Source organism: Streptomyces sp. NPDC033177 (assembly GCF_055577715.1).
This window is the reverse complement of sequence record NZ_JBVIPS010000007.1, coordinates 112,062-169,732: the sequence shown is the minus strand read 5'-3', so window position 1 is coordinate 169,732 and position 57,671 is coordinate 112,062. Positions and strand designations below refer to the sequence as shown.

51 protein-coding genes (2 of these 51 cut by a window edge) are annotated in these 57,671 nt (G+C 70.2%); 44 read left to right on the top strand and 7 right to left on the bottom strand.

The window, feature by feature from the left end:
* The 3 genes from yajC to secF form a co-directional block, all read left to right on the top strand.
* Positions 1-438: the 3' portion of a preprotein translocase subunit YajC gene (gene yajC / locus ACZ5U5_RS24490; RefSeq protein ID WP_469025344.1), read on the top strand. The gene continues 30 nt to the left of window position 1, outside the view; only the last 438 of its 468 coding nucleotides appear in the window; its start codon lies off the left edge, out of view; its stop codon occupies positions 436-438.
* A gap of 142 nt (positions 439-580) precedes the next feature.
* A complete protein-coding gene (gene secD / locus ACZ5U5_RS24485) occupies positions 581-2,356 on the top strand; it encodes a protein translocase subunit SecD (protein WP_469025341.1) in 1,776 nt (591 codons plus the stop codon).
* A gap of 1 nt (position 2,357) precedes the next feature.
* Positions 2,358-3,491: a protein translocase subunit SecF gene (gene secF, locus ACZ5U5_RS24480; protein WP_469025339.1), complete on the top strand. Its 1,134-nt coding sequence runs from the start codon at positions 2,358-2,360 to the stop codon at positions 3,489-3,491.
* A 111-nt stretch (positions 3,492-3,602) separates the two neighbouring features.
* Here secF and ACZ5U5_RS24475 read toward each other — a convergent pair whose 3' ends face one another.
* The gene (locus ACZ5U5_RS24475) at positions 3,603-3,764 is read right to left on the bottom strand and encodes a hypothetical protein (protein WP_469025337.1); all 162 of its coding nucleotides are present in this window, start codon (positions 3,762-3,764) and stop codon (positions 3,603-3,605) included.
* 179 nt (positions 3,765-3,943) lie between these two features.
* On the opposite strand from ACZ5U5_RS24475, the gene ACZ5U5_RS24470 reads away from it, so the two are divergent.
* The 5 genes from ACZ5U5_RS24470 (at position 3,944) to ACZ5U5_RS24450 (ending at position 10,101) form a co-directional block, all read left to right on the top strand.
* Positions 3,944-4,483 carry an adenine phosphoribosyltransferase gene (locus tag ACZ5U5_RS24470; protein ID WP_469025335.1) on the top strand — a complete coding sequence of 180 codons (540 nt, stop codon included), beginning with the start codon at positions 3,944-3,946 and terminating at the stop codon, positions 4,481-4,483.
* 182 nt (positions 4,484-4,665) lie between these two features.
* A complete protein-coding gene (locus ACZ5U5_RS24465) occupies positions 4,666-7,251 on the top strand; it encodes a RelA/SpoT family protein (RefSeq protein ID WP_469025332.1) in 2,586 nt (861 codons plus the stop codon).
* A gap of 33 nt (positions 7,252-7,284) precedes the next feature.
* Entirely contained in the window at positions 7,285-8,592 is a 1,308-nt protein-coding gene (locus ACZ5U5_RS24460) for a serine/threonine-protein kinase (RefSeq protein ID WP_469025329.1), read from the top strand.
* Positions 8,589-8,975 (top strand): effector-associated constant component EACC1, encoded by a 387-nt coding sequence (locus tag ACZ5U5_RS24455; protein ID WP_469025327.1) that lies wholly within the window; start codon positions 8,589-8,591, stop codon positions 8,973-8,975. The genes ACZ5U5_RS24460 and ACZ5U5_RS24455 overlap by 4 nt, the downstream gene beginning before the upstream one ends.
* A complete protein-coding gene (locus ACZ5U5_RS24450) occupies positions 8,959-10,101 on the top strand; it encodes a caspase family protein (RefSeq protein WP_469025325.1) in 1,143 nt (380 codons plus the stop codon). The genes ACZ5U5_RS24455 and ACZ5U5_RS24450 overlap by 17 nt, the downstream gene beginning before the upstream one ends.
* Positions 10,102-10,178: 77 nt before the next feature.
* On the opposite strand, the gene ACZ5U5_RS24445 is transcribed toward ACZ5U5_RS24450, so the two are convergent.
* Positions 10,179-11,411 (bottom strand): DUF349 domain-containing protein, encoded by a 1,233-nt coding sequence (locus ACZ5U5_RS24445; protein WP_469025322.1) that lies wholly within the window; start codon positions 11,409-11,411, stop codon positions 10,179-10,181.
* A gap of 134 nt (positions 11,412-11,545) precedes the next feature.
* The gene (locus tag ACZ5U5_RS24440) at positions 11,546-12,367 is read right to left on the bottom strand and encodes a peptidylprolyl isomerase (RefSeq protein WP_469025320.1); all 822 of its coding nucleotides are present in this window, start codon (positions 12,365-12,367) and stop codon (positions 11,546-11,548) included.
* 146 nt (positions 12,368-12,513) lie between these two features.
* On the opposite strand from ACZ5U5_RS24440, the gene ACZ5U5_RS24435 reads away from it, so the two are divergent.
* The 5 genes from ACZ5U5_RS24435 to rpsD all read left to right on the top strand — a co-directional run bounded on the left by ACZ5U5_RS24435 (position 12,514) and on the right by rpsD (position 17,734).
* Positions 12,514-13,218 (top strand): MBL fold metallo-hydrolase, encoded by a 705-nt coding sequence (locus tag ACZ5U5_RS24435; protein WP_469025317.1) that lies wholly within the window; start codon positions 12,514-12,516, stop codon positions 13,216-13,218.
* 13 nt (positions 13,219-13,231) lie between these two features.
* Positions 13,232-14,494, top strand: coding sequence for a histidine--tRNA ligase (hisS, locus tag ACZ5U5_RS24430; protein WP_469025315.1), 1,263 nt, complete (start codon positions 13,232-13,234; stop codon positions 14,492-14,494).
* 195 nt (positions 14,495-14,689) lie between these two features.
* Entirely contained in the window at positions 14,690-15,349 is a 660-nt protein-coding gene (locus ACZ5U5_RS24425) for a vitamin K epoxide reductase family protein (RefSeq protein ID WP_469025313.1), read from the top strand.
* A gap of 62 nt (positions 15,350-15,411) precedes the next feature.
* A complete protein-coding gene (locus ACZ5U5_RS24420; protein ID WP_363211006.1) occupies positions 15,412-16,761 on the top strand; it encodes a replication-associated recombination protein A in 1,350 nt (449 codons plus the stop codon).
* Positions 16,762-17,119: 358 nt separating this feature from the next.
* Complete coding sequence (gene rpsD, locus ACZ5U5_RS24415; RefSeq protein WP_160503779.1) at positions 17,120-17,734, top strand: 30S ribosomal protein S4; 615 nt, start codon at positions 17,120-17,122, stop codon at positions 17,732-17,734.
* Here the strand turns inward: rpsD and ACZ5U5_RS24410 are convergent.
* Entirely contained in the window at positions 17,722-19,902 is a 2,181-nt protein-coding gene (locus tag ACZ5U5_RS24410) for an ATP-binding protein (protein WP_469025309.1), read from the bottom strand. The genes rpsD and ACZ5U5_RS24410 overlap by 13 nt on opposite strands.
* A gap of 160 nt (positions 19,903-20,062) precedes the next feature.
* Between ACZ5U5_RS24410 and ACZ5U5_RS24405 the strand changes: the two genes are divergently transcribed.
* From ACZ5U5_RS24405 to nusB, 13 genes are all read left to right on the top strand, one after another.
* Positions 20,063-20,512: a DUF948 domain-containing protein gene (locus ACZ5U5_RS24405; protein ID WP_469025307.1), complete on the top strand. Its 450-nt coding sequence runs from the start codon at positions 20,063-20,065 to the stop codon at positions 20,510-20,512.
* Positions 20,513-20,519: 7 nt separating this feature from the next.
* Positions 20,520-20,885: a DUF6167 family protein gene (locus ACZ5U5_RS24400; protein ID WP_365821022.1), complete on the top strand. Its 366-nt coding sequence runs from the start codon at positions 20,520-20,522 to the stop codon at positions 20,883-20,885.
* Positions 20,885-23,554: an alanine--tRNA ligase gene (gene alaS / locus ACZ5U5_RS24395; RefSeq protein WP_469025304.1), complete on the top strand. Its 2,670-nt coding sequence runs from the start codon at positions 20,885-20,887 to the stop codon at positions 23,552-23,554. The genes ACZ5U5_RS24400 and alaS overlap by 1 nt, the downstream gene beginning before the upstream one ends.
* On the top strand, positions 23,554-24,045 hold the full coding sequence (gene ruvX, locus ACZ5U5_RS24390; protein ID WP_469025302.1) for a Holliday junction resolvase RuvX: 492 nt from the start codon (positions 23,554-23,556) through the stop codon (positions 24,043-24,045). The genes alaS and ruvX overlap by 1 nt, the downstream gene beginning before the upstream one ends.
* Positions 24,046-24,169: 124 nt before the next feature.
* Positions 24,170-25,873: an endolytic transglycosylase MltG gene (gene mltG / locus ACZ5U5_RS24385; protein WP_469025300.1), complete on the top strand. Its 1,704-nt coding sequence runs from the start codon at positions 24,170-24,172 to the stop codon at positions 25,871-25,873.
* A complete protein-coding gene (locus ACZ5U5_RS24380; protein WP_469025297.1) occupies positions 25,873-26,700 on the top strand; it encodes a shikimate dehydrogenase in 828 nt (275 codons plus the stop codon). Before mltG ends, ACZ5U5_RS24380 begins: the two co-directional genes overlap by 1 nt.
* A 141-nt stretch (positions 26,701-26,841) precedes the next feature.
* Positions 26,842-28,026, top strand: a complete 1,185-nt coding sequence (gene aroC, locus ACZ5U5_RS24375) for a chorismate synthase (protein ID WP_469025294.1) — start codon at positions 26,842-26,844, stop codon at positions 28,024-28,026.
* Complete coding sequence (locus ACZ5U5_RS24370; RefSeq protein ID WP_469025292.1) at positions 28,023-28,538, top strand: shikimate kinase; 516 nt, start codon at positions 28,023-28,025, stop codon at positions 28,536-28,538. The genes aroC and ACZ5U5_RS24370 overlap by 4 nt, the downstream gene beginning before the upstream one ends.
* The gene (gene aroB, locus ACZ5U5_RS24365; RefSeq protein WP_469025290.1) at positions 28,535-29,647 is read left to right on the top strand and encodes a 3-dehydroquinate synthase; all 1,113 of its coding nucleotides are present in this window, start codon (positions 28,535-28,537) and stop codon (positions 29,645-29,647) included. The genes ACZ5U5_RS24370 and aroB overlap by 4 nt, the downstream gene beginning before the upstream one ends.
* 161 nt (positions 29,648-29,808) lie before the next feature.
* Entirely contained in the window at positions 29,809-30,741 is a 933-nt protein-coding gene (locus ACZ5U5_RS24360; protein WP_469025287.1) for a Pro-rich N-terminal domain-containing protein, read from the top strand.
* Positions 30,742-30,799: 58 nt separating this feature from the next.
* Complete coding sequence (locus ACZ5U5_RS24355; RefSeq protein ID WP_469025285.1) at positions 30,800-31,906, top strand: M24 family metallopeptidase; 1,107 nt, start codon at positions 30,800-30,802, stop codon at positions 31,904-31,906.
* 61 nt (positions 31,907-31,967) lie between these two features.
* A complete protein-coding gene (gene efp / locus ACZ5U5_RS24350; protein WP_344521662.1) occupies positions 31,968-32,534 on the top strand; it encodes an elongation factor P in 567 nt (188 codons plus the stop codon).
* A gap of 2 nt (positions 32,535-32,536) precedes the next feature.
* Positions 32,537-32,971 (top strand): transcription antitermination factor NusB, encoded by a 435-nt coding sequence (gene nusB / locus ACZ5U5_RS24345; protein ID WP_469025281.1) that lies wholly within the window; start codon positions 32,537-32,539, stop codon positions 32,969-32,971.
* A gap of 199 nt (positions 32,972-33,170) precedes the next feature.
* On the opposite strand, the gene bldD is transcribed toward nusB, so the two are convergent.
* Positions 33,171-33,671, bottom strand: coding sequence for a transcriptional regulator BldD (bldD, locus tag ACZ5U5_RS24340; RefSeq protein ID WP_249591133.1), 501 nt, complete (start codon positions 33,669-33,671; stop codon positions 33,171-33,173).
* A 198-nt stretch (positions 33,672-33,869) separates the two neighbouring features.
* On the opposite strand from bldD, the gene pyrR reads away from it, so the two are divergent.
* The 14 genes from pyrR to ACZ5U5_RS24270 all read left to right on the top strand — a co-directional run bounded on the left by pyrR (position 33,870) and on the right by ACZ5U5_RS24270 (position 50,597).
* Entirely contained in the window at positions 33,870-34,442 is a 573-nt protein-coding gene (pyrR, locus tag ACZ5U5_RS24335; RefSeq protein ID WP_363211019.1) for a bifunctional pyr operon transcriptional regulator/uracil phosphoribosyltransferase PyrR, read from the top strand.
* 81 nt (positions 34,443-34,523) lie between these two features.
* The gene (locus tag ACZ5U5_RS24330) at positions 34,524-35,510 is read left to right on the top strand and encodes an aspartate carbamoyltransferase catalytic subunit (RefSeq protein WP_469025279.1); all 987 of its coding nucleotides are present in this window, start codon (positions 34,524-34,526) and stop codon (positions 35,508-35,510) included.
* 3 nt (positions 35,511-35,513) lie between these two features.
* The gene (locus tag ACZ5U5_RS24325) at positions 35,514-36,800 is read left to right on the top strand and encodes a dihydroorotase (RefSeq protein WP_469025276.1); all 1,287 of its coding nucleotides are present in this window, start codon (positions 35,514-35,516) and stop codon (positions 36,798-36,800) included.
* Positions 36,797-37,369, top strand: a complete 573-nt coding sequence (locus tag ACZ5U5_RS24320; protein ID WP_469025274.1) for a PH-like domain-containing protein — start codon at positions 36,797-36,799, stop codon at positions 37,367-37,369. The genes ACZ5U5_RS24325 and ACZ5U5_RS24320 overlap by 4 nt, the downstream gene beginning before the upstream one ends.
* A complete protein-coding gene (gene carA, locus ACZ5U5_RS24315; protein WP_469025272.1) occupies positions 37,366-38,523 on the top strand; it encodes a glutamine-hydrolyzing carbamoyl-phosphate synthase small subunit in 1,158 nt (385 codons plus the stop codon). The genes ACZ5U5_RS24320 and carA overlap by 4 nt, the downstream gene beginning before the upstream one ends.
* Entirely contained in the window at positions 38,516-41,824 is a 3,309-nt protein-coding gene (carB, locus tag ACZ5U5_RS24310) for a carbamoyl-phosphate synthase large subunit (RefSeq protein ID WP_469025271.1), read from the top strand. The genes carA and carB overlap by 8 nt, the downstream gene beginning before the upstream one ends.
* A 74-nt stretch (positions 41,825-41,898) precedes the next feature.
* Positions 41,899-43,005 carry a quinone-dependent dihydroorotate dehydrogenase gene (locus tag ACZ5U5_RS24305; RefSeq protein WP_469025269.1) on the top strand — a complete coding sequence of 369 codons (1,107 nt, stop codon included), beginning with the start codon at positions 41,899-41,901 and terminating at the stop codon, positions 43,003-43,005.
* The gene (gene pyrF / locus ACZ5U5_RS24300) at positions 43,002-43,847 is read left to right on the top strand and encodes an orotidine-5'-phosphate decarboxylase (protein WP_469025267.1); all 846 of its coding nucleotides are present in this window, start codon (positions 43,002-43,004) and stop codon (positions 43,845-43,847) included. The genes ACZ5U5_RS24305 and pyrF overlap by 4 nt, the downstream gene beginning before the upstream one ends.
* Before the next feature lie 306 nt (positions 43,848-44,153).
* Positions 44,154-44,477 carry an integration host factor gene (locus tag ACZ5U5_RS24295; RefSeq protein ID WP_005319887.1) on the top strand — a complete coding sequence of 108 codons (324 nt, stop codon included), beginning with the start codon at positions 44,154-44,156 and terminating at the stop codon, positions 44,475-44,477.
* Between the two features lie 38 nt (positions 44,478-44,515).
* On the top strand, positions 44,516-45,109 hold the full coding sequence (gene gmk, locus ACZ5U5_RS24290) for a guanylate kinase (RefSeq protein WP_469025265.1): 594 nt from the start codon (positions 44,516-44,518) through the stop codon (positions 45,107-45,109).
* 74 nt (positions 45,110-45,183) lie between these two features.
* The gene (rpoZ, locus tag ACZ5U5_RS24285) at positions 45,184-45,456 is read left to right on the top strand and encodes a DNA-directed RNA polymerase subunit omega (RefSeq protein WP_005319902.1); all 273 of its coding nucleotides are present in this window, start codon (positions 45,184-45,186) and stop codon (positions 45,454-45,456) included.
* A gap of 124 nt (positions 45,457-45,580) precedes the next feature.
* Positions 45,581-46,795 (top strand): bifunctional phosphopantothenoylcysteine decarboxylase/phosphopantothenate--cysteine ligase CoaBC, encoded by a 1,215-nt coding sequence (gene coaBC, locus ACZ5U5_RS24280; protein ID WP_469025262.1) that lies wholly within the window; start codon positions 45,581-45,583, stop codon positions 46,793-46,795.
* A 317-nt stretch (positions 46,796-47,112) separates the two neighbouring features.
* Positions 47,113-48,321, top strand: coding sequence for a methionine adenosyltransferase (gene metK / locus ACZ5U5_RS24275; protein WP_469025260.1), 1,209 nt, complete (start codon positions 47,113-47,115; stop codon positions 48,319-48,321).
* A 122-nt stretch (positions 48,322-48,443) separates the two neighbouring features.
* Positions 48,444-50,597 carry a primosomal protein N' gene (locus ACZ5U5_RS24270; RefSeq protein WP_469025257.1) on the top strand — a complete coding sequence of 718 codons (2,154 nt, stop codon included), beginning with the start codon at positions 48,444-48,446 and terminating at the stop codon, positions 50,595-50,597.
* 326 nt (positions 50,598-50,923) lie between these two features.
* Here the strand turns inward: ACZ5U5_RS24270 and ACZ5U5_RS24265 are convergent, their stop codons facing one another.
* Positions 50,924-51,472, bottom strand: coding sequence for a hypothetical protein (locus ACZ5U5_RS24265; RefSeq protein WP_469025254.1), 549 nt, complete (start codon positions 51,470-51,472; stop codon positions 50,924-50,926).
* 359 nt (positions 51,473-51,831) lie between these two features.
* Here ACZ5U5_RS24265 and fmt point away from each other — a divergent pair, with 359 nt between their 5' ends.
* A complete protein-coding gene (fmt, locus tag ACZ5U5_RS24260; RefSeq protein ID WP_469025251.1) occupies positions 51,832-52,776 on the top strand; it encodes a methionyl-tRNA formyltransferase in 945 nt (314 codons plus the stop codon).
* A 34-nt stretch (positions 52,777-52,810) separates the two neighbouring features.
* A complete protein-coding gene (locus ACZ5U5_RS24255) occupies positions 52,811-54,259 on the top strand; it encodes an RsmB/NOP family class I SAM-dependent RNA methyltransferase (RefSeq protein ID WP_451214381.1) in 1,449 nt (482 codons plus the stop codon).
* Here ACZ5U5_RS24255 and ACZ5U5_RS24250 read toward each other — a convergent pair.
* Positions 54,233-56,428, bottom strand: a complete 2,196-nt coding sequence (locus ACZ5U5_RS24250; protein ID WP_469025247.1) for an MMPL family transporter — start codon at positions 56,426-56,428, stop codon at positions 54,233-54,235. The genes ACZ5U5_RS24255 and ACZ5U5_RS24250 overlap by 27 nt on opposite strands.
* Positions 56,429-56,560: 132 nt before the next feature.
* On the opposite strand from ACZ5U5_RS24250, the gene rpe reads away from it, so the two are divergent.
* Together rpe and ACZ5U5_RS24240 are read left to right on the top strand one after the other, a co-directional pair.
* A complete protein-coding gene (rpe, locus tag ACZ5U5_RS24245) occupies positions 56,561-57,247 on the top strand; it encodes a ribulose-phosphate 3-epimerase (RefSeq protein WP_469025244.1) in 687 nt (228 codons plus the stop codon).
* Positions 57,248-57,484: 237 nt separating this feature from the next.
* Positions 57,485-57,671 carry the start of a sugar-binding transcriptional regulator gene (locus ACZ5U5_RS24240; RefSeq protein WP_469026100.1) on the top strand. Its footprint extends 812 nt past the window's final position, so 187 of the gene's 999 nt are visible here — the first part of the coding sequence; the start codon lies at positions 57,485-57,487; the stop codon falls past the right edge of the window.

Here is a 57,671-nt window from a genome sequence, read left to right as displayed (position 1 = left end):
GTGCTCATCGGGGCCATGTTCCTGATGACGCGCTCCGCCAAGAAGAAGCAGCAGGCGGCGGCGCAGATGCGCAATGAGATGCAGCCCGGCACCGGCATCCGCACGATCGGGGGCATGTACGCCACCGTCAAGGAGGTTCACGACGACGCCGTCCTCCTTGAGGTGGCTCCTGGTGTGCACGCGTTCTACGCGAAGAACTCCGTGGGCGCCGTCCTCGAGGACGACGAGTACAACCGCATCGTGCACGGCACGAGTGCCGTGAAGTCGGACGACCCCGTCGTCCCGGACGACGCCTCCTCCCTCACCGAGACCGACGAGCCCGCCGCCGGCGCTTCCGACGACTCGCCCATCGACCTCGGCAAGAAGGACGCGGACAGCGCCCCCAAGGCCGACGACGCCGAGCCGAAGAAGACCGACGGCGAGTCCGACACGAAGTAACCACGACCGGGGTGCGTGGCGCGCCGACCGCGCTGCCACGGCCTCCGCGGTGCGTGGGTCTCGTGACGGGTCTCGACACCACTTCATGGCCGCCCACGGCACGTAATGGGTTCCGGGCGGTTGGACAGGGAGAAACGAGAAGGTGGCAGCACCGAAGAAGGGCCGGAGGCAGAGCGGCCAGGGGAGGCCGGGCCGTTCCCTGGCCCTCATCCTGATCGCCATGGTGGCGCTCACCGGGGGGATGTTCCTCTCCGGTCACACCACCCCGCGCCTGGGCATCGACCTCGCAGGCGGAACGAGCATCACGCTCGGTGCCAAGAGTGAGCCCGGCAAGCCCAACGCGGTCAACAAGACCAACATGGACACGGCCGTGGGCATCATCGAGCGCCGTGTCAACGGTCTCGGTGTCTCCGAGGCCGAGGTCCAGACCCAGGGCGACCGCAACATCATCGTCAACATCCCCAAGGGGACGAACCAGAAGCAGGCGCGCGAGCAGGTCGGCACGACCGCGCAGCTCTACTTCCGTCCCGTGATGACGATGGCGGCCGGAGCGCCGACCCCCGATCCCTCCGCAAGCCCGTCCGGTTCGCCGAAGGCGACCGACAAGGGTGACAAGGACGGCAAGGAGAGCGCGGACAGCGCGGACGGCAAGGACAAGGACGCGGCGTCCTCGCCCAGCGCGACCGAGAGCCCCAAGGGCCGTGCCGTCACCGACGCCCTGAAGGCCGACCCCACTCCTTCGCCCAAGGCCTCGGACAAGCCCGCGGGCAGCGACGCCCCGTCGCCGACCCCGTCGGCGGACGCGGCCACGAAGGAGCTGCAGGAGAAGTTCACCGCGCTCGACTGCACCAAGCAGAGCAGCCGGGTCAAGGCCACCGAAGGCGTCAAGCCGAGCGACCCGATGGCGGCCTGTGGCAAGAACAGTGCCGGCCAGTGGGAGAAGTACGTCCTGGGCCCGGCCGAGGTCGAGGGCAAGGACGTCAAGGACGCCAAGGCCGTGCTCGACCCCGAGCGTGGCATCTGGATCGTCACGATGGACTTCACCAAGGACGGCTCCAAGAAGTTCGCCGCGACCACCGGCAAGCTGATGAAGCAGACCGAGCCGCAGAACCAGTTCGCGATCGTTCTGGACGGGGACGTCGTCTCGGCCCCGCGCGTCAGCTCGCAGCTGAGCTCGAACGCCGAGATCAGCGGCAGCTTCACCCAGGAGTCGGCCAAGGACCTGGCGAACATGCTGTCCTACGGCGCCCTGCCGCTCACCTTCCACGAGGACAGCGTCACCACCGTGACCGCCGCGCTCGGCGGTGAGCAGCTGCACGCCGGTCTGATCGCCGGTGCCATCGGTCTGGCGCTAGTCGTCATCTACCTGGTGGCCTACTACCGGGGCCTGGCCTTCATCGCACTGCTGAGCCTCGTCGCCTCCGGCATCCTCACGTACACGATCATGACCTTGCTCGGTCCGGCCATCGGCTTCGCACTCAACCTGCCCGCGGTGTGTGGTGCGATCGTTGCGATCGGTATCACCGCGGACTCGTTCATCGTGTACTTCGAACGCATCCGGGACGAGATCCGCGAGGGCCGCACCCTGCGCCCCGCCGTCGAGCGGGCCTGGCCGCGCGCCCGGCGCACCATCCTGGTCTCGGACTTCGTGTCCTTCCTCGCCGCCGCGGTGCTCTACATCGTCACCGTCGGCAAGGTGCAGGGCTTCGCCTTCACGCTCGGTCTGACCACGCTGCTCGACGTCGTGGTGGTCTTCCTCTTCACCAAGCCGCTGATGACGATCATGGCCCGCAAGAAGTTCTTCGCGAGCGGCCACAAGTGGTCCGGGATCGACCCGACGCGGCTGGGTGCCAAGCCCCCGCTGCGCCGCACCCGCCGTACCCCTGGTTCCGCTGGCTCCGACCCGAAGGAGGCGTGAGATGTCGAAGCTCGGCAACCTCGGCGCCCGGCTCTTCCACGGCGAAGTCGGCTATGACTTCATCGGCAAGCGGAAGATCTGGTACGGCGTCTCTGTCCTGATCACCATCACGGCGATCGTCGCCCTGGCCGTCCAGGGCCTCAACATGGGCATCGAGTTCAAGGGCGGCGCGGTCTTCACCACGCCGAAGACCTCCGCCTCGGTCGAACAGGCCCAGGAGTCGGCGGAGAAGGCCTCGGGGCACCAGGCCATCGTCCAGAAGCTCGGCAACGACACGATGCGCGTCCAGATCTCGGGTGTGGACACGAACAAGTCCGACCAGATCAAGGAAAAGCTCGCCAAGGACCTCGGCGTCCCGGCGAAGGACGTCAACGCGGATCTTGTCGGCCCCAGTTGGGGTGAACAGATCGCCAACAAGGCGTGGACCGGCCTCGCTGTCTTCCTCGTCCTGTGCGTGATCTATCTGGCGATCGCCTTCGAGTGGCGGATGGCCGCCGCCGCGCTGGTCGCCCTGATCCACGACATCACCATCACGGTCGGTATCTACTCCCTGGTCGGCTTCGAGGTCACACCGGGCACCGTGATCGGTCTGCTGACCATTCTCGGTTACTCGCTCTACGACACGGTGGTCGTCTTCGACTCGCTCAAGGAGCAGGGCAAGGACGCGGCCAAGCAGACGAGGTTCACCTACAGCGAGATCGCCAACCGGTCGATCAACAGCACCCTGGTGCGTTCCATCAACACCACGGTGGTCGCGCTCCTTCCGGTGGCGGGCCTCCTGTTCATCGGTGGCGGTGCGCTCGGCGCGGGCATGCTGAACGACATCTCGCTGTCGCTCTTCGTGGGTCTCGCGGCCGGAGCGTACTCCTCGATCTTCATCGCCACTCCGCTCGTCGCCGACCTCAAGGAGCGCGAGCCGGCGATGAAGGCCCTGAAGAAGCGGGTGCTCGCCAAGCGCGCGGCCGCCGCTGCCAAGGGAGAGTCGCTGGACACCGAGGAGCCGCCGCGTGACGGCGACGAGCCGGAGGACGACGACGACGTCCCGGCGGCCGCCGGTGTGGTCGGCAGCCAGCGCCGTACGCAGGCGCAGCCTCGCGGCCGCGGCCGTGGCCGTCCCTCGGGGAAGCGCCGCTGACCGAGGCCGGGCCACCGGCTTCGGCAGAAGCACAGAAGACAGAAGAACGGGCTTCGCTCCTCGTACGAGGAGCGAAGCCCGTTCTTGATTCAGCTCAGGATCCGGCGAGGCCTACTGCCACTTGAGCAGCGAGAACCCCTTGATCTTGATCTCGGGGTGCGCCGCGACGTTCCCCCACGGCACATTCTTGATGAACCCGCTCTTGCCGCAGCCCGCGTAGTACCACTTGGCCACATACTTCTTCGTCTGGCCTTGGTCGTGACCGGTGGGCAATCTTGCGAGAGATATGCACTGTTCCTCCGTTTTAGCCCCGAGAAGGGCGGTCGCGGATGATCTTGCCATGCGGCCGGCCGGGCGGGTTGGCGCGGGCGGGGTGTGGTCATCGGGTCTTGCTAAAGTGACTCGCCGCGTCGAACGAGGCGTTCGGATCAACAACAACGAGGTGCGGGCGGATGACCCAGGTACAGGAACTTCTGCTCAGCCGCATCCGGGACGTTGCCGATTACCCCGAGCCCGGGGTGATGTTCAAGGACATCACGCCGCTCCTCGCGGACCCGGAGGCCTTCGCCGCACTCACCGAGGCCCTCGCGGACCTCGCCGTGCGGTACGGCGCCACGAAGATCGTCGGCCTGGAGGCCCGCGGCTTCATCCTGGGCGCCCCGGTCGCGCTGCGCGCCGGGCTCGGCTTCATCCCCGTACGCAAGGCGGGCAAGCTCCCCGGAGCGACGCTCAGCCAGTCGTACGACCTGGAGTACGGCAGCGCCGAGATCGAGGTGCACGCCGAGGACCTCGCCGCCGACGACCGCGTCCTGGTCATCGACGACGTCCTGGCGACCGGCGGCACCGCCGAGGCGTCCCTGCGGCTCATCCGCCGTGCGGGCGCACAGGTCGCCGGTGTGGCGGTGCTGATGGAACTCGGCTTCCTCGGGGTCCGCGCCAAGCTGGAGACGGCCCTGGAGGGCGCCCCGCTGGAGGCCCTCCTCACCGTCTGAGGCGTCTGAGCAGCCACCACGCACACCCTGAGGCGGGCCCGGCGGAATCCGGCGCCCGCCTCAGGTGTTTCTCCTGTAGTGAGCCGTCTCACGGGCTGAAGGCGAGCCGAAGGTCCAGGATCGATACCATGGGTTCTTCGGGGCCTGACCGGGGGACCCGGATCGCGCACAGGGAGCGCCTCTTGCCAGACGAGTCCAAGGCACTCACCGCCGCCAAGGCCGCAGAGCAGGCCAAGAGCGCGGCGGCGCCCGCTGCCGCGCCCGCGAAGAGCACGCCGCCCGCCACGGGCGCGACGCCGGCGAAGCGGGAGAGTACGCCCCCCAGCACCACGTCCGCACCGAGCACGCCGGGCGACAGCGGCCCCCGCGACAGGCCGGCCGCCGATGCCTCGCGCCCCAAGCCCCCCACCGAGGCCCGCGCGGGCAGTACGACGCCCACGCCCCGCCCCACCGCGGCCAAGAACGAGCGCTCCGGCTCCTCCAACCGTGTGCGCGCCCGCCTTGCTCGCCTCGGCGTCCAGCGTTCGAACCCGTACAACCCGGTCCTCGAGCCCCTGCTGCGGATAGTGCGCAGCAACGACCCCAAGATCGAGACGGCGACGCTGCGCCAGATCGAGCGCGCCTACCAGGTCGCCGAGCGCTGGCACCGCGGCCAGAAGCGCAAGAGCGGCGACCCCTACATCACGCACCCCCTCGCCGTGACGACGATCCTCGCCGAGCTGGGCATGGACCCCGCCACCCTGATGGCCGGGCTCCTGCACGACACCGTCGAGGACACCGAGTACGGCCTCGACACCCTCAAGCGCGACTTCGGCGACCAGGTCGCCCTGCTCGTCGACGGCGTCACCAAGCTGGACAAGGTCAAGTTCGGCGAGGCCGCGCAGGCCGAGACCGTGCGCAAGATGGTCGTCGCCATGGCCAAGGACCCCCGCGTCCTGGTCATCAAGCTCGCCGACCGCCTGCACAACATGCGCACGATGCGCTATCTCAAGCGCGAGAAGCAGGAGAAGAAGGCCCGCGAGACGCTCGAGATCTACGCGCCCCTGGCTCACCGCCTGGGCATGAACACCATCAAGTGGGAGCTGGAGGACCTCGCCTTCGCGATCCTCTACCCCAAGATGTACGACGAGATCGTGCGCCTGGTCGCCGAGCGCGCCCCCAAGCGCGACGAGTACCTCGCCATAGTGACCGACGAGGTCCAGGCCGACCTGCGCGCCGCCCGCATCAAGGCCACCGTCACCGGCCGCCCGAAGCACTACTACAGCGTCTACCAGAAGATGATCGTCCGCGGCCGCGACTTCGCGGAGATCTACGACCTGGTGGGTATTCGGGTACTTGTCGACACCGTGCGCGACTGTTACGCCGCGCTCGGCACCGTCCACGCGCGATGGAACCCGGTCCCGGGCCGGTTCAAGGACTACATCGCGATGCCGAAGTTCAACATGTACCAGTCGCTGCACACGACGGTCATCGGCCCCAACGGCAAGCCCGTCGAGCTCCAGATCCGTACGTTCGACATGCACCGCCGCGCCGAGTACGGCATCGCCGCGCACTGGAAGTACAAGCAGGAGGCCGTCGCCGGAGCCTCGAAGGTGCGCACCGACGTGCCGCGGAAGGCCGGCGGCAAGGACGACCACCTGAACGACATGGCGTGGCTGCGCCAGCTCCTGGACTGGCAGAAGGAGACCGAGGACCCCAGCGAGTTCCTGGAGTCCCTGCGCTTCGACCTCTCCCGCAACGAGGTCTTCGTGTTCACGCCGAAGGGCGACGTCATAGCGCTCCCGGCGGGCGCGACGCCGGTCGACTTCTCGTACGCGGTCCACACCGAGGTCGGCCACCGCACCATAGGGGCCCGGGTCAACGGCCGGCTCGTGCCGCTCGAATCGACCCTGGACAACGGCGATTTGGTGGAGGTCTTCACCTCCAAGGCGGCCGGCGCGGGCCCGTCCCGCGACTGGCTCGGCTTCGTCAAGTCACCGCGGGCGCGCAACAAGATCCGTGCGTGGTTCTCCAAGGAGCGCCGCGACGAGGCCATCGAGCAGGGCAAGGACGCCATCGCGCGCGCCATGCGCAAGCAGAACCTGCCGATCCAGCGGATCCTCACGGGCGACTCCCTGGTCACCCTCGCGCACGAGATGCGCTACCCCGACATCTCGTCCCTCTACGCGGCGATCGGCGAAGGCCACGTCACCGCGCAGTCCGTCGTGCAGAAGCTCGTCCAGGCGCTCGGCGGCGAGGAAGCCGCCAACGAGGACATCGCCGAGAGCACACCGCCCTCGCGCAGCCGCAGCAAGCGCCGCGCCAACGCCGACCCCGGTGTCGTCGTCAAGGGCGTCGAGGATGTGTGGGTCAAGCTCGCCCGCTGCTGCACGCCGGTGCCGGGGGACCCGATCATCGGCTTCGTCACGCGCGGCAGCGGCGTATCGGTTCACCGCAGCGACTGCGTGAACGTCGACTCGCTCTCCCGCGAGCCCGAGCGCATCCTCGAGGTCGAGTGGGCGCCCACCCAGTCCTCGGTCTTCCTGGTCGCCATCCAGGTCGAGGCCCTTGACCGCTCGCGCCTGCTCTCGGACGTCACGCGCATCCTCTCGGACCAGCACGTGAACATCCTGTCCGCGGCCGTCCAGACCTCCCGCGACCGCGTCGCCACCTCGCGCTTCACCTTCGAGATGGGCGACCCCAAGCACCTGGGCCATGTGCTCAAGGCGGTCAGGGGAGTCGAGGGCGTGTATGACGTGTACAGGGTGACGTCGGCGCGGCGGCCCTGAGCGGGGCACGCGGTGTCCGAGGGGGAGAGTGCGATGGACGGCAGCGCGGGGGCGGCGGGATTACTCGTGGCCGGGCGGTACCGCCTGCTCCGCACGCTGGGGCGCGGCGGCATGGGCGTGGTCCACGAGGCCGAGGACACGCGGCTCGGCCGGCGTGTGGCCGTGAAGATGCTGACCGCGGTGGCAGGCCTCGCCGAGGATGACGAGGCCAGAGACCGGTTCCTGCGCGAGGCGCAGGCCCTGGCGCGGATCCACCACCCCGGCGTGGTCACGCTGCTCGACGTAGGGGTGGCCGACGGGACGCCGTACCTCGTGATGCAGGTGCTCGACGGCCTGAGCCTGGCCGAGCTCGTGTCTTGGACCGGGCCGATGCCCACGGCTGTCGTCGCGCGGGTGGCCCTGGACGTGGTCCGTGGGCTCATCGCGGCCCACGACGCCGGAGTGCTGCACCGTGACGTCAAGCCGTCGAACATCGGGATCAGTCGCGACGGGCGCTGCGTACTGCACGACTTCGGTCTGGCCCGCCTCGTCGGGGAACGGGCGATCACCAGGACCGGGGAGCTCGTCGGCACCCCGCAGTTCATGGCCCCCGAGACCATCCGCGGCGCGGCACCGGGGCCGTCCGCCGACCTGTACGGGCTCGGCGCCTGCATGTACCTGATGCTCACCGGCGAGCTGCCGTTCGGCACGCGGACGGTGGACTTCGGGGCCATCGTGGAGAGCGCGCTCGGCGACGGCATCCCTCGCCTGCGCGGCCGCGGTCTGGCCCATCCCGACGCGCTGCTCGACCTGGTCGACCGGCTGTGCGCCCAGGACCCCGCCGACCGCCCCCAGCATGCGGACTCCGCGGAGGCGCTCCTCGCGCAGGGCGCCGAGGGGGGCAGGGAGGCTCTGGCCGCGCTCGTGGCGCACCAGTTGAGGGACGACGCGGTGCGTGGCCTGGACACCCCGGCGCAGGACGCCGAGGAACTTCCCGAGTACGACTGGGACGAAGCCGTCCCGCAGCCCAGGGCGGAGCGCGCCGACCCGTTGCGGCCACCGACGCTCAGCGACGTCAGCCGCCGCATCGTGCTCAGCAGCATGACCCCGCAGACCGCCCTGTCCCGTCAGCGCGAGGCGGTCAACCTGGTGCTGCGCGGTGAACTACAGGAGGCCGCACAGCTGTTGTCGGCGGTGGTGCCGGTATGCCTCTCGTCGCTCGGCCCGGCCCATCCGACCACGCTCGCCAGTCAGTATTGGCAGGCTGTCTGCCTGGCGAGGCTGGGCGCCGGCGACAAGGCCGTGGAACTGCTCGCCCGGGTGAACCGTCACGTGGACCAGAGAAGGGGGAGCGGGCCGTGACCGACCTGATGGTGACCGTGTCGGGGGACGAGATCGACACCGAGAACGAACTGCGCTCCCTGGCCAGCTGGTTGCGTGAGGACGAATCCGTCGCCGGACACCTCCGCGGCCGTGTCGGGGCGGCCGCGCCCGCCCCAGCCGGCCACATGGGAACCGGCTTCGACGTTCTCCAACTGGCGCTCGGCAGCACGCTGTCCACCGCCGCCCTCGTCGTCTCCGTACTCCAGTGGCAGCTTGCGCGCCGCCGGGCTCCGGCGCTCGTCCTGACCCGGGGCGACGTACGGGTGGAGCTCACCCAGGAGGCGGCGGCCGACGAGGGGACCCTGCGGCGCGTCATGGAGGTCCTGGAGCGGGGAGGCACGGCCGATGACGGCTCTTCCTGACCCCGGCAGCTCCCGGGCCGTTCTCATCGGCACCGCGTCCTACCGCCACCTGCCCCAACTCCCGGCCGTCGAGGCCAATGTGGTGGACCTGGCGGCCGAGCTCTGCGACTCCACCGTCTGGGGACTCCCCGTCCAGCACTGCGCCGTGGTGACCGACCCGCAGAGCGCACCCGCGATGCTCGACCCGGTGCATCAGGCGGGCGACGAGGCCACGGACACCCTGATCGTGTACTACGCGGGGCACGGCATGCGGGACTCCGAGTCCGCGGACCTGTACCTCGCCCTCGGCGACTCCCGCGACACCATGGGCTACACCGCCGTGGCCTACCAGCATCTGCGCTCCGCCCTGCGGGCCTCCCGTGCCCAGCGCAAGATCGTCGTTCTCGACTGCTGCTTCAGCGGCCGTGCCGCGCGCACGCTGACGGGCGGCGACGTACTGGCCGCACAGGCCGCCGTGGACGGCGCGTACGTCCTCACCGCCTCTCCCCGCGACCGCCTGGCCCTCGCCCCGGACGGTGAGCGCTACACGGCGTTCACCGGGGAACTCCTGACGGTGCTGCGCGGCGGAATCCCAGGAGGCCCCGAGCTGATCGACCTGGAGACGCTCTACCGGGTCCTGGAGGAGCGGCTGCGCGCCAAGAACAGGCCGCTGCCGCAGCGCTCACAGGAGAACGGCGTCGGTCGCCTGTCCTTCGCCCGCAACAAGGCCCGCGCCGGCCGCAGGGCTCCGGCGGGCCCCGTGCTCGCCGGGGACGTACGGGCGGCCATGGTCGCCACCGGTCTGAACGTCGCCCGGCTGCTGCGGGCTGAGGGCAACACCAGGGACGCCCTGCCCGTGCTGCGCCTCGCGCTCCAGGAGCAGGTAAGTGGCGGCCAGGGCGAACTGCTCGCCGTGCAACTGGAGTTGTCGGAGCTGCTCGCCGGAACGGGGCAGATCCGCGAGGCCATCGAGGTGCTGGAGCTGGCATTCCAGCAAGTGCACAAGGCGTACGGGCCCGAGGCCGTGCTGGTCTGCCGAAGGCTCGCCGACCTGCTCCAGGAGTCGGGCAACCACATCCAGGCCTGCGAAGTGCTCAAGCATGCGCTCGACATCGCCGAGTACGGAGGCGCACGCACCACGGCATAGCCCCGTGAACGGAGAAACGGCCCGGCCGGCGGATCTCCCCACCGGCCGGGCCGCACACCGTCCGCATTACCTGTGCCTCAGCCGCCGAACTCGTGCAGACCCTTCAGGGCCTGGTCGAGCAGCGCCTGGCGGCCGTCGAGCTCCTTCTGGAGCTTGTCGGCCTTGGCGTTGTTGCCCGCCGCACGCGCCTTCTCGATCTGTTCGACCAGCTTGTCGACGGCGGCCTGCAGCTGACCGGTCAGACCCTCGGCACGCGCACGCGCCTCAGGGTTCGTCCGGCGCCACTCGGCCTCCTCCGTCTCCTGGAGGGCACGCTCCACCGCGTGCATCCGGCCCTCGACCTTCGGGCGCGCGTCACGCGGGACGTGGCCGATGGCCTCCCAGCGCTCGTTGAGCGTGCGGAAGGCGGCGCGCGCCGATTTGAGGTCCTTCACCGGGACGAGCTTCTCGGCCTCCTCGGCCAGCTCCTCCTTCAGCTTCAGGTTCTCCGTCTGCTCGGCGTCCCGCTCGGCGAAGACCGAACTGCGCGCCGCGAAGAACACGTCCTGGGCGCCGCGGAAGCGGTTCCACAGATCGTCCTCGTGCTCGCGCTGGGCGCGGCCCGCGGCCTTCCACTCGGTCATCAGGTCGCGGTAGCGCGCGGCCGTCGGACCCCAGTCGGTCGACCCGGAGAGAGCCTCGGCCTCGCCGACCAGCTTCTCCTTGGTCTTGCGGGCCTCCTCGCGCTGGGCGTCCAGCGACGCGAAGTGGGCCTTGCGCCGCTTGGAGAACGCCGAGCGGGCATGCGAGAAGCGGTGCCACAGCTCGTCGTCCGACTTGCGGTCGAGGCGCGGCAGACCCTTCCAGGTGTCCACCAGGGCACGCAGCCGCTCGCCCGCCGCCCGCCACTGCTCGCTCTGCGCGAGCTCCTCGGCCTCGACGACCAGCGCCTCCTTGGCGTGCCTGGCCTCGTCCGACTGCTTGGCCTTTTGGACCTTGCGCTCTTCGCGGCGCGCGTCGACGGTCTCGACGAGCTTGTCCAGGCGCGTGCTCAGGGCGTCCAGATCGCCGACCGCGTGGGCCTCGTCCACCTGCTGGCGCAGGTGGTCGATGGCGGTCATGGCGTCCTTGGCCGAAAGGTCGGTCGTCTTCACCCGGCGCTCGAGAAGTCCGATCTCGACGACCAGACCGTCGTACTTGCGCTCGAAGTAAGCCAGGGCCTCGTCAGGAGACCCCGCTTTCCACGAACCGACCTCGCGCTCGCTGCCGTCGGCCTTGCGCACGTACACGGTCCCCGTCTCATCGACGCGGCCCCACGGGTCGCTGCTCACAGCGCCTCCTCCACATGATGCCTGCGCAGGGCCTCGGGGCCCCCGGCATCGTCCACAGTTTCGTCACCGCCAACATAGGCGACCGGCGGGGCGGCTGTCCGCACCCCGCGCGTCCGAAGTTTGCCTCCCGGCGGTCAGGATTTCGACACGGTGGCCTTGTTGATGACGACCGTCGCGTTCGGGGCGCCCTCGCCTTGGCCGGTGCTCTCGCCGGCGTCGGCGATCTTCTTGAGCACCTTCATCCCGGAATCGGAAATGGTCCCGAACGGTGTGTAGTCGGGCGGCAGCTGACTGTCCTGGTAGACCAGGAAGAACTGGCTGCCGCCGGAGTCCCGGCCCTTCTTCTCCTGGGCGTTGTACTGGTTGGCCATCGCGACCGTACCCGCCGGATACACGTTCCCCTTCAGGCTCTTGTCCTTGAGGTTCTCGTCCGGGATCGAGTAGCCGGGGCCGCCCTCGCCGGTGCCCTTCGGGTCGCCGCACTGCAGGACGTAGATGCCGCCCGAGACGAGCCGGTGGCACTTCGTGTGGTCGAGGTAGCCCTTCTTCACGAGGAAGTTGAAGGAGTTGACCGTGCGCGGAGCCTTGGTCGCCGACAGGTTCAGGTCGATGTCGCCGCAGGTGGTGGCGAGCTTCATCGTGTAGTCGGCCGACTTGTCGATCGTGAGCTTCGGTTCCTTCTTGAAGCTGAGCGGCTTCACCTTGCCGCCCGCGGGCTTCTCGCAGGGGTCCGGCTTGGTGGTGGGGTTCGAGTTCGCCGTGTTCTCCGACTTGCTGTCGTCGTCGAAGGCGCCTGCCGCGTAGGACACGGCGCCGCCGGCCAGGATCACCGCGAGCGCCGAGGCGATCACCGCGTTGCGCATCCGCGCCCTGCGTCGCGCGGCCTCCCGGCGCTGCTGCTGCCGCAAGAACTTCTCCCGGGCGAGCTGACGCCGCCGCTGATCGTTGCTGACCACCGGGTGATCTCTCCTCTGCGTGGATGACCGCTTCTGTTAGCCCCGTACCGTATATGGGTTAGCTGTGGAATCGGGAGCGCCGGTAGGCTCTGATCTGCCGCGATCCCGCGCGGTCACCTCCGCCGGACGACGAACGAAGGACGATCGTGCTCATTGCCGGGTTTCCCGCCGGGGCCTGGGGCACCAACTGCTACTTGGTCGCCCCCGCCGCAGGCGAGGAGTGCGTGATCATCGACCCGGGCCACCAGGCCGCCGAGGGAGTCGAGGACGCGCTCAAGAAGCATCGGCTCAAGCCCGTCGCGGTCGTCCTCACCCACGGCCACATCGACCATGTCGCCTCGGTCGTCCCGGTCTGCGGCGCGCATGACGTGCCCGCGTGGATCCACCCCGACGACCGGTACATGATGAGCGACCCGGAGAAGGCCATCGGTCGTTCCCTCGGCGCGCAGCTGCTCGGCGAACTGACCGTGGGGGAGCCCTCCGACGTCAAGGAGCTGGCCGACGGCGCCCGGTTGAAGCTCGCCGGTCTGGACTTCTCCGTCGCGCACGCGCCGGGGCATACGAAGGGGTCGGTGACGTTCCAGTTGCCCGAGTCCGCCGAGGTCCCCTCGGTGTTCTTCTCGGGCGACCTGCTCTTCGCCGGCTCCATCGGCCGCACCGACATGCCCGGCGGATCACAGGCCGACATGTTCGAGTCGCTGGCGCGTGTGTGCCTGCCGCTCGACGACTCGACCGTGGTCCTGCCCGGTCACAACGAGCACACGACCATCGGCCGTGAGCGCGCCACCAATCCGTACCTGCGCCAGGTGGCCGCCGGCCTGGGAGCCGACGCTCCCCGACGAGGAATGTGACGAGAGAAACCCCGTGAGCACCTTCAAGGCCCCCAAGGGCACCTACGACCTGCTGCCCCCGGACTCGGCGAAGTACCTGGCGGTGCGCGAGGCCATCTCCGCGCCCCTGAAGAACTCCGGGTACGGCTATGTCGAGACGCCCGGCTTCGAGAACGTCGAGCTGTTCTCGCGCGGCGTCGGCGAGTCCACCGACATCGTGTCCAAGGAGATGTACGCCTTCGAGACCAAGGGCGGCGACCAGCTCGCCCTGCGCCCCGAAGGCACCGCCTCCGTGCTGCGCGCGGCCCTGGAGGCCAACCTGCACAAGGCGGGCAACCTCCCGGTCAAGCTCTGGTACTCGGGCTCGTACTACCGCTACGAGCGCCCGCAGAAGGGCCGCTACCGCCACTTCTCGCAGGTCGGTGCCGAGGCGATCGGCGCCGAGGACCCGGCTCTGGACGCCGAGTTGATCATCCTGGCCGACCAGGCGTACCGCGCGCTCGGCCTGAAGCAGTTCCGCATCCTGCTGAACTCGCTCGGCGACAAGGAGTGCCGCCCCGTCTACCGCGCCGCGCTGCAGGACTTCCTGCGCGAGCTCGACCTGGACGAGGAGACACGTCGACGTATCGACATCAACCCGCTGCGGGTCCTCGACGACAAGCGCGTCGACGTCCAGAAGCAGCTGGTCGGCGCCCCGATGCTGCGCGACTATCTGTGCGACGCGTGCAAGGCGTACCACGAGCAGGTTCGCGAGCTGATCACGGCGGCGGGTGTCGCCTTCGAGGACGACGAGAAGCTGGTCCGTGGCCTGGACTACTACACCCGCACGACGTTCGAGTTCGTCCACGACGGCCTCGGCTCGCAGTCCGCGGTCGGCGGCGGCGGTCGCTACGACGGCCTGTCCGAGATGATCGGCGGCCCCTCGCTGCCGTCGGTCGGCTGGGCGCTCGGCGTGGACCGCACGGTCCTGGCCCTGGAGGCGGAGGGCGTGGAGCTCGAACTGCCCTCGGCGACCAGTGTGTTCGCGGTGCCGCTGGGCGACGAGGCGCGTCGGGTGCTGTTCGCCAAGGTGACGGAGCTGCGCAGGGCGGGCGTCGCGGCGGACTTCTCGTACGGCGGCAAGGGGCTCAAGGGAGCCATGAAGAACGCGAACCGTTCGGGCGCGCGGTACACCGTCGTCGCCGGCGAGCGGGATCTCGCCGAGGGCGTCGTGCAGCTGAAGGACATGGAGTCCGGGGAGCAGACCGCTGTCGCGGTGGACGAGATCGTGGGCGAGCTGACGGCGCGACTGGGCTAGGCGGCCGGGGGCGGGTGCGGGACATTTCTTCGCCCCCTCCGCCCCCAGACCCCGGCATCGGCCTGAGCGGCCTCGTCCTCAAACGCCGGACGGGCTGGCAATCCGTACCTCCTTATGTCCATCGAACGGTGGACACCCGCGCGCGTGCGGCACAATGTCCGTGCCCCCAGGCCCCCCAAGCGACGGAACGGCGTGATGAGCAAGACGACCCCGGCAAGCGGAAGCCGCCCCTCCCAGCAGGATCACGACCACGGGGGAAGGGACGCGGACGCGCCACGCAGTGTCGGCGGGAGCCGTGCGTTCGCGCTGCTTCTGGTGATCACGGGTGCGGCGGGGCTGCTCGCGGCGTGGGTCATCACGCTGGACAAGTTCAAGCTCCTCGAAGACCCGGACTTCACGCCCGGCTGCAGCCTCAATCCCGTCGTCTCCTGCGGCAACATCATGACGAGCGACCAGGCGTCGGTGTTCGGGTTCCCGAACCCGATGCTGGGCCTCGCCGCCTACGCCGTCGTGATCTGTGTCGGCATGAGTCTGCTGGGCCGTGCGCGTTTCCCGCGCTGGTACTGGCTGACGCTGAACGCGGGCACGCTCTTCGGAGTCGCCTTCTGCACCTGGCTCCAGTACCAGTCGCTGTACGAGATCAACTCGCTGTGCCTGTGGTGCTGCCTGGCCTGGGTCGCCACGATCGTCATGTTCTGGTACGTCACGTCGTTCAACGTCCGCAACGGCTTCCTGCCCGCGCCCTCCTGGCTGCGTACGTTCTTCGGCGAGTTCACCTGGGTGCTTCCGGTGCTGCACGTCGGTATCATCGGCATGCTGATCCTCACGCGCTGGTGGGAGTTCTGGACCAGCTGACGGACAGCGCCGACCAGACAGCGCCGACGGCGTTGTCAGTGGGCTGACGTAGGGTTCGAACCGTGGAGCCCGACCTGTTCACCGCAGCCGCCGAGGACCGCCAGGAGAAGGACCCTTCGACGAGTCCCCTGGCCGTCCGGATGCGCCCGCGCACCCTCGAAGAAGTCGTCGGCCAGCAGCATCTGCTGAAGCAGGGCTCGCCCCTGCGCAGGCTGGTCGGCGAGGGCGGGGGAGGACCGGCGGGGCCGTCGTCGGTGTTCCTGTGGGGCCCGCCCGGCATCGGCAAGACGACCCTTGCCTATGTGGTCTCCAAGGCCACCAACAAGCGCTTCGTGGAGCTCTCCGCGATCACCGCGGGCGTGAAGGAGGTCCGCGCGGTCATCGAGGGCGCCCGCAGGGCCATGGGCGGCCACGGCAAGGAGACCGTCCTCTTCCTGGACGAGATCCACCGCTTCAGCAAGGCCCAGCAGGACTCCCTGCTGCCCGCCGTCGAGAACCGCTGGGTGACGCTGATCGCGGCGACGACGGAGAACCCGTACTTCTCGATCATCTCCCCGCTCCTGTCCCGCTCCCTGCTCCTCACGCTGGAACCCCTCACGGACGACGACCTGCGCGGTCTGCTGCGCCGGGCGCTCACCGAGGAGCGGGGTCTGGGCGGCGCGGTCGAGCTGCCCGAGGACACCGAGGAGCATCTCCTGCGGATCTCCGGCGGCGACGCCCGGCGCGCGCTCACCGCCCTGGAGGCGGGCGCCGGCTCGGCCCTCGCCAAGGGGGAGAAGGAGATCACCCTCCAGACCCTGGAGGAGTCCGTCGACCGAGCGGCCGTGAAGTACGACCGTGACGGCGACCAGCACTACGACGTCGCGAGCGCCCTGATCAAGTCCATCCGCGGCTCGGACGTGGACGCGGCCCTGCACTACCTGGCCCGGATGATCGAAGCGGGCGAGGACCCCCGCTTCATCGCCCGCCGCCTGATGATCTCCGCGAGCGAGGACATCGGCCTCGCCGACCCCACGGCACTGCCCACGGCGGTCGCCGCCGCCCAGGCCGTCGCGATGATCGGTTTCCCCGAGGCCGCGCTCACCCTCAGCCACGCGACGATCGCCCTTGCCCTTGCCCCGAAGTCGAACGCCGCGACGATCGCCATCCAGTCCGCCCAGGCCGACGTCCGCGCGGGCCTTGCGGGGCCCGTCCCGCCCCACCTGCGCGACGGGCACTACAAGGGCGCGGCCAAGCTGGGCCACGCCCAGGGCTATGTGTATCCGCACGACGTGCCGGGCGCGATCGCCGCCCAGCAGTACGCACCGGACACCGTCGCCGCCAAGCGGTACTACCAACCCACGCGCTACGGGGCCGAGGCTCGGTACGCGGACGTGGTGGAGCGAGTGCGCGAGCGCCTCAAGGGCGAGTAGCCGCCGCGGCTGAGGCACCCCTCGGCACCCGGTACACTTGCCCGAAGTGCTGCGTCCCGTGTCCGGTCTCGTACCGGCACCACCAGAACGGGACATCCAGCCGGAGCCCCGGACCTCACCGTCCAGGGATCTCCAGGAGCGTCGCGCACCGTCGAAGGTGTCGCGGGCAGCCCACCACCATCTCGTACTCCGGGAAGCGGTCGGTGGGCCACTCGCGTGCTGCACATAGTGCCCAGACCAGGGAGCGGCTGCCCGCCGGATCCAGAACCACCGGATCCGATGGGTTTCCCAGGCTGCGGATTGCGACCTCCCCTAACCCTGGTGAAGCCGATTTCACAATGAACAGAGAGGTTGGTTCATGCCGAACCAGTCCCGCCCCAAGGTCAAGAAGTCGCGTGCCCTCGGCATCGCGCTGACCCCGAAGGCCGTCAAGTACTTCGAGGCCCGCCCCTACCCGCCGGGCGAGCACGGCCGTGGGCGCAAGCAGAACTCGGACTACAAGGTCCGTCTGCTCGAGAAGCAGCGTCTGCGCGCGCAGTACGACATCAGCGAGAAGCAGATGGCCCGTGCCTACGACCGCGCCAAGAAGGCCGAAGGCAAGACCGGCGAGGCCCTGGTCATCGAGCTCGAGCGCCGTCTCGACGCCCTGATCCTGCGTTCGGGCATCGCCCGGACGATCTACCAGGCCCGTCAGATGGTCAGCCACGGCCACATCGAGGTCAACGGCGGCAAGGTCGACAAGCCGTCGTTCCGCGTCCGTCCCGACGACGTCGTGATGGTCCGCGAGCGCAGCCGCGAGAAGCCGCTGTTCCAGGTCTCCCGTGAGGGCGGCTTCGCCCCCGACGGCGAGATCCCGCGTTACCTCCAGGTGAACCTGAAGGCCCTGGCCTTCCGTCTGGACCGTGACCCGAACCGCAAGGAGATCCCCGTGATCTGCGACGAGCAGCTCGTCGTCGAGTACTACGCCCGCTGACCCGGACGTAGCTCTCCCTGCTTCAGCCCGTCGCCCGCCCTCCCTTCGTGGTGGGGCAGGCGGCGGGTTTTTGCGTTCCCCTTGGACCCGGTGCGCAGGGCCCGGGACACCGCGGCGTCCGGGGCGAGCCGGGTCCCGACGGCCACGCACTCCTCGTACCGCGCGTCGCCCAGCTGTTCGCGGGCCTGCGACTCGCACAGGGCGTGCGGCCCGCCGAAGTTCCCGGAGCCGAACAGCGGGAGTCCCACCGAAGGCCAGATGCGGGACGCGGCGCCCTGCAGGACCGCGGCCTCGGCCGGATCGCCCTCCACCGCGGTGAACAGGGCGAGCAGCTCGATCGCGAGGACCGTACCGAGCAGATCGTGGAAGGCGTGGTCAAGGGCCAGGCACCGCATGACCAGGTCACGGGCCGTCGCCGCCTCACCGCGCGTCCATGCCGCGAAACCAAGGACATAGAGGGCGTACGCGAGAGTCCAGCGCTCGCCGTGGTCCTCGCAGACCTGGCGTACGTCCTCGCAGAGCTCCACCGCGTCGGCCAGCTCCCCGCGGAATGCGAGGGCCATCGCCAGCTCGACCTGCCCCATCAGGACGTTGCTGTTGAGCTCGCCGATCTCGCGGTACTGCTCGAGGGCCGAGCGCAGCAGGGTCTCGGCGCGCGGCATGTCGTCGTTCAGGAGCGCCAGGCAGCCGATGCGGTGCACCGCGTACGCCGTCGCGATGGCGCTGCCGGTACGTTCCGCCTCGTCCTTGCACTCCTGCAGCGCCGCGAGCGCCGCCACCGTGTCGCCCTGCAGCACCGCGACGTAGCCGAGCACCCACAGCGCCTTGAGGCGGGAGTCGTCGTGGCCGCCGTCCAGCTCGAGTGCGCGGTCGAGCCAGTGCCGTCCCTCCGCGAGCCGCCCGCAGCCCACCCAGTAGAACCACAGGCTGCCCGCCAGATACTGGCCCAGATGCGTCTCGTCCGGCTCGGTCAGGCAGTACTCCAGGGCGCCGCGCAGATTGGGCAGTTCGCAGTCGATGAGCTGGGCGACCTGCGCCTGGCGCGGCGAGAACCAGTCCAGCTCGCACCAGGTGGCGAGCCCCATGTACCAGTCGCGGTGCCGGCGCCGCATGCGGGCGGCGTCGCCGGTCGCCTCCAGCCAGTCGGCGCCGTAGGCCCGGACCGTGTCGAGCATGCGGTAGCGGACGCCCGTCGGGCCTTCCTCGCGGGTCACGACGGACTGCGCGAGCAGCTCGCCAAGTACATCGAGGACGTCGTCCGCGTGCAGGCCGTCACCGCTGCAGATGTACTCGGCCGCCTCCAGGTCGAAGGGACCGCAGAACACCGAGAGCCGCGCCCACAGCAGACGCTCGGCCGCCGTGCACAGCTCATGGCTCCAGCCGATGGCCGTACGCAGGGTCTGGTGCCGGGGCGGCACATCGCGCCGCGTCCCGGTCAGCAGCGCGAAGCGGTTGTCGAGCCGGGAGAGCAGCTGCGCGGGCGAGAGCGCCCGCAGCCGCCCCGCGGCCAGCTCCACCGCCAGCGGAATGCCGTCGAGGCGGCGGCAGAGCTCCGCCACGTCGGCTTCGTTCTCCTCGTCCAGGGTGAAGCCGGGGAGCCCCGACGCCGCCCGGTCGGCGAACAGCGCGGCGGCGTCCTGGGCGGGCAGCGGTGCGAGCGGGAAGATCCGCTCGCCGCAGGTCTCAAGAGGCCGGCGCCCCACCGCGAGCACACGGAGCCCGGGGGAGTGGTGCAGCAGATCGCCCACCAGCGAGGCGCACGCCTCCACGAGGTGTTCGAACCCGTCCACGACGAGGAGGACTTCCCGCTCCGCGAGGTGGTCGAGCAGCGACTTGCGCGGCGTGCGGCGGGTGTGATCGGTCAGGTTCAGCGCGTCCGCGACCGCGTGTTCGACCAGATCCGGGTCCCGCACCCCGGCGAGCTCCACCAGCCAGGCGCCGTCCCGCGGCTCGGCGCCGGAGGCGGCCCGGACGGCCAGACGCGACTTGCCGACGCCGCCGACACCGGTCACCGTGACCAGCCGTGCCGACTCCAACGCGGCGGCGAGCGCGGTGAGTTCGGCGGAGCGTCCGACGAAGGCGTTGAGCTCCAGGGGGAGGTTCCCCGGTCTCGGGGCCTGTGTGGGGGAGCTGTGCCGGTGGTCGCCCGTGCGCTGATCGCGTCGCATGAGATACGGAGCGTACCGATGCGTAAGCGGTCCGTACAATCACTTCGGGTAACTCCCTTGCCCTGACACGGTAATGCGGTGCGGAGCCTCGGCCCCGGCGCGATAGGGTCGGGGGACGACTTTTCGATGTTCAGGGCCGATGATCAGGGAGCGGTGCACAGTGTCCGGTGGAGAGGTGGCCGGGATCCTGGTGGCCGTCTTCTGGGCGATCCTGGTCTCCTTCCTGGCCGTGGCGCTGGTGAGGCTGGCGCAGACGCTCAGGGCGACCACCAAGCTGGTCGCGGAAGTGACCGAGCAGGCCGTCCCGCTCCTCGCGGACGCCTCCGAGGCGGTGCGCTCCGCGCAGACGCAGATCGACCGGGTCGACGCCATCGCGTCGGACGTCCAGGAAGTCACGTCGAACGCGTCGGCGCTCTCCACGACCGTGGCCTCCACCTTCGGCGGGCCCCTCGTCAAGGTCGCGGCGTTCGGTTACGGGGTGCGCAGGGCCCTGGGCCGCAAGGCAGGACCTGAATCAACCAATGTGCCCCCGGCGTCCGCCCGACGTACCGTGATCGTGGGGCGCACGGTGCCCTCCGCGCGGCGGCGGGGCAAGCGGAAGAAGGACTGACGCAGCGATGTTCCGCCGTACGTTCTGGTTCACCGCGGGCGCCGCTGCCGGTGTGTGGGCCACCACCAAGGTCAACCGCAAGATCAAGCAACTGACCCCCGAGAGCCTCGCGGCCCAAGCCGCGAACAAGGCGGTCGAGGCGGGCCACAAGCTCAAGGACTTCGCTCTCGACGTCCGCGACGGCATGGCCCAGCGCGAGGCCGAACTGGGCGAGGCCCTGGGCCTTGAGGCCCCGGTCGACCCCGAACTGCCCGGCCAGCGCCGGGTGGTCGTGGCCATCGAGAACGGCAAGACCAGCAAGACCGACAAGAACACGCAGGGCAAGTACCTCTCGAAGTCGAAGTACTCGTACAACCGGAATGAGGACCACTGATGGAGTCGGCCGAGATTCGCCGCCGCTGGCTGAGCTTCTTCGAGGAGCGCGGGCACACCGTCGTCCCTTCGGCGTCGCTCATCGCGGACGACCCGACTCTGCTCCTCGTCCCCGCGGGCATGGTGCCCTTCAAGCCCTACTTCCTGGGTGAGGTCAAGCCGCAGTTCTCGCGCGCCACGAGCGTGCAGAAGTGCGTGCGTACGCCCGACATCGAAGAGGTCGGCAAGACCACGCGGCACGGCACCTTCTTCCAGATGTGCGGCAACTTCTCCTTCGGCGACTACTTCAAGGAAGGCGCCATCACGTACGCCTGGGAGCTGCTCACCAGCTCCGTGGCTGACGGTGGCTTCGGCCTCGACCCCGAGCGCCTCTGGGTGACGGTCTACCTCGACGACGACGAGGCCGAGACCATCTGGCGCGAGAAGGTGGGCGTCCCCGCCGAGCGCATCCAGCGCCTGGGCATGAAGGACAACTACTGGTCCATGGGCGTCCCCGGACCCTGCGGCCCCTGCTCCGAGATCAACTACGACCGCGGCCCCGAGTTCGGCGTCGAGGGCGGCCCGGCCGTCAACGACGAGCGCTACGTGGAGATCTGGAACCTGGTCTTCATGCAGTACGAGCGCGGCGAGGGCACCTCGAAGGAGGACTTCGAGATCCTCGGCGACCTGCCGAGCCAGAACATCGACACCGGCCTCGGCCTCGAGCGCCTCGCGATGATCCTGCAGGGCGTGCAGAACATGTACGAGACCGACACCCTGCGCGTCGTCATGGACAAGGCCACCGAGCTGACCGGCGTGCGGTACGGCGCCGAGCAGGGCTCGGACGTGTCCCTGCGCGTGGTCGCCGACCACATGCGTACGTCCGTGATGCTCATCGGCGACGGCGTCACGCCGGGCAATGAGGGCCGCGGCTACGTCCTGCGCCGCATCATGCGGCGCGCCATCCGCAACATGCGTCTGATGGGCGCCACCGGCCCGGTCGTCCACGAGCTCGTCGACACGGTCATCAAGTCGATGGGCGAGCAGTACCCCGAACTGCAGACGGACCGCAAGCGCATCGAGACCGTCGCCCTCGCCGAAGAGGCCGCCTTCCTCAAGGCACTCAAGGGCGGCACGAACATCCTCGACACCGCCGTCACCGACACCAAGGCCGCCGGCGGCAAGGTCCTCTCCGGCGACAAGGCGTTCCTGCTGCACGACACGTGGGGCTTCCCGATCGACCTCACCCTGGAGATGGCCGCCGAACAGGGCCTCTCCGTGGACGAGGACGGCTTCCGGCGCCTGATGAAGGAGCAGCGGGAGCGCGCCAAGGCCGACGCCCAGGCCAAGAAGACCGGCCACGCCGATCTGCACGCCTACCGCGAGATCGCCGACAACTCCGGCGCCACGGACTTCACCGGCTACAGCCTCACCGAGAACGAGGCCTCGATCGTCGGCCTCCTGGTCAACGGCGTCTCGTCGCCCGCCGCCCGCGAGGGCGACGAGGTCGAGGTCGTCCTCGACCGCACCCCCTTCTACGCCGAGGGCGGCGGCCAGATCGGCGACACCGGCCGGATCCGCCTCGACAACGGCGCGGTCGTCGAGATCCGCGACGTGCAGAAGCCGGTCCCCGGCGTGCACGTCCACAAGGGTGTCGTCCAGGTCGGCGAGATCACCGTCGGCGCACCCGTCTGGGCCTCGATCGACGCCCGCCGCCGCACGGCCATCGCCCGCGCCCACTCCGCCACGCACCTCACGCACCAGGCGCTGCGCGACGCGCTCGGCCCGACGGCCGCCCAGGCCGGTTCCGAGAACCAGCCCGGCCGCTTCCGCTTCGACTTCGGCTCCCCGTCGGCCGTGCCCACGGCCGTCATGACGGACGTCGAGCAGAAGATCAACGAAGTCCTCGCGCACGAGCTCGACGTACAGGCCGAGGTCATGTCGATCGACGAGGCCAAGAAGCAGGGCGCCATCGCCGAGTTCGGCGAGAAGTACGGCGAGCGGGTCCGCGTGGTCACCATCGGCGACTTCTCCAAGGAGCTGTGCGGCGGTACGCACGTCCACAACACCGCCCAGCTGGGCCTGGTGAAGCTGCTCGGCGAATCGTCCATCGGTTCGGGCGTGCGCCGCATCGAGGCCCTGGTCGGCGTCGACGCGTACAACTTCCTCGCCAAGGAGCACACGGTCGTCGCCCAGCTCCAGGAGCTGATCAAGGGCCGTTCCGAGGAGCTGCCCGAGAAGGTCGCCGCCATGCTCGGCAAGCTCAAGGACGCGGAGAAGGAGATCGACAAGTTCCGCGCGGAGAAGGTCCTCGCGGCCGCCGCCGGTCTCGTCGACAGCGCCAAGGACGTACGAGGCGTCGCCCTCGTCACCGGCCAGGTGCCGGACGGCACGGGCGCCGACGACCTGCGCAGGCTGGTCCTCGATGTCCGCCACCGCATCCCCGGCGACCGCCCGGCCGTGGTGGCCCTCTTCACGACGGCCAACGGCCGCCCGCTGACGGTCATCGCCACGAACGAAGCCGCACGCGAGCGCGGCCTCAAGGCCGGCGACCTCGTCCGTACGGCCGCCAAGACCCTCGGTGGCGGTGGCGGCGGCAAGCCGGACGTCGCCCAGGGCGGCGGCCAGAACGCCGCGGCCATCGGCGACGCCATGGCGGCCGTCGAGCGCCTTGTCGGCGAGACGGCCTGATGTCGGACTCCGACTCCGCAGGGGGCATCCGCCGCGGCCGACGCCTCGCGATCGACGTCGGCGATGCCCGGATCGGGGTCGCCTCGTGCGACCCCGACGGGATCCTCGCCACACCGGTGGAGACGGTGCCGGGACGCGATGTCCCGGCCGCCCAGCGCCGGTTGAAGCAGCTCGTCGACGAGTACGAACCGATCGAGCTCGTCGTCGGTCTCCCTCGCTCCCTCAACGGGGGCGAGGGCCCGGCGGCTGCCAAGGTCCGCGCCTTCACCCAGGACCTCGCCCGCATGGTCGCCCCCATTTCGGTGAGGCTCGTGGACGAGAGGATGACCACAGTGACGGCCAGTCAGGGGCTGCGCGCGTCGGGCGTGAAGTCCAAAAAGGGCCGGTCTGTCATCGATCAGGCGGCGGCCGTCATCATCCTTCAGCAGGCACTGGAGTCCGAACGGGCGTCAGGTAAAGCTCCGGGCGAGGGCGTCGAAGTGGTCATCTGATCGCGATACGGTAACGTTCCGCGCGATGCGGCGGTGTTCGAACAGCTGCCGCACAGCATCAAGAGGCGGAACGGTTGCCCTCCTATCCAGTCGGCGGCCCCGCCTCGCGGCATGTAGGGGATCGATGACTGAGTATGGCCGGGGTCCAGGCTCCGAACCGTGGCATCCCGAGGACCCGTTGTACGGGGACAGTGGATGGGGAGGACAGCAGGCCGCGAGCGGCCAGTCCCCCTACGGCGGCCAGGGGCAGTACCACCCTCAGCAGCATGCCCAGCAGCAGCCGCAGCAGCATGCGCAGCAGCCCCACCAGGCGCAGTACGACGACTGGAGCACGGGCCAGCAGCAGGCCTACGGCCAGCAGCAGTACGGCGGTCCCGCAGGCCAGCAGCAGTACAACGGCGGGCCCGAGCAGCAGTACAACGGCGGCTGGGACACCGGCCAGCAGGGCCAGGCCGCGTACACCGCCGACCCGGCGGACCCCTACGGCCACCAGCAGAGCGGCTACGGCGCGGAGAGCGCGGACTACTACAGCACTCCGGACGCGTATCCCCCGCCGGAGCCGCCGTCCCGCCGCCGCGGTGAGCCGGAGCCGCAGCAGGACTGGGACCCGGGCCCGGACCAGGGCGAGCACGCCTTCTTCGCGGGCGGCGATGACGACGAGGACGAGTACGACGACGAGCCGCCGGGGCGTCGCGGTGGCCGCGGGGACCGTAAGGGCGGCCGGGGCGGCAAGAAGCCGAAGAAGCGCCGCAACGGCTGCGCCTGCCTGGTCGTGACGCTGGTCTTCGCCGGTGGTCTCGGCGGGGTCGGCTATTTCGGCTACCAGTTCTACCAGGACCGATTCGGAACGTCCCCGGATTACGCGGGCGAGGGTTCCGGCCTCGCTACCGTCGACATCCCGAAGGGGGCCGGCGGCTATGTGATCGGCCAGAAGCTGAAGGACGCCGGGGTCGTCAAGAGCGTGGACGCTTTTGTCTCCGCGCAGGCGCAGAACTCCAAGGGGAACACCATTCAGGAGGGCGTCTACGTCCTCAAGAAGAAAATGTCTGCGCAAAGCGCCGTCGAACTGATGCTCAGCCCGAAGAGCCGCAATAACCTCATCATTCCCGAGGGCAAGCGGAACTCGTGGGTCTACAAGCAGATCGACACGCGCCTCGAACTCAAGAAGGGCACCGCCGAGGGAGTCGCCAAGAAGGAATGGAAGTCCCTCGGACTTCCGGACTGGGCGAACACCAACAAGGACATCAAGGACCCGCTGGAAGGCTTCCTCTACCCCTCCAGCTACCCCGTCGCCAAGGGCCAGAAGCCCGAGGCCGTCCTGAAGAAGATGGTGGCCCACGCCAACCAGAAGTACGACGAGTTGGGCCTCAAGGCCAAGGCCGCGGAGCTGAAGCTGAAGGATCCACTCCAGGTGCTCACCGTGGCGAGCCTCGTCCAGGCAGAAGGCAAGTACAAGCACGACTTCGAGAAGGTCGCGACAGTCGTCTACAACCGCCTCAAGCCGAACAACACGGAGACGTACGGACTTCTCGACTTCGACTCCACGGTGAATTACGCCAAGGCCGAAAGCACCCTGGAAACCGGAACGGTCGACGATCTGCGCAAGTTCAACGACCCGTACAACACCTACAAGATCAAGGGCCTGCCTCCCGGGCCGATCGGCAACCCCGGCGACGAGGCGCTCAAGTCGGCGCTGAATCCGGCCAAGGGGAATTGGTACTACTTCGTCTCCATCAACGCGGACACCACCCTGTTCGCCGAGACGAACAAGCAGCATGAGATCAACCGTCAGAAGTACCTCGAGGAACAGAAGAAGAACAACGGCTGATGAGCAACAAGCGCCGAGCCGCGGTTCTCGGCTCCCCCATCGCCCATTCCCTCTCCCCGGTGCTGCACCGCGCCGCATACGGGGAGCTGGGACTGGTCGAATCGACGTACGACCTCTTCGACGTCGATGAGGCCGCGCTGCCCGGCTTCCTCGACGGGCTCGGCCCCGAGTGGGCCGGGCTCTCGCTGACGATGCCGCTCAAGCGCGCGGTGATCCCGCTGCTCGACGAGATCAGTGAGACCGCTGCCTCCGTCGACGCGGTCAACACCGTCGTCTTCACGGAGGACGGCCGCCGCGTCGGCGACAACACCGACATCCCCGGCATGGTCGCCGCCCTCCGGGAGCACGGCATCGAGCAGGTGGAGTCGGCCGCGATCCTCGGCGCGGGCGCCACCGCGTCGTCCGCGCTCGCCGCGCTCGCCCGGATCTGCACCGGCGAGGTCGTCGCGTACGTACGCAGTCAGGAACGCGCCGCCGAGATGCGGCAGTGGGGCGAGCGCCTCGATGTGGAGGTGCGGACGGCGGACTGGGCGGACGCCGAGCAGGCACTGAGCGCCCCGCTGGTGATCGCCACGACACCGGCGGGTGCCACCGACGCGCTGTCGGCCGCCGTGCCCGAGCGGCCCGCGACCCTCTTCGACGTCCTGTACGACCCGTGGCCCACCGCGCTGGCGGCCCGCTGGTCGATGTACGGCGGGGCCGTGATCAGCGGGCTCGATCTGCTCGTGCACCAGGCGGTGCTGCAGGTCGAGCAGATGACCGGGCGCTCGCCCGCACCGCTTGCCGCGATGCGCAAGGCAGGGGAACACGCACTGGCCGCCCGCTAGGGCCTCCGCTGTGCGGGAACGTCCGCTTTCTGGACCGGAGGCCAGGTCCCGCCCCCCGACGTGGGAGGATCGGGGGTGGCGGGCCAGGGCCGCGCACCCGGTCGCGCCACGCAGTTCCAGGCGCGAGCATGAGGAGCACCGTTGAGCAGGTTGCGTTGGCTGACCGCGGGAGAGTCCCACGGACCCGCACTTGTCGCGACGCTGGAGGGTCTTCCCGCCGGCGTGCCGATCACCACGGAGATGGTGGCGGACCACCTGGCCCGGCGGCGCCTCGGCTATGGGCGCGGTGCGCGCATGAAGTTCGAGCGCGACGAGGTCACCTTCCTGGGCGGCGTCCGGCACGGCCTGACCATGGGATCGCCGGTCGCGATCATGGTGGGCAACACCGAGTGGCCCAAGTGGGAGCAGGTCATGGCGGCCGACCCGGTCGACCCCGAGATCCTCGCCGACCTGGCCCGCAACGCCCCGCTGACCCGGCCCCGGCCCGGCCACGCCGACCTCGCGGGCATGCAGAAGTACGGCTTCGACGAGGCCCGTCCGATCCTGGAGCGCGCCTCCGCCCGTGAGACCGCGGCCCGCGTCGCGCTCGGCGCGGTCGCCCGCTCGTACCTCAAGGAGACGGCCGGGATCGAGATCGTCAGCCATGTGACCGAGCTGGCGAGCGCCAAGGCTCCGTACGGCATCTACCCGACCCCCGCCGATGTCGAGAAGCTGGACGCCGACCCGGTGCGCTGCCTCGACGCGGACGCGAGCAAGGCGATGGTCGCCGAGATCGACCAGGCCCACAAGGACGGCGACACCCTCGGTGGTGTGGTGGAGGTCCTCGCGTACGACGTGCCCGTGGGTCTCGGCTCGCACGTGCACTGGGACCGGCGGCTCGACGCCCGCCTCGCCGCCGCGCTCATGGGTATCCAGGCCATCAAGGGCGTCGAGGTCGGCGACGGCTTCGACCTTGCGCGGGTGCCGGGCTCCAAGGCGCACGACGAGATCGTCTCCACAGACGACGGCATCCGGCGTACCTCCGGCCGCTCCGGCGGCACCGAGGGCGGCCTGACCACCGGTGAGCTGCTGCGCGTACGTGCCGCGATGAAGCCCATCGCGACCGTGCCGCGCGCGCTCGCCACCGTCGATGTCGCCACCGGCGAGGCCACCAAGGCGCACCACCAGCGCTCCGACGTGTGCGCGGTCCCGGCCGCGGGCATCGTCGCCGAGGCGATGGTCGCGCTGACCCTGGCCGACGCCGTCGCGGAGAAGTTCGGCGGCGACAGCGTGCCCGAGACCCGGCGCAACGTGCGGTCGTACCTCGACAACCTGCAGATCCGGTGACCGGCCCGCAGATCGTCCTGGTCGGACCGATGGGCGTGGGCAAGTCGACGGTGGGGGCACTGCTCGCCGAGCGCCTTGGCACCGTCTTCCGGGACACCGACGCCGACATCGTGGCCGCACAGGGCCGGGAGATCGCGGAGATCTTCGTGGACGAGGGCGAGCCGCACTTCCGCGACCTGGAGCGGGCAGCCGTGCGTACGGCACTCGCCGAGCACGAGGGCATCCTCGCGCTCGGCGGGGGCGCGATCCTCGACGAGTCGACCCGCGCGCTCCTGGCCCCGCACCCCGTCGTCTATCTCTCGATGGATGTCGAGGAGGCGGTCAAGCGCACCGGCCTGAACGTCGCGCGCCCGCTGCTCGCGGTCAACCCGCGCAAGCAGTGGCGCGAACTGATGGACGCCCGGCGCCAGTTCTACGCCGAAGTCGCCCGTGCCGTCGTCGCCACCGACGACCGCACCCCCGAAGAGGTAGCCCAAGCGGTCCTCGACGCACTGGAGTTGAAGGAAGCATGACGGAGATGACCGAGACGTCGGGGCAGACGCCCACCCGTATCCAGGTCGGCGGCACCGCGGGCACCGAGCCGTACGAGGTGCTCGTCGGACGGCAGCTCCTCGGTGAGCTGCCCGGCCTGATCGGCGAGCGGACCAAGCGCGTCGCGATCATCCACCCGGAGGCGCTGGCCGAGACCGGCGACGCGCTGCGCGAGGACCTGGCGGGACAGGGCTTCGAGGTCGTCGCCATCCAGGTGCCGAACGCCGAGGAGGCCAAGACCGCCGAGGTCGCCGCGTACTGCTGGAAGGCGCTTGGACAGTCCGGCTTCACCCGTAGCGACCTCATCATCGGTGTCGGCGGCGGAGCCACCACGGACCTCGCCGGGTTCGTGGCCGCGACCTGGCTGCGCGGGGTCCGCTGGATCGCCGTGCCCACCACCGTGCTCGGCATGGTCGACGCCGCGGTCGGCGGCAAGACCGGCATCAACACCGCCGAGGGCAAGAACCTGGTCGGCTCCTTCCACCCGCCCACGGGTGTGCTGTGCGACCTGGCCGCGCTCGACTCCCTGCCGGTCAACGACTTCGTCTCGGGCCTCGCGGAGATCATCAAGGCCGGTTTCATCGCCGACCCGGTGATCCTCGAACTGATCGAGGAGGATCCGGAGGCGGCGCGCAGCCCGCAGGGCCGGCACACCGCCGAGCTGATCGAGCGCTCCATCAAGGTCAAGGCCGAGGTGGTCTCCGGCGACCTCAAGGAGTCGGGCCTGCGCGAGATCCTCAACTACGGCCACACCCTCGCCCACGCCATCGAGAAGAACGAGCGTTACAAGTGGCGGCACGGCGCGGCCGTCTCCGTGGGGATGGCCTTCGCGGCCGAACTCGGCCGCCTCGCCGGACGCCTCGACGACGCGACCGCCGACCGGCACCGCGCCGTCCTGGAGTCGGTCGGCCTGCCCCTGAGCTACCGCTACGACCAGTGGCCCAAGCTCCTGGAGACCATGAAGGTCGACAAGAAGTCCCGCGGTGACCTGCTGCGGTTCATCGTCCTCGACGGCCTGGGCAAGCCCGCGGTCCTGGAGGGACCCGACCCCGCGGTGCTGCTCGCCGCGTACGGCGAAGTGGCCAACTAGCGCCCGAGAAGCGCTGAATCGGCCCGCAAGAACAAGCCACGGGCACCCTGCGGCCTCCCCGGCCGTTCACACAACGTCGGCCGGGGACGGTACCGTTCGGTAACGGGTGGCCCCGGCCGCCGCCCGACCAGCGTCAGTCGCACGAGACGGAGTGGCACCGGATGCAGCACGCAGTGGGGTCTCCGCTGCCGCCGCCCCATCAGCCGGGGCACGGACCGGCCACCGGCTGGTCCCCGGCCGCACATCACCCGAGCGGTCCGCCGCCGGGTGCCGCGCCGGGCGGCCCACCGCCTCCCGCGCCGGGATTCGCCGGCGCACCGCACCCGCAGGGCACGGCCCCTCATCCGCAGGGACCGGCCCCGCACCCGCATGCCCCGGCGCCGCAGCACGCGGCGCCCGGCGCCCCGCAGCACAACCAGATCCCGGGTGCTCCAGTGCCCCCGACGCCGGACACGACCGGCCACATCCAGCTCCCGCCCGGCGGCCCCGTCGCCATGCCGAGCCCGCCGCCCGGCACGGCCCAGGCGGACACCGCCGGCACCACGCTCGCCGTCCTCCTGATCGGCCCCGCGGGCGCGGGCAAGACGAGCGTCGCCAAGTACTGGGCGGAGCACCGCAGGGTGCCGACCGCCCACATCAGCCTGGACGACGTACGCGAATGGGTGCGCGCGGGCTTCGCGGACCCCCAGTCGGGCTGGAACGACCACTCCGAGGCGCAGTACCGCCTGGCCCGCCGCACCTGCGGTTTCGCCGCCCGGAACTTCCTGGCCAACGGCATCTCCTGCATCCTCGACGACGCGGTCTTCCCCGACCGTCCGGTCGTCGGCCTCGGCGGCTGGAAGCGCCACGTGGGCCCCGGCCTGCTTCCGGTGGTCCTGCTGCCGGGCCTGGAGATCGTCCTGGAGCGCAACGCCGAGCGCAGCGGCAACCGCCGTCTGACGGACGAGGAAGTGGCCCGCATCCACGGCCGCATGGCCGGCTGGTACGGCTCGGGCCTGCCCATCATCGACAACTCCCAGCTGGACGTGCCCGCCACGGCCCGGGTCCTCGACGACGTCCTCGCCCGCTCCATCGCGAGCCCGCCGCAGTGGTAGCCGCTCGGTCGGACGCGCTCGACCGGCCGTCCCGCGCCACCGCTCATAGGCTCGTTCCATGTCTGAGGTGTACGCGGCCCGCCGTGAGCGGCTGAGGGAGCGTTGTGCCGCGGGCGGCAGCGCGTCGGCGCTGGTGTCCCGCCCCGCCAACGTGCGGTATCTCGCGGGGGCGGCGCCACAGGGTGCCGTGCTCCTGCTGGGCAGCAGCGAGGATCTGCTGCTGTGCTCGGGGCCACCCGGCGACGAGCGGGGCGAGGGGCGTCCCGACGAGGCGCTGCGCGTCCAGCTGCTCGACGCGGCCGGTGGCGACCCCGCCGTGGCGGGGGCCGGTGTCGCGGTCGGGCAGGGCGCAGACTCACTTGCCGTCGAGGAGCACGACCTCACGGTCGCCCGGCATCGCGCGCTGGGATCCGTCGCGCCGCGGCTGCGTCTCACGGATCTCGGGGGAGCCGTCGAGCAGCTGCGGCTCGTCAAGGACGAGGAGGAGATCTCCTGCCTGCGGATCGGTGCCGAGATCGCCGATCAGGCGCTCGGTGAGCTGCTCGAATCGATTCTCGTGGGGCGTACGGAACGCCATCTCGCGCTGGAACTGGAGCGCCGCCTCGTCGATCACGGCGCCGACGGGCCCGCTTTCCCGACCTCCGTCGCCACCGGGCCGAACGCGGGCCGGGGCGGGCACCGTCCTTCGGACCGGCGGGTGGAGGAGGGGGATTTCCTCTCGGTGTGCCTGGGCGCCAGCTATGGCGGCTATCGTTGTGAGATCGGGCGTACCTTCGTCATCGGTACGTCTCCCGCGGACTGGCAGATCGAGTTGTACGACCTCGTCTTCGCCGCTCAGCGGGCGGGCAGGGAGGCTCTCGTACCGGGCGCCGCCTACCGCGACATCGACCGAGCCGCACGCCATGTACTGGACTCCGCCGGGTATGCGGATGGTCTCGCTCCGTTGATGGGACATGGGCTGGGGCTCGAAATCGACGAGGACCCGCAGTTGGCGCCCGCGGCCATGGGTAAACTGGACGCCTGCGTGCCGGTCACCGTCGAACCGGGGGTTCACCTCCCGGGACGGGGAGGTGTCCGGATCGATGACACGCTCGTCGTGCGCCCCGAGGCGGACGGCGGACCCGAGCTACTCACCATCACGACCAAGGAGCTGCTCGCGCTCTAGCTTTTTCGAGCTGTGCGCGTGCGCCGGGGTCGTCCACGTCAGTCCAGGAGATTCCGCAACCGTGGCTTCCACGAACGACCTCAAGAACGGCCTGGTGCTCAAGCTCGACGGGGGCCAGCTCTGGTCCGTCGTCGAGTTCCAGCACGTCAAGCCCGGCAAGGGCCCTGCCTTTGTGCGCACCAAGCTCAAGAACGTGATGTCCGGCAAGGTGGTCGACAAGACCTTCAACGCCGGCGTCAAGGTCGACACGGCGACGATCGACAAGCGCGACATGCAGTTCTCCTACATGGACGGCGACTACTTCGTCTTCATGGACATGGAGACGTACGACCAGCTGCACGTCGACCGCAAGTCCGTCGGTGACGCCGCCAACTTCCTGATCGAGGGCTTCACGGCCTCCGTCGCGCAGCACGAGGGCGAAGTCCTCTTCGTCGAGCTGCCGGCCGCCGTCGAGCTGGTCATCCAGGAGACCGAGCCCGGTGTCCAGGGCGACCGCTCCACCGGTGGCACCAAGCCCGCGACGCTGGAGACCGGCCACCAGATTCAGGTGCCGCTCTTCATCACGACCGGCGAGAAGATCAAGGTCGACACCCGTGACAGTGGCTACCTCGGCCGGGTGAACAGCTAACCGTGGCTGCTCGTAATACGGCCCGCAAGCGCGCCTTCCAGATCCTCTTCGAGGCCGACCAACGTGGCGCGGATGTCGTGACCGTCCTCGCGGACTGGGTGCGCCACTCGCGGGCCGACACCCGACAGCCACCGGTCAGCGAGTTCACGATGGAACTGGTCGAGGGGTACGCGGAGCACGCGCGCCACATCGACGAGCTGATCTCGCAGTACGCCGTCGGGTGGACCCTGGACAGGATGCCGGTCGTGGACCGCAACATCCTGCGGCTCGGTGCCTACGAGCTGATCTGGGTCGACGCGACGCCGGACGCCGTGGTCCTCGACGAGTCCGTGCAGCTCGCCAAGGAGTTCTCCACGGACGATTCGCCGGCTTTCGTGAACGGCCTGCTCGGCCGCTTCAAGGACCTGAAGCCGAGTCTCCGCCGCGACGAGGCGTAGCCGGCAGGTCGGACGCCGCTCAGAGGGCCCGCAGCACGCCGCTGCGGGCCCTCTGGCATGTCCTGGGACTCCTGGGGCCACTGGGGCCGCTGCGACTCTCTGAGCGCGCAGAGGCCCACGCACAACGCCGGGGTGGCCGGAACCCGATCGGTTCCGGCCACCCCGGCGTTACGTTTCTGCTCAAGTACCCCTTGAGGGATCAGACGTCGTCGTGAGCGACGGCGCGGCGCGCGTCCGCGTCCAGGACGCCCCAGCTGATCAGCTGCTCGGTGAGAACCGAGGGCGACTGGTCATAGATCACGGCGAGGGTGCGCAGGTCGTCCTGGCGGATCGAGAGCACCTTGCCGTTGTAGTCACCGCGCTGCGACTGGATCGTGGCGGCATACCGCTGAAGGGGGCCTGCCTTCTCCTGCGGCACGTGCGCGAGGCGCTCGAGGTCGAGCACGAGCTTCGGCGGGGGCTCGGCCGCGCCGCCGGGAGCGGTACCGGGCAGCAGCTCCTGGACCGGGACGCCGTAGAAGTCCGCCAGCTCGGCAAGGCGCTGTACGGTCACGGCGCGGTCGCCGCGTTCGTACGAACCGACCACGACCGCCTTCCAGCGGCCCTGGGACTTTTCCTCGACACCGTGGAGGGAAAGGCCCTGCTGGGTACGGATGGCGCGGAGCTTGGCCCCGAGCTGTTTGGCGTATTCGCTGGACATATAGCTCCCCGGACGAAGAACGGTAACTCACTGTGAGGTTACGCAGCGTTACTTGGGTGCGTCAAGCCGAATGGTCCGTACCGGCACTTCCGAGGGGGGTCGTGACCGGGGACGTTACCGGTGCTGGTACCGTGGATGGCGCAATTCCGACGTCCTTTAAGGTCCGTCCCGTGAGGCGGAGAAGGAGGTCCGTTTCATATGGACTCGAACGACACGAACGAACCCGATGTCGCGCGGCCGGTGCTCGAAGGCCCGGACATCGCACGGGTGTTGACCCGCATTGCGCACGAGATCGTCGAGCGCGCCAAAGGCGCCGAAGACGTGGTGCTGCTCGGCATTCCCACCCGCGGCGTCTTCCTCGCCCGGCGCCTCGCCGAGAAGCTCGAAGAAATCACCGGACGCACGATCCCGGTTGGCTCACTCGACATCACGATGTACCGCGACGATCTGCGCATGCATCCGCCGCGCGCCCTGGCCCGCACCGAGATTCCCGGTGACGGCATCGACGGCCGCCTCGTCGTCCTCGTGGACGACGTGCTCTTCTCCGGTCGCACCATCCGCGCCGCCCTCGACGGTCTGAACGACATCGGGCGCCCGCGCGCGGTGCAGCTCGCCGTCCTCGTCGACCGCGGCCACCGCGAACTTCCGATCCGTGCCGATTACGTCGGCAAGAACCTCCCCACGTCGTTGCGGGAGACGGTCAAGGTCCAGCTCGCCGAGGAGGACGGCCGCGACGCCGTGCTGCTCGGTGCCAAGCCCGCTTCCGCGTAGGACCGGTCTCCCCACGGGCCCCGGGGCACACCCCTGCGCGCCCGCGTGCCCGCACACCTCCACATGACGGAGTAACCCCAGATGATGCGACACCTCATCTCGGCCGCCGACCTCACCCGCGACGACGCCGTTCTCATCCTCGACACCGCCGAGGAGATGGCCCGGGTCGCCGACCGGCCGATCAAGAAGCTTCCCGCCCTGCGCGGCCGCACGATCTGCAATCTGTTCTTCGAGGACTCGACGCGCACCCGGATCTCCTTCGAGGCCGCCGAGAAGCGCCTCTCCGCCGACGTCATCAACTTCGCCGCCAAGGGCTCCAGCGTCTCCAAGGGCGAGTCCCTCAAGGACACCGCGCAGACCCTGGAGGCGATGGGCGTCGACGCCGTCGTCATCCGGCACGGCGCGTCCGGCGCCCCCTACCGCCTCGCCACCTCCGGCTGGATCGACGCCCCGGTGATCAACGCGGGCGACGGCACCCACCAGCACCCCACCCAGGCCCTGCTCGACGCCTTCACCATGCGGCGCCGCCTCGTCGGCCGCGACGCGGGCCTCGGCAAGGACCTGGCCGGCAAGCGCATCACGCTCGTCGGCGACGTCCTGCACAGCCGGGTCGCGCGCTCGAACGTCGACCTCCTGCACACGCTGGGAGCCGAGGTGACCCTGGTCGCCCCGCCCACGCTCGTCCCGGTCGGCGTGGACAACTGGCCCTGCGACGTGTCGTACGACCTGGACCGGGTCCTGCCGAAGTCCGACGCCGTGATGATGCTGCGCGTGCAGCGCGAGCGCATGAACGCCGCGTTCTTCCCGACCGAGCGCGAGTACTCGCGTCGCTACGGCCTGGACGGCCAGCGCATGGCGAAGATGCCCGAGCACGCCATCGTGATGCACCCAGGGCCGATGGTCCGCGGCATGGAGATCACCGCCGAGGTCGCCGACTCCGACCGCTGCACGGTCATCGAGCAGGTCGCGAACGGCGTCCACACCCGGATGGCTGTCCTCTACCTGCTCCTGGGCGGCAACGAACCCGCCGTCACCCACACCCGCCCCACCGGTTCCGAGGAGAAGTAAGACATGAGCAAGACCCTGATCCGTGGTGCGAAGGTGCTGGGCGGCGAGCCCCAGGACGTCCTGATCGACGCCGGGACGATCGCCGAGGTGGGCACCGGCATCGACGCGACCGGCGCCACCGTCGTCGAGGCCGAGGGCCAGATCCTGCTGCCCGGCCTCGTCGATCTGCACACCCACCTGCGCGAGCCCGGCCGCGAGGACTCCGAGACCGTCCTGACCGGCACGCAGGCCGCCGCATCCGGTGGCTACACCGCCGTGTTCGCCATGGCCAACACCTTCCCCGTCGCCGACACCGCCGGCGTCGTCGAGCAGGTCTACCGCCTCGGCCAGGAGGGCGGGTACGCCGACGTCCAGCCGATCGGCGCCGTCACCGTCGGCCTCGAGGGCAAGAAGCTCGCCGAGCTCGGCGCCATGCACGAGTCCGCGGCCGGCGTCACCGTCTTCTCCGACGACGGCAAGTGCGTCGACGACGCCGTGATCATGCGCCGCGCCCTGGAGTACGTGAAGGCCTTCGGCGGCGTCGTCGCCCAGCACGCGCAGGAGCCGCGGCTCACCGAGGGCGCCCAGATGAACGAGGGCGTCGTCTCCGCCGAACTGGGCCTCGGCGGCTGGCCCGCCGTCGCCGAGGAGTCGATCATCGCGCGTGACGTGCTGCTCGCCGAGCACGTGGGCTCGCGGGTGCACATCTGCCACCTGTCGACCGCCGGTTCGGTCGAGATCGTCCGCTGGGCGAAGTCGCGCGGCATCGACGTGACCGCCGAGGTCACCCCGCACCACCTGCTCCTGACCGACGAGATGGTCCGCTCGTACAACCCGGTCTACAAGGTCAACCCGCCGCTGCGCACCGAGCGCGACGTCATGGCGCTGCGCGAGGCCCTGGCCGACGGCACCATCGACATCGTCGCCACCGACCACGCCCCGCACCCGCACGAGGACAAGGACTGCGAGTGGGCCGCGGCCGCCATGGGCATGGTGGGCCTGGAGACCGCGCTCTCCGTCGTCCAGCAGACGATGGTCGAGACGGGCCTGCTCACCTGGGCCGCGGTCGCCGACCGGATGTCCGTCAAGCCCGCCGAGATCGGACAGGCCAAGGGCCACGGACGCCCCGTCTCGGCAGGTGAGCCCGCGAACCTCACGCTTCTCGATCCGGCTTACCGTGGAGTCGTGGACCCGGCGGGCTTCAGCTCGCGCAGCGGCAACACCCCCTACGAGGGCCGTGAGCTGCCCGGTCGCGTGACGCACACGTGGCTGCGGGGCCGCGCCACGGTCGTCGACGGGAAGCTCGCGTGACATCTCTTCTGGAACTGGCCGCCGAGAAGGAATCGGCGGAGGTGACCGACTGGGCCGCCCGCGCGGGCTGGGTCGTCGGACTGCTGCTCTTCATCGCGCTCGTCTACTGGCTGATGCGCGAGGGCTGGAAGTGGCGCGGCACGCTCCAGGGCGACCTGCCGGAGCTCCCTGCCGCGCCGTCCGAGCCGGGTCCGGCCAGACTTGAGCTGAGCGGCCGCTACCACGGCTCGACCACGGCAGGGCAGTGGCTCGACCGCATCGTGGCGCGCGGTCTGGGCACCCGCAGCCGCGTCGAGCTCACGCTCACCGACGCGGGCCTGGATGTCGTACGCCCCGGCGCGGCCGACTTCTTCGTCCCGGCCGCACAGCTGCGCGAGGCCCGCCTCGACAAGGGCATCGCCGGAAAGGTCCTCGCGGAGGGCGGTCTGCTGATCGTCACCTGGGAGCACGGCGAGAAGCTCATCGACTCGGGCTTCCGCTCGGACCACGCGGCCGAGCAGGCCGCATGGGTCGAGGCCATCAACAACATGATCAACAAGACCAGCACTACGGAAGGCACCGCACGATGACGACCTCCACAAGGGGATCCGCCGTTAGGCAAAAGGCGTCTCCCGCCGTACTCGTCCTGGAGGACGGCCGCATCTTCCGCGGCCGCGCCTACGGGGCCGTGGGGGAGACCTTCGGCGAAGCGGTGTTCTCCACCGGCATGACCGGCTACCAGGAGACCCTCACCGACCCCTCGTACCACCGCCAGGTCGTCGTCATGACGGCCCCGCACGTCGGCAACACGGGCGTGAACGACGAGGACGACGAGTCCGCCCGCATCTGGGTCTCCGGCTACGTCGTGCGCGACCCCGCGCGCGTGCCCTCCAACTGGCGCTCCAAGCGCTCGCTGGACGAGCAGCTCACCGCGCAGGGCGTCGTCGGCATCTCCGGCATCGACACCCGCGCCCTCACCCGCCACCTGCGCGAGAGCGGCGCCATGCGCGTCGGCATCTTCTCCGGAGAGGCGGTCGCGGACGACGCGGCGCTGCTCGCCCGCGTCAAGGAGGCCCCCCAGATGGTGGGCGCCAGCCTCTCCAGCGAGGTCGCCACCACCGAGTCGTACGTCGTCCCGGCCATCGGTGAGAAGAAGTTCACCGTCGCTGCCCTGGACCTCGGCATCAAGGGCATGACCCCGCACCGCATGGCCGAGCGCGGCATCGAGGTGCACGTCCTGCCCGCCACCGCGACGCTGGAGGACGTGTACGCGGTCAACCCCGACGGCTTCTTCCTGTCGAACGGCCCCGGTGACCCCTCCACCGTCGACCTGACCGTGGTCAAGGGCGTCCTGGAGCGCAAGACCCCGCTCTTCGGCATCTGCTTCGGCAACCAGATCCTCGGCCGCGCGCTCGGCTTCGGCACGTTCAAGCTGAAGTACGGCCACCGAGGCATCAACCAGCCGGTGCAGGACCGCACCACCGGCAAGGTCGAGGTCACCGCGCACAACCACGGCTTCGCCGTCGACGCGCCCCTCGACAAGGTCTCCGACACGCCCTACGGCCGCGCCGAGGTCTCCCACGTGTGCCTGAACGACCAGGTGGTGGAGGGGCTCCAGCTCCTCGACCAGCCCGCGTTCAGCGTCCAGTACCACCCCGAAGCGGCCGCCGGCCCGCACGACGCCGCGTACCTCTTCGACCGCTTCGTATCTCTGATGACCGCAGAAGGAGCCCAGCGTGCCTAAGCGCACCGATATCCAGTCCGTCCTGGTCATCGGCTCCGGCCCGATCGTCATCGGCCAGGCAGCGGAGTTCGACTACTCCGGCACCCAGGCCTGCCGCGTCCTCAAGGCCGAGGGCCTGCGCGTCATCCTGGTGAACTCGAACCCGGCGACGATCATGACCGACCCGGAGATCGCCGACGCGACCTACGTCGAGCCGATCACCCCCGAGTTCGTCGAGAAGATCATCGCCAAGGAGCGCCCCGACGCGCTCCTGCCCACCCTCGGTGGCCAGACCGCGCTCAACACCGCGATCTCCATGCACGAGCAGGGCGTCCTCGAGAAGTACGGCGTCGAGCTCATCGGCGCCAACGTCGAGGCGATCAACAAGGGCGAGGACCGCGACCTCTTCAAGGGCGTCGTCGCAGAGGTCAACAAGAAGATCGGGCACGGCGAGTCCGCCCGCTCGTACATCTGCCACTCCATGGACGACGTCCTCAAGGGCGTCGACGAGCTCGGCGGCTACCCCGTGGTCGTCCGCCCCTCCTTCACCATGGGCGGCGCCGGTTCCGGCTTCGCGCACGACGAGGAGGAGCTGCGCCGCATCGCCGGACAGGGCCTCACGCTCTCGCCGACCACCGAGGTGCTCCTGGAGGAGTCCATCCTCGGCTGGAAGGAGTACGAGCTGGAGCTGATGCGCGACAAGAACGACAACGTCGTGGTCGTCTGCTCCATCGAGAACTTCGACCCGATGGGCGTGCACACCGGCGACTCGATCACCGTCGCGCCCGCGATGACGCTGACCGACCGCGAGTACCAGACCCTGCGGGACGTCGGCATCGCGATCATCCGCGAGGTCGGCGTCGACACCGGCGGCTGCAACATCCAGTTCGCCATCGACCCGACGGACGGCCGGGTCATCGTCATCGAGATGAACCCGCGTGTCTCGCGGTCATCGGCGCTCGCGTCGAAGGCCACCGGATTCCCGATCGCGAAGATCGCGGCGAAGCTCGCCGTCGGCTACACGCTGGACGAGATCCCGAACGACATCACCGAGAAGACCCCGGCCTCCTTCGAGCCGACGCTCGACTACGTAGTGGTCAAGGCGCCGCGTTTCGCCTTCGAGAAGTTCCCCTCGGCGGACTCGACCCTGACGACCACCATGAAGTCGGTCGGCGAGGCCATGGCCATCGGCCGCAACTTCACCGAGGCCCTCCAGAAGGCGCTGCGCTCGCTGGAGAAGAAGGGCTCGCAGTTCACCTTCGTGGGTGAGCCCGGCGACAAGGCCCTTCTTCTGGAAGAGGCCGTCCGGCCGACCGACGGGCGCATCAACTCCGTCATGCAGGCCATCCGCGCGGGCGCAACGCCCGAGGAGATCTTCGAGTCCACGAAGATCGACCCGTGGTTCGTCGATCAGCTCTTCCTGATCAAGGAGATCGCGGACGAGCTTGCCGCCGCGGAGCGCCTGGACGCCGACCTGCTCGCCGAGGCCAAGCGGCACGGCTTCTCCGACCACCAGATCGCGGAGATCCGCGGCCTGCGCGAGGACGTCGTCCGCGAGGTGCGCCACGCGCTCGGTGTCCGCCCGGTCTACAAGACGGTCGACACCTGCGCCGCCGAGTTCGCCGCCAAGACGCCGTACTTCTACTCCTCGTACGACGAGGAGAACGAGGTCGCCCAGCGCGAGAAGCCCGCAGTCATCATCCTGGGCTCGGGTCCCAACCGCATCGGCCAGGGCATCGAGTTCGACTACTCCTGCGTCCACGCCTCCTTCGCGCTGAGCGACGCGGGCTACGAGACCGTGATGGTCAACTGCAACCCCGAGACCGTCTCCACGGACTACGACACCTCCGACCGTCTCTACTTCGAGCCGCTCACGCTCGAAGACGTCCTGGAGATCGTCAACGTCGAGGCGCAGGCAGGCCCGATCGCGGGCGTCATCGTCCAGCTCGGCGGCCAGACCCCGCTGGGCCTGGCGCAGGCCCTCAAGGACAACGGCGTGCCGGTCGTGGGCACCTCGCCCGAGGCCATCCACGCCGCCGAGGACCGCGGCGCCTTCGGCCGCGTGCTCGCCGAAGCCGGCCTCCCCGCGCCCAAGCACGGCACCGCCACCACCTTCTCCGAGGCCAAGGCCATCGCCGACGAGATCGGCTACCCCGTCCTCGTACGCCCGTCGTACGTGCTCGGCGGCCGCGGCATGGAGATCGTGTACGACGAGACCCGACTCTCCGCGTACATCGAGGAGTCGACCGAGATCAGCCCCTCGAGGCCGGTGCTCGTCGACCGCTTCCTCGACGACGCGATCGAGATCGACGTGGACGCGCTCTACGACGGCGAGGAGCTCTACCTCGGCGGCGTCATGGAGCACATCGAGGAGGCCGGCATCCACTCCGGCGACTCGGCGTGCGCGCTGCCCCCGATCACCCTCGGCGGCTACGACATCAAGCGCCTGCGGGCCTCCACGGAGGGCATCGCCAAGGGCGTCGGCGTCCGCGGCCTCATCAACATCCAGTTCGCGATGGCCGGGGACATCCTCTACGTCCTCGAGGCCAACCCGCGCGCCTCGCGCACCGTCCCCTTCACCTCGAAGGCGACCGCGGTGCCGCTGGCCAAGGCCGCCGCGCGCATCTCGCTCGGCGCGACCGTCGCCGAGCTGCGCGCCGAGGGCATGCTCCCGGCGACCGGCGACGGCGGCACGCTGCCGATGGACGCGCCGATCTCCGTCAAGGAGGCCGTCATGCCGTGGAGCCGCTTCCGCGACATCCACGGGCGTGGCGTCGACACCGTCCTCGGCCCGGAGATGCGCTCGACCGGTGAAGTCATGGGCATCGACTCGGTCTTCGGCACGGCCTATGCCAAGTCGCAGGCCGGCGCGTACGGGCCGCTGCCGACCAAGGGCCGCGCCTTCATCTCCGTCGCCAACCGCGACAAGCGCTCGATGATCTTCCCGGCGCGCGAACTGGTCGCGCACGGCTTCGAGCTGCTCGCCACGTCCGGCACGGCCGAGGTGCTCAAGCGCAACGGCATCAACGCCACGATCGTGCGCAAGCAGAGCGAGGGCGAGGGCCCGAACGGCGAGAAGACGATCGTCCAGCTGATCCACGACGGCGCGGTCGACCTCATCGTCAACACCCCGTACGGCACCGGTGGCCGCCTCGACGGCTACGACATCCGTACGGCGGCCGTATCCCGCTCCGTGCCGTGCCTGACGACGGTCCAGGCGCTCGCCGCCGCCGTCCAGGGCATCGACGCGCTCAACGGCGGGGACGTGGGCGTCCGTTCACTCCAGGAACACGCGGAGCATCTGACCGCGGCCCGCGACTAGCAGCCCACCAGGGGGACACCGATCCGGTGTCCCCCTTCTGGTGAGCACACCTGAGGACCTCTGAGGACACCCACATGTACAAATTCTTCTTCGACCTCGTCTTCAAGCGCATGGACCCGGAGCAGGCCCACTACACGGCCTTCCGCTGGATCCGGCTCGCGGCCCGCGTCCCCGTGCTGCGCACGTTCATCGCCGCCGTGCTCGCGCCGCGCCACAGGGAGCTGCGCACCGAGGCCCTGGGCCTGCGGATGCACGGGCCTTTCGGTCTCGCGGCGGGCTTCGACAAGAACGCCGTCGCGATCGACGGCATGTCGATGCTGGGCTTCGACCACATCGAGATCGGCACCGTCACGGGGGAGCCGCAGCCCGGCAACCCCAAGAAGCGGCTCTTTCGCCTCGTGCAGGACCGCGCGCTGATCAACCGCATGGGCTTCAACAACGAGGGCTCGGCGGCCGTGGCCGAGCGCCTGGGCACCCGTAAGGCCGTCTTCAAGACGGTCGTGGGCGTGAACATCGGCAAGACCAAGGTCGTCCCCGAGGATGAGGCCGCCGCCGACTACGTGAAGTCGACCGAGCGCCTTGCCGCCCACGCCGACTACCTCGTGGTGAACGTGTCGTCCCCGAACACCCCCGGCCTGCGCAACCTCCAGGCCACGGAGTCGCTGCGGCCGCTGCTGACCGCCGTACGCGAGGCGGCCGACCGGAGTGTCTCCGGGCGGCGCGTGCCGCTCCTGGTGAAGATCGCCCCCGACCTGGCGGACGAGGACGTCGACGCGGTCGCCGACCTGGCCGTCGAGCTCGGTCTGGACGGCATCATCGCCACGAACACCACCATCGCGCGCGAAGGCCTCGGTTTGCAGTCCGAACCTTCGCTCTACGGAGAGACCGGCGGTCTGTCGGGCGCGCCCCTCAAGGAGCGCTCCCTGGAGGTCCTGCGCCGCCTCTACGCGCGCGTGGGCGACCGCATCACGCTCGTGGGCGTCGGCGGCATCGAGAACGCCGAGGACGCCTGGCAGCGCATCCTCGCGGGCGCCACCCTGGTGCAGGGCTACAGCGCGTTCATCTACGAGGGGCCCTTCTGGGGCCGCGCGATCCACAAGGGGCTCGCTGCCCGTCTTCGGGCGAGCTCGTACGCCACCCTCGCCGAGGCCGTCGGCGCCGACGTAAGGAAGTCCGCATGAGTGCCCTTGAACCCTTCGGTACGCGTCTTCGCCACGCCATGGACGAGCGTGGCCCCCTGTGTGTCGGCATCGACCCGCACGCCTCCCTGCTGTCCGCCTGGGGCCTGAACGACGACGTCGCGGGCCTGGAGCGGTTCACCGGGACCGTCGTCGAGGCGCTGGCCGGCACGGTGGCGGTGTTCAAGCCGCAGAGCGCGTTCTTCGAGCGCTTCGGCTCGCGCGGCATCGCCGTCCTGGAGAACGCGGTCCAGGAGCTGCGCGCGGCCGGCGCCCTGGTGGTCATGGACGCCAAGCGCGGCGACATCGGCTCGACGATGGCCGCGTACGCCGAGACCTTCCTGCACAAGGACTCGCCGCTCTTCAGCGACGCCCTCACGGTCTCGCCCTACCTCGGCTACGGCTCGCTGAAGCCGGCCGTCGACCTCGCGCGCGAGAACGGCACCGGGCTCTTCGTCCTCGCCCTCACCTCCAACCCCGAGGGCGCCGAGGTGCAGCACGCGGTGCGCGAGGACGGCCGCACGATCGGCGCGACGATGCTCGGGCACCTGGCGGCCGACAACGCCGGGGCGCATCCCCTGGGGTCCTTCGGTGCCGTCGTCGGGGCCACGCTCGGCGACCTGTCCTCGTACGACCTCGCGATCAACGGCCCGCTGCTCGCCCCCGGCATCGGCGCGCAGGGCGCCACCCCGGCGGATCTGCCGGGGGTCTTCGGGGACGCCGTGCGCAACGTCGTGCCGAGCGTGAGCCGGGGTGTCCTGCGTCACGGTCCCGACGTGGTGGGTCTGCGCGTCGCGGCGAGCCGTTTCGCGGACGAGATCCGTGAGGCCGTCGACTCGGCCTGAGGTCTTCTGGCGTCTTCTGGGGCCCGCGGAGGGTGTTTTTCCGTCTTCGAAGGTCGTGTCCGGCCACGTCCTAACGTTTCGCCGATGACTCATGGGGACAAATCCGGGGTGAAATGCCCGAAATGCACGCCTCGGCAGAGGCTGACCAGGACTTTTCGTCTGTTCTCGCTGACTCCGGCGGCCATGCCCGCTAGTCTCCGACGAGAGCGAACGGGCAAGCGCGTTGCACGTTGCTCACCAGGTGTGGGGCGACTAGGTTCCTCACCGGTCCGTATCCGACAGTTCGACATCCGAGGTGACGTAGGCGTGGCTCTTCCGCCCCTTACCCCTGAACAGCGCGCAGCCGCGCTCGAAAAGGCCGCCGCGGCTCGCCGGGAGCGGGCCGAGGTCAAGAATCGACTCAAGCACTCCGGTGCCTCGCTTCATGAGGTCATCAAGCAGGGCCAGGAGAACGATGTCATCGGCAAGATGAAGGTCTCCGCTCTCCTGGAGTCCCTGCCCGGCGTGGGCAAGGTCCGCGCCAAGCAGATCATGGAGCGTCTTGGCATCTCCGAGAGCCGCCGTGTGCGCGGTCTCGGCTCCAATCAGATCGCCTCCTTGGAGCGTGAGTTCGGCGGTGGCGCTGCCTGACGTTCTCAGGCACTCCTGAGAACCTGGATAATCGCTGCATGGCTGCAACATCCCGGGGGACGACCCCCGTGCCCCCGGACGTACGTCCGCGGCTGACCGTGCTCTCCGGCCCCTCAGGGGTCGGCAAGAGCACGGTCGTCGCTCATATGCGCAAGGAACACCCCGAGGTCTGGCTCTCGGTCTCGGCCACCACCAGGAAGCCGCGCCCCGGCGAGAAGGACGGTGTCCACTATTTCTTCGTCTCCGACGACGAAATGGACAAGCTGATCGCCAACGGCGAGCTCCTGGAGTGGGCCGAGTTCGCGGGCAACCGCTACGGCACGCCGCGGGGTGCCGTCCTGCAGCGCCTCGAGGCGGGCGAGCCCGTCCTCCTGGAGATCGATCTGCAGGGCGCGCGTCTGGTCCGCGAGTCGATGTCCGAGGCGCAACTGGTCTTCCTCGCCCCGCCGAGCTGGGAGGAACTGGTCCGCAGGCTCACCGGCCGGGGGACCGAGGCGCCCGCGGTGATCGAGCGCAGGCTCGGCGCGGCGAAGATCGAACTCGCCGCGGAGGCCGAGTTCGACACGACCCTGGTCAATACCTCCGTCGAGGACGTGGCGCGTGAGCTGCTAGCCTTGATGAAAGTTGTTTGATCTTCTTCATCCTCAGTAACCCGGACTGACCCTCATTTTCCATTCGAAGGTCAATCCCCATCGGAAGGCAGAGAGTGTCCTCTTCCATCACTGCGCCCGAGGGCATCATCAACCCGCCGATTGATGAGCTCCTCGAGGCAACCGACTCGAAGTACAGCCTCGTGATCTACGCCGCCAAGCGCGCGCGCCAGATCAACGCGTACTACTCGCAGCTCGGTGAGGGCCTGCTGGAGTACGTCGGCCCGCTGGTGGACACCCACGTCCACGAGAAGCCGCTCTCCATCGCGCTCCGCGAGATCAACGCGGGCCTGCTGACGTCCGAGGCCATCGAGGGCCCGGCTCAGTAGTCGCCGTTCTTTTCTTGCAGTTCTTCACCACAGGCCCGGCAGCGCGACTGCCGGGCCTGTGGTGTGTCATGGAGTCGTACGTCCCCGGATGCGGGGATCAAGAGTGCGGGGAGGCACGGTCACCGTGGGCAAGCCCAAGGTCGTTCTGGGGGTCAGCGGCGGAATCGCCGCGTACAAGGCCTGTGAGCTGCTGCGGCGGCTGACGGAGTCGGGCCATGACGTACGCGTCGTGCCGACCGCGTCGGCGCTGCATTTCGTGGGCGAGGCGACCTGGTCGGCGCTCTCCGGCAACCCGGTCTCGACCGAGGTGTGGGACTCCGTCCACGAGGTGCCGCACGTACGGATCGGCCAGTCCGCCGACGTCGTGATCGTCGCGCCCGCCACGGCCGACATGATGGCCAAGGCGGCCCACGGCCTCGCCGACGACCTCCTGACGAACACGCTCCTCACCGCCCGCTGTCCGGTGATCTTCGCGCCCGCCATGCACACGGAGATGTGGGAGCACCCGGCCACGCAGGAGAACGTCGCCACGCTGCGCCGCCGCGGCGCCCTCGTCATCGAGCCCGCCGTCGGCCGTCTCACGGGCGTGGACACGGGCAAGGGCCGCTTCCCCGACCCGGTGGAGCTCTTCGAGGTCGTACGCCGTGTCCTGGCGCGCGGCAACCTCGGGCAGGACCTCGCGGGGCGGCACGTCGTCGTCAGCGCGGGCGGAACGCGCGAGCCGCTCGACCCGGTCCGCTTCCTGGGCAACCGTTCCTCCGGCAAGCAGGGGTACGCACTGGCCCGCAGTGCCGCGGCGCGGGGCGCCCGCGTCACGCTCGTGTCGGCGAACCCGGCGCTGCCGGAACCCGCGGGCGTCGACCTCGTGCCCGTGGGCACCGCGATCCAGCTCCGCGAGGCGATGCTGAAGGTGTCGGCGGACGCCGACGCCGTGGTGATGGCGGCGGCCGTGGCCGATTTCCGCCCGGAGAATTACGCGGCAGGGAAAATCAAGAAGAAGGACGGCCAGGAACCGGCCCCGATCGCCCTGGTCCGCAACCCCGACATCCTCGCCGAGATCGCTGCCGAGCGGCCGCGTCCCGGCCAGATCGTCGTCGGCTTCGCCGCCGAGACCGACGACGTGCTCGCCAACGGCCGCGCCAAACTGGAGCGCAAGGGCTGTGACCTGCTCGTCGTCAACGAGGTGGGCGAACGGAAGACCTTCGGTTCCGAGGAGAACGAGGCGGTCGTGCTCGGCGCGGACGGCAGCGAAACTCCGGTTCCGTACGGCCCCAAGGAAGCACTCGCGGACACCGTCTGGGATCTCGTGGTGGAACGCCTGACGACGCTCGCTCAATAATTCCTGGAAAAATAGGGGACCCCCAGAAGAAACCCCTGCCGAAACCCCGGCAGAACAAGGGCGGAATCCGGGCCTCAAATGTCACAATCGCCTCACTGGGCGCCTCAAACCCGGGAAATTCGGGCGTGAGGCCCCCTGGTGGAGAAGGATCGTCGTACCGCACAATGCAGTGCCGCAGGTCACAGCGCTCCCAAGTGGCGAGACACGTGGTCCGGCGGCCGAGTGCGACCGATAAACTGGTCTCGGACGACGCCGGGCGCAGCTCCCGGCCGTCCACCAATGATCAGCCAGCAGCCGCTGCAACCACAGGGAGCGATGTGTCCCGCCGTCTCTTCACCTCGGAGTCTGTGACCGAGGGTCACCCCGACAAGATCGCTGACCAGATCAGCGACACCATTCTCGACGCGCTCCTGCGTGAGGACCCGAAGTCCCGGGTCGCCGTGGAGACGTTGATCACCACCGGCCTGGTGCACGTGGCCGGCGAGGTCACGACCAAGGCGTACGCGCCGATCGCGCAGCTGGTGCGCGACAAGATCCTCGAGATCGGTTACGACTCCTCGAAGAAGGGCTTCGACGGCGCCTCCTGTGGCGTCTCGGTGTCCATCGGCTCGCAGTCCCCCGACATCGCGCAGGGCGTCGACACGGCGTACGAGCAGCGTGTCGAGGGCGACGAGGACGAGCTCGACAAGCAGGGCGCCGGCGACCAGGGCCTGATGTTCGGCTATGCCTGCGACGAGACGCCGGAGCTGATGCCGCTCCCGATCCACCTCGCGCACCGTCTCTCGCGCCGCCTGTCCGAGGTCCGCAAGAACGGGACCATCCCGTACCTGCGCCCCGACGGCAAGACCCAGGTCACCATCGAGTACGACGGCGACAAGGCCGTCCGCCTCGACACCGTCGTGGTCTCCTCGCAGCACGCGTCGGACATCGACCTGGACTCGCTCCTGGCCCCCGACATCCGTGAGTTCGTCGTCGAGGCCGAGCTGAAGGCGCTTCTCGACGACGGCATCAAGCTGGACACCGAGGGCTACCGCCTCCTGGTCAACCCGACCGGGCGCTTCGAGATCGGCGGCCCGATGGGCGACGCCGGTCTGACCGGCCGCAAGATCATCATCGACACGTACGGCGGCATGGCCCGCCACGGCGGCGGCGCCTTCTCCGGCAAGGACCCGTCCAAGGTCGACCGCAGCGCCGCCTACGCGATGCGCTGGGTCGCCAAGAACGTCGTCGCCGCCGGCCTCGCCGCCCGCTGCGAGGTCCAGGTCGCGTACGCGATCGGCAAGGCCGAGCCGGTGGGCCTGTTCGTGGAGACCTTCGGCACGGCCACGGTCGACACCGACAAGATCGAGGCCGCCATCTCCGAGGTCTTCGACCTGCGCCCGGCCGCGATCATCCGCGACCTGGACCTGCTGCGCCCGATCTACGCGCAGACCGCCGCGTACGGCCACTTCGGCCGCGCGATCCCCGACTTCACGTGGGAGCGCACGGACCGCGTGGACGCGCTGCGGAAGGCCGCGGGGCTCTAGGGTTCCCTGGCCCGACCAGTTCTGACGAAGCCCGGCGCCCCTGGTGGGGTGCCGGGCTTCGTCGTGTCATGGCCGGCATCGGGCTCGTGGCCGTGTCAGTGGGGTCTGGTAGGAATGCTGCTGTGAGCAGCGAGAATCGGAAGTCTGAGGGGGGCGGCGGGGCCGAGCCTCCGGAGCAGCTTGCGCTCATTCGGGAAGCGGTGCGCAAGGCCGAGGTGCCGCGGGCCAAGCCGCGGACGTGGCGGGGGGCCGCGTTGGCGAAGAGTCTGCCGGTGGCCCGGGTACTGGTCGATAAGGGTGTGCTGCATCTTGACCGGTACTTCGACTACGCGGTGCCGGAGGAGTTGGACGAGCAGGCGCAGCCCGGGGTGCGGGTCCGGGTGCGGTTCGGGGCCGGGGCGCGGAACGTGCGCGGGGGACGGCGTGAGGGCGGGGGCCTGATCGACGGGTTTCTCGTCGAGCGGGTCGCCGAGACCGACTACTCCGGGCCCCTGGCCGCGCTGGCGCAGGTCGTCTCGCCCGAGCCTGTGCTGGACGGTGAGCTGCTAGGGCTGGCACGCGCCGTGGCCGACCGGTATGCGGGCAGCCTTGCCGACGTGTTGCAGCTGGCGGTTCCGCCTCGGCACGCGAAGGCCGAGGCGCGGGAGATGGGGGAGGCTCCGCCGGCTCCTGCCGCGCCGGATGCGGGGACCTGGCGGCGGTACGGGCATGGGGCGGAGTTCCTGGGGGCGTTGGCCTCCGGGGGTGCACCTCGGGCCGTGTGGACCGCCCTTCCCGGACCGGAGTGGGCCGAGGAGATCGCCCGGGCCGTGCAGGCGACGCTGGCTTCGGGGCGCGGGGCTCTGGTCGTCGTGCCTGCGGGGCGGCCCGCGGCGCGGGTCGACGCGGCGCTGACGCAGCTGCTGGGGGCGGGGCAGCATGCGCTGCTCACCGCTGATGTGGGGCAGGAGCGGCGGTATCGGGAGTGGCTCTCCGTGCGGCGTGGTGCCGTGCGGGCCGTGGTGGGCACGCGGGCGGCCATGTTCGCGCCGGTGCGGAACCTCGGGCTCGTCGTGATCTGGGACGACGGCGATGCCAGTCACAGCGATGACAATGCTCCCTTTCCGCATGTGCGAGAAGTGCTGGAGCTCCGGGCTTCGCGGGACAAGTGCGGTTTCCTGCTCGGGAGTTGGAGCTGCACGGTGGAGGCCGCGCAACTCGTGGAGAGCGGATGGGCGGCGCCGCTGGTCGCCGACCGGGATCAGGTGCGGGGGGCCGCGCCGCTCGTACGGACCGTGGGGGACGGCGACCTCGCCCGGGACGAGGCGGCCCGCGCCGCGCGACTTCCGACGCTGGCCTGGAACGTCGTACGGGAAGGGCTGAAGCACGGGCCTGTGCTGGTCCAGGTGCCCCGTCGGGGGTATGTGCCCCGGCTCGCGTGCGAGAGGTGCCGGGAGCCCGCGCGGTGCCGGCACTGTGCGGGGCCGCTGGAGGCACGGGACGACGGCGGGCTGTGGTGCGGCTGGTGCGGGGTGGAGGAAGGTGCCTGGCACTGCGGGGAGTGCGGGAGCTTCCGGCTGCGGGCGCAGGTGGTCGGGGCCCGGCGTACGGCGGAGGAGTTGGGACGGGCCTTTCCGGCTGTGCCGGTGCGGACGTCGGGGCGTGAGCAGGTTCTTGACACCGTGGCGGGCACGCCCGCGCTGGTGGTGAGTACGCCGGGGGCGGAGCCGGTCGCCGAGGGCGGCTATGCGGCGGCGCTGCTGCTCGACGGCTGGGCCATGCTGGGGCGGCCCGATCTGCGGGCCGGGGAGGACGCGCTGCGGCGCTGGATCTCGGCCTCCGCGCTGGTGCGGCCGCAGGGAGCCGGTGGGACCGTGGTGGTCGTTGCCGAGCCGACGCTACGGCCGGTGCAGGCCCTGGTGCGGTGGGATCCCGTGGGGCACGCGGTGCGGGAGCTTTCCGAGCGGGCCGAGCTGGGGTTCCCGCCCGTGTCACGGATGGCCTCGGTTTCCGGGCCCCCGGAGGCGCTCTCCGGGTTCCTCGCCGCGGCCGAACTCCCGGGGGACGCGGCGGTGTTGGGGCCCGTGCCCGTGCCGGACGCGGGGCCCGGGCCCACCCGACGGGCCGGGGCGGCGCCTGCCGGGGAGCGGTGGGAGCGGGTGCTGATCCGGGTGCCGCCGGGGAGCGGGGCCGCGCTTGCCGCTTCGCTGAAGGCGGCTCAGGCCGCGCGGATGGCGCGGGGTGCCGGGGGCGGGGAGCCGGTGCGGATCCGGGTGGACCCGCTGGACATCGGGTAGGGCTCGGCCAGGCCTCTTGTCCGGCTTCCCACCGGGGGGCTCCTCTGCCTGGGCGGCGGGCTTGCGTTGCGCGGGGCTTTCCGCTGGGCGGGGCTGGCTGCGCGGGCGGGGTCTGCCGTCTCGTTGCTCGGTGCGCGGCGGCTTCGGCGTTGTGCTCACCCTTCCCCAAGCTCTCGGCTTCGCTCGACCAGGGGAGACCCCCATCGCCCTGCGTAACGCGTGCCCGCAACGAGGGCCGGGCGGTGACGCCTGTCCGCAGTGGGGAACGACGGCGGCGGCTGTCCTCGCCGGGTGAACCGGTGGAGACAGCCGCCGCTATGCCGTGGTCAGCCGTTGCGCGGGCCCGGGAAGATGTTGGGCCGGGGGTCTTCGCGGAGGGCGGGGCTGCCCGCCGTGGGCTGGGTCGGCATCGCGCGGGCCGCGGGCACCGAGGGGAGCGGGGCGCCGACCGGCACCGGGGGACGGGCGGCCGAGGCGGCGGGCACCGTCTCCGTGGCGCGCTCCGCCTCCGCCGCCGCCTGGGTCGTGGCCCTGCGGGCTCCGTAACGGCGGTGCACCGCCTGCTTGGTGACCCCGAGGGCCGAGCCCACCGCGTCCCACGAGAAGCCCAGCGAACGGTCGAAGTCCACCGCGGCGGTCACCAGCGTCTCGACGCTGTCCCGCAGTTCCTGGGCGAGGCGGACGGTCGGGGCGGGGGCGCGCCCGTACACGACGAAGCCCGCGGAGGGGCTCGAGCGGCGCGGGCGGTAGACGTTGCCGAGCTGGGCGGTGAGCGTACGCAGTGCGTCCACCTGCCGGCGGACCCGCTCGATGTCCCGAACCAGGAGGTGCAGGCTCGCCCGTGCCTGGGCGTCGTGGGTTGCGTGGTCGGCCATGAACAAGCCTCTCGAACCGGCGTTGAAAAGGATCGGGCCGCTGTCGCGGCCCGTTGTGGTCAACTCTTTCTTGACCAACGCGCTAGTTCGTGTGGGGTCACGGTGCGGGGGCGTGTGCGCATATGCACAGGGCGCACGGCCGCGCGTACGCCCCCGGGCGGGCCGTCGTGCGGCGTGGGTGGCGGGGGGCGAGCGGTGTGATGAGAGCGGCGCCCGGGACGAGCGGCCCACCGCCCACCGCCCCGCGGAGAGCGGCGCGGTGGTGCGGCTCATAGACTGGTGTGCTTCCTGCACCTTCCCGCATCTGCCCGCTCCTTCCCTTCCCGCACCTTCCAGCCCCGAGAGGCCGACAGCCACCGATGAAGCTCGTCTTCGCAGGCACCCCCGAGGTCGCCGTCCCCGCCCTGGACGCCCTGATCGCCTCCGACCGGCACGAGGTGGCCGCCGTCGTCACCCGGCCCGACGCCCCCGCGGGCCGCGGCCGCAGACTCGTCGCGAGCCCCGTCGCCCAGCGCGCGGAGGAGGCCGGCATCGAGGTGCTCAAGCCGGCGAAGCCGCGCGACGAGGAGTTCCTGGCGCGCCTGCGCGAGATCGCGCCCGACTGCTGCCCGGTCGTCGCCTACGGCGCGCTGCTGCCCAAGGTCGCCCTGGACGTCCCGGCCCGCGGCTGGGTCAACCTGCACTTCTCGCTGCTGCCCGCCTGGCGCGGTGCCGCGCCCGTGCAGCACGCCGTGATGGCGGGGGACGAGATCACCGGTGCCTCCACGTTCCTGATCGAGCAGGGGCTCGACTCCGGGCCGGTGTACGGGACCGTCACCGAGGTCGTCAGGCCCACCGACACCAGCGGTGACCTGCTCACCCGCCTCGCCTTCGCGGGCTCGGGCCTGCTCGCCGCCACCATGGACGGCATCGAGGACGGCTCCCTGAAGGCCGTACCGCAGCCCGCCGACGGCATCACCCTCGCCCCGAAGATCACCGTCGAGGACGCCCAGGTGGACTGGGCCGACCCGGCCCTCCGCGTCGACCGGGTCGTGCGTGGCTGTACCCCGGCGCCCGGTGCCTGGTCCGTGTTCCGCGGGGAGCGGCTGAAGATCATCCAGTCCGCGCTCGTCGCCGACCGCACCGACCTCGCGCCCGCCGAGCTCGGCGCCGCCAAGAACAACGTGTACGTCGGCACCGGCTCGCACGCCGTGGAGCTGCTCTGGGTCCAGCCGCAGGGCAAGAAGCCGATGCGCGGCGCCGACTGGGCGCGCGGGGTGCGGATCGCCCCGGGCGAGCGCCTCGGCGACACCGACGTACGCTGAATAGGTTCAGCCCCCATCCAATAGCGGAGCACCTTTGAGCGACCAGCCGAGCCGGCGTCCCCAGAAGCAGGGAAAGCCCGGCAAGCCCCACCGCCGTCCCAAGAAGGACCCCGTCCGTTTCCTCGCCTTCGAGGCGTTGCGGGCCGTGGACGAGCGTGATGCCTACGCGAACCTCGTCCTGCCGCCGCTGCTGCGCAAGGCCCGCGAGAAGGAGGGGCCCGACAAGTTCGACGCGCGTGACGCGGCGCTCGCCACCGAGCTCGTCTACGGGACGCTGCGCAGGCAGGGGACGTACGACGCGATCGTGGCCGCCTGCATCGACCGGCCGCTGCGCGAGGTCGACCCGCCGGTCCTCGATGTCCTGAACATGGGCGTCCACCAGCTGCTCGGCACGCGCATCCCCACGCACGCCGCCGTCTCCGCCTCCGTGGAGCTGGCGCGCGTGGTGCTCGGTGACGGGCGGGCCAAGTTCGTGAACGCGGTGCTGCGCAAGGTCGCCGCCGACGATCTCGATGGCTGGGTGGAGAAGGTCGCGCCCCCTTATGACGAAGACGCCGAGGACCATCTCGCCGTCGTCCACTCGCATCCCCGCTGGGTCGTCTCCGCGCTCTGGGACGCACTCGGTGGCGGCCGTGCGGGCATCGAGGACCTCCTGGAGGCCGACAACGAGCGGCCCGAGGTGACGCTCGTGGCCCGGCCCGGACGCACCACCGCCGATGAACTCCTCGACGTCGTCGGTGAGGAGTCCGCGCTGCCGGGGCGCTGGTCCCCGTACGCCGTGCGGCTCAGCGAGGGCGGCGAGCCCGGGTCCATCGAGGCCGTGCGCGAGGGGCGTGCCGGGGTCCAGGACGAGGGCAGCCAGCTCGTCGCGATCGCACTCGCGAACGCCCCGGTCGAGGGGCGCGACGAGAAGTGGCTCGACGGATGCGCGGGCCCCGGCGGCAAGGCGGCCATGCTCGCGGGTCTCGCGGCCGGGCGGGGCGCCGCCCTCCTCGCCGCCGAGAAGCAGCCGCACCGGGCCCGCCTCGTCGCGCAGGCCCTGCGGGGCAACCCGGGCCCCTACGAGGTCATCGCCGCCGACGGCACCCGGCCGCCGTGGCAGCCCGGCACCTTCGACCGGGTCCTGATGGACGTCCCCTGCACGGGACTCGGCGCCCTGCGCCGCCGCCCCGAGGCCCGCTGGCGCCGCCGCCCGGAGGACCTGGACGGCTTCGCGCCGCTGCAACGGGGGCTGCTGCGCACCGCGTTGGAGTCGGTGCGGGTCGGGGGCGTCGTCGGTTACGCCACCTGTTCACCGCACCTCGCGGAGACGCGTGCCGTCGTCGACGACGTGCTCAAGCAGCACGAGGGGGCAGAGCTCATCGACGCGCGGCCGCTGATGCCGGGCGTTCCCGCGCTCGGTGACGGGCCCGACGTCCAGCTGTGGCCGCATCTGCACGGCACGGACGCGATGTACCTAGCCCTGATCCGGCGGACCGCCTGAGGCAGCCTTCGCGGGAGCACGCGTACGGGAAGCCGCCGGGTCCTTGCTCAGGGCGTGCGGCCACCACACCTTCGGCCCCACGTCCAGGAACAGCGCGGTGACCAGGACGGACCGTACGACGAAGGTGTCGAGCAGGACGCCGAGCGCGACCGCGAAGCCGATCTCGGCGAACGCCACCATCGGCAGTGTCCCGAGCGCGGCGAAGGTGCCCGCGAGGACCAGGCCCGCCGACGTGATGACCGCGCCGGTTGCGGCGAGGCCCGTCACCACGCCCGCACGGGTGCCCTGTCGGCCCGCCTCCTCACGGATGCGGGTCGACAGGAAGATGTTGTAGTCGATCCCGAGCGCCACCAGGAACACGAAGACGAAGAGCGGGAAGTCCGTGGACTCGCCCGCATAGTCGAAGAGGTGGCGGAAGGCGAGCGCGCTGATGCCGAGCGCGGCGGAGAAGGAGAGCACCACCGTCACGATCAGGAGCAGTGGCGCGACCAGGGCGCGCAGCAGCACGGCGAGGATCAGCAGGACGACCACGAGGACGAGCGGGATCACCAGCTTGTTGTCGTGAGCCGTCGCTCGGTCCATGTCCAGGAGGGCCGCCGTACCGCCGCCCACCTTCGCGTCCGCGTCCGGCACCGCGTGCACCGCGTCGCGCACCCGCTCCACGGTCTGCTTGGCCGCGTCGCTGTCGGAGGGGTCGGTCGGCGTCGCCTCGAACAGGACCTGGCCACCGGCCTCCGCCTTCGTCCCCGGCGGTACGCCGATGCTCGCCGGGTCCACGCCACGTGTCCCCGCGACCGCCTCGCGGACCTCGTCGGCCTGGTCCGCGTTCGCCACGATCACCAGCGGGTCGCCGCTGCCCGCGGGGAAGTACTTCCCCTGCACCTCCTGGCCCACGATCGAGTCCGGCTTGTCCGTGAACGAGTCCGCGTTGCTGAGCCCTTCGGCGCGCAGCTGCGTGAGGCCGAGGGCCAGGGCAGCGAGCGCCACCGCGGTGACGCTCCAGGTCAGGCGCGGACGGTGGGCGATACGGCGGCCCATGCGGGCCCAGATGCCTCGCTCGGTGGGCTCCTCGGAGCCGTTGTGCGGGATCAGCGGCCAGAAGAGCCACCGGCCGCAGACCACCAGGAGCGCGGGGAACAGCGACAGCATCGCGAGCAGGGCGACCGCGACACCGATGGCCGCCACGGGGCCGAGGCCCCGCGTTGAGTTCATGTCGGCGGTGAGCAGCACCAGCATGCTGACCACGACCGTGGCGCCCGACGCGATCACCGCGGGCCCCGCCCGGTGCAGGGCGAGCTGCATCGCCTCGTGCCGGTCCTCGTGGCGGCGCAGCTCTTCCCGGTAGCGGGCGACCAGGAGCAGGGCATAGTCCGTCCCCGCCCCGAAGACGAGGACCGTCAGGATGCCGGCGCTCTGGCCGTTGACCGTCAGGCCCGCGTGCTCCGCCAGGAGGTAGATCAGCGCCTGCGCAGTGAAGAGGGAGACGACCGCCGCGAGCAGCGGGACGAACAGAAGGACCGGACTGCGATAAGTGATCAGGAGGATCACGACGACGACGGCGGCCGCCGACAGGAGCAGCGTCGAGTCGATGCCCTCGAACGCCTCCGAGAAGTCCGCCGACGTACCGCCGGGCCCGGTGACGTGCACCGAAAGACCGCCCGAGCCCTCGCCCACGACCTTGCGCATGGAGTCCACGGCCGGCGTGATCCGCTCCCAGCCCTTCTCGTCCATGGTGATGGGCACGAAGACCTGGGCCGCCTCGGCCGCGTCGGCGCCCGAGGTGTTCTTCGTGTCGAAGACGGGGCCACGGGTCTCGGCGCCGCGCACGCCGTGGGCGCTCAGCTCCTTGAGCTCGACCGCGTCCTCGGAGATCCGCGTCCGGTCCTCGGTGGTCAGCCCGCCGTCACGTGCGTACACGATGATCGCGGGAATCTGCTCGGGCCTGAACTCCTCGGATATCTCCAGGACTTGGGTGGACTCCGCGGAGCCGGGCAGCCAGGACGAGGCCTGGTTGTCCTGGGCGTCGGTGAGTTTCTGGGCGAGTGGTGCCGCGGCGACGGTCACCACCAGCCAGAACAGCACCACAAGCCACTTGGTGCGCCGCCCGCACACCAGCCAGGCCACTCCCCGGCCCGCCTGGCGCTGTCCGTCCGACCGTTCGTCTGGCATGGCTACCCCCGCAGCCCCACGTGGTGTCGGTGGACCGCCCAGCATGGCATGGGGCCCATGGTCAAAGGAGCCGGTCGGCTCACGCTACGGACCGCGGAAGGCAACGAGCGCGGGGCATGGCAGTCTTGGGGCATGGCCGTGCAGATCAACCCCAGCATCCTGTCCGCGGATTTCGCCCGCCTTGCCGAGGAGGCAAGGGCGGTCGAAGGTGCCGACTGGCTCCATGTCGACGTCATGGACAACCACTTCGTTCCCAACCTCACCCTTGGGGTGCCGGTCGTAGAGTCTCTCGCCCGAGCGACGGACACGCCGCTGGACTGCCATCTGATGATCGAGGACGTCGATCGCTGGGCGCCGCAGTACGTCGAAGCGGGCGCCGGATCGGTCACCTTCCACGCGGAGGCGGCCGCGGCTCCCGTCCGCCTGGCCCGTGAGATCCGCGCCAAGGGCGCCCGCGCCTCCATGGCGCTGAAGCCCGCGACGCCCATCGAGCCGTACGAAGACCTGCTTCCCGAGCTCGACATGCTGCTGATCATGACCGTCGAGCCCGGCTTCGGCGGCCAGGCGTTCCTCGACATCATGCTCCCGAAGATCCGCCGCACCCGCGAGTTGATCAGCAAGCACGGCCTCGAACTCTGGCTCCAGGTCGACGGCGGCGTCTCGGCGGCGACCATCGAGCGCTGCGCCGAGGCCGGCGCCGACGTCTTCGTCGCGGGCTCCGCGGTCTACGGGGCCGACGACCCGGCGGAGGCGGTGCGTGCACTGCGCACCCAGGCGGCCGGGGCGACGTCATCGGCGGCCTGGGCATGCGGCCACTGAGCCACGGATACGTGAACGCAGCCCATCGGGGCTGATCAAGTACGCCAGATCTGCAAGGATGAACGGCGAACCCTGGTTGCGCTGCGGCAATGCGCGAGAAGCCGTGGCAATGTGCGCGAAGCCGCACCAATGCGTGTGAATGCGTATGCGGGTGAACGCGTGAACGGCAGTTGCTTGAAATGACAGTCTTGAAATGACAGTGAGGAGACCGTCGTGTCGACGGGCGGCCGGTCAGCCATGCGGATGGGACCCGCGGAGCTGGTGCAGGCGGCGGCCATGGCCCGCCGCTTCTATCTCGAGGGCAAGTCCAAGATCCAGATCGCCGAGGAGTTCGGCGTCAGCCGCTTCAAGGTGGCCCGGGTCCTGGAGACGGCTCTTGAGCGTGACCTCGTACGGATCGAGATCCGTGTGCCCGCCGAGTTGG

Excerpts from the sequence above, each read along its gene's own strand:
- carA (WP_469025272.1), top strand. The coding sequence starts at position 37,366 with ATGACGACCTCCACAAGGGGATCCGCCGTTAGGCAAAAGGCGTCTCCC.
- pyrR (WP_363211019.1), top strand. The coding sequence starts at position 33,870 with ATGGACTCGAACGACACGAACGAACCCGATGTCGCGCGGCCGGTGCTC.
- ACZ5U5_RS24265 (WP_469025254.1), bottom strand. The coding sequence starts at position 51,472 with ATGGCCGACCACGCAACCCACGACGCCCAGGCACGGGCGAGCCTGCAC.
- mltG (WP_469025300.1), top strand. The coding sequence starts at position 24,170 with ATGACTGAGTATGGCCGGGGTCCAGGCTCCGAACCGTGGCATCCCGAG.
- ACZ5U5_RS24410 (WP_469025309.1), bottom strand. The coding sequence starts at position 19,902 with ATGCGACGCGATCAGCGCACGGGCGACCACCGGCACAGCTCCCCCACA.
- ruvX (WP_469025302.1), top strand. The coding sequence starts at position 23,554 with ATGTCGGACTCCGACTCCGCAGGGGGCATCCGCCGCGGCCGACGCCTC.
- ACZ5U5_RS24460 (WP_469025329.1), top strand. The coding sequence starts at position 7,285 with ATGGACGGCAGCGCGGGGGCGGCGGGATTACTCGTGGCCGGGCGGTAC.
- pyrF (WP_469025267.1), top strand. The coding sequence starts at position 43,002 with ATGAGTGCCCTTGAACCCTTCGGTACGCGTCTTCGCCACGCCATGGAC.
- ACZ5U5_RS24305 (WP_469025269.1), top strand. The coding sequence starts at position 41,899 with ATGTACAAATTCTTCTTCGACCTCGTCTTCAAGCGCATGGACCCGGAG.
- alaS (WP_469025304.1), top strand. The coding sequence starts at position 20,885 with ATGGAGTCGGCCGAGATTCGCCGCCGCTGGCTGAGCTTCTTCGAGGAG.
- ACZ5U5_RS24470 (WP_469025335.1), top strand. The coding sequence starts at position 3,944 with ATGACCCAGGTACAGGAACTTCTGCTCAGCCGCATCCGGGACGTTGCC.
- gmk (WP_469025265.1), top strand. The coding sequence starts at position 44,516 with ATGGCTGCAACATCCCGGGGGACGACCCCCGTGCCCCCGGACGTACGT.
- ACZ5U5_RS24250 (WP_469025247.1), bottom strand. The coding sequence starts at position 56,428 with ATGCCAGACGAACGGTCGGACGGACAGCGCCAGGCGGGCCGGGGAGTG.
- ACZ5U5_RS24380 (WP_469025297.1), top strand. The coding sequence starts at position 25,873 with ATGAGCAACAAGCGCCGAGCCGCGGTTCTCGGCTCCCCCATCGCCCAT.
- aroB (WP_469025290.1), top strand. The coding sequence starts at position 28,535 with ATGACGGAGATGACCGAGACGTCGGGGCAGACGCCCACCCGTATCCAG.
- ACZ5U5_RS24425 (WP_469025313.1), top strand. The coding sequence starts at position 14,690 with ATGAGCAAGACGACCCCGGCAAGCGGAAGCCGCCCCTCCCAGCAGGAT.
- fmt (WP_469025251.1), top strand. The coding sequence starts at position 51,832 with ATGAAGCTCGTCTTCGCAGGCACCCCCGAGGTCGCCGTCCCCGCCCTG.
- ACZ5U5_RS24360 (WP_469025287.1), top strand. The coding sequence starts at position 29,809 with ATGCAGCACGCAGTGGGGTCTCCGCTGCCGCCGCCCCATCAGCCGGGG.
- ACZ5U5_RS24330 (WP_469025279.1), top strand. The coding sequence starts at position 34,524 with ATGATGCGACACCTCATCTCGGCCGCCGACCTCACCCGCGACGACGCC.
- rpsD (WP_160503779.1), top strand. The coding sequence starts at position 17,120 with ATGCCGAACCAGTCCCGCCCCAAGGTCAAGAAGTCGCGTGCCCTCGGC.
- ACZ5U5_RS24450 (WP_469025325.1), top strand. The coding sequence starts at position 8,959 with ATGACGGCTCTTCCTGACCCCGGCAGCTCCCGGGCCGTTCTCATCGGC.
- ACZ5U5_RS24400 (WP_365821022.1), top strand. The coding sequence starts at position 20,520 with ATGTTCCGCCGTACGTTCTGGTTCACCGCGGGCGCCGCTGCCGGTGTG.
- ACZ5U5_RS24325 (WP_469025276.1), top strand. The coding sequence starts at position 35,514 with ATGAGCAAGACCCTGATCCGTGGTGCGAAGGTGCTGGGCGGCGAGCCC.
- bldD (WP_249591133.1), bottom strand. The coding sequence starts at position 33,671 with ATGTCCAGCGAATACGCCAAACAGCTCGGGGCCAAGCTCCGCGCCATC.
- rpe (WP_469025244.1), top strand. The coding sequence starts at position 56,561 with ATGGCCGTGCAGATCAACCCCAGCATCCTGTCCGCGGATTTCGCCCGC.
- ACZ5U5_RS24355 (WP_469025285.1), top strand. The coding sequence starts at position 30,800 with ATGTCTGAGGTGTACGCGGCCCGCCGTGAGCGGCTGAGGGAGCGTTGT.
- secF (WP_469025339.1), top strand. The coding sequence starts at position 2,358 with ATGTCGAAGCTCGGCAACCTCGGCGCCCGGCTCTTCCACGGCGAAGTC.